The sequence below is a fragment of the Pseudomonas sp. KH_050 genome (genome assembly GCF_057838875.1).
Window position 1 is genome coordinate 1,017,113 of the sequence record NZ_CM174478.1, and the last position, 57,671, is coordinate 1,074,783.

A 57,671-nucleotide genomic window follows, 5' to 3' on the forward strand; every position below is an offset into this window, starting at 1 on the left:
CGCGCAGAATTCTGCGGTGGAAGCCATGCAAGGTGCCTTGACTGGCGAAATTGCGCCAAGTCAGTTGGTGGATGCAGGTTGTTCCCTGGTACTGGTTGGGCATTCCGAACGTCGCCTGATCATGGGTGAGCAGGACGGTGTTCTCAATCGCAAGTTTGCAGCAGCCCAGGCGTGCGGTCTGGTTCCGGTGTTGTGTGTAGGGGAAACCCTCGAGCAGCGCGAAGCTGGAAAGACGCTGGAAGTTGTAGGGCGTCAGCTGAGTAGTATCATCGAAGAGCTGGGCGTCGATGCGCTTGCAAAGGCAGTCATCGCTTACGAGCCGGTCTGGGCCATTGGTACCGGGCTGACTGCTTCACCGCAACAGGCGCAGGATGTGCACGCAGCCATTCGCGCGCAGTTGGCGGCAGAAAATTCTGAAGTCGCGCAAGGTGTGCGGCTTCTATACGGCGGCAGCGTGAAGGCGGCCAATGCGGTCGAACTGTTCGGCATGCCGGATATCGATGGGGGGCTCATTGGTGGAGCTTCCCTGAATGCAGATGAGTTCGGTGCGATCTGTCGCGCCGCGGGAAACTGAAAAAATGCTGGAAACAGTCGTAGTCGTTTTTCATCTGCTGGGCGCGTTGGGCGTAATTGCTCTGGTATTGCTGCAGCAGGGTAAGGGTGCGGACGCTGGCGCGTCTTTCGGAGCAGGTGCTTCAAATACTGTGTTCGGAAGCCAAGGTTCCTCTACCTTTCTTAGTAAGTTTACTGCTATACTTGCCGCAGGTTTCTTCATAACCAGCTTAGGGTTAGGTTACTTTGCTAAAGAGAAGGCTCATGAGCTGACTCAAGTAGGTTTGCCAAATCCAGCAGTGTTGGAAGTTCCAGTGCAAAAACCGGCTTCTGATGATGTCCCGGTGCTTCAAGAGCAAAAGTCGGCACCTACTGCGACTGACGTACCTCCAGCTCAAGAGCAAAAGTAAGAAGGTTTCAGGTAGTATTGTTGTATTGCCGAGGTGGTGGAATTGGTAGACACGCAACCTTGAGGTGGTTGTGCCCATAGGGTGTAGGGGTTCGAGTCCCCTTCTCGGTACCAATTATCAGGAGAGCCCGCTGTTGCGGGCTTTCTTGTAGGTGGAGGTTCGATTGACCCTGAAAGGGATCGGTCGTATACTTCCGCCCCAGCTTTGTCGCGGGGTGGAGCAGTCTGGTAGCTCGTCGGGCTCATAACCCGAAGGTCGTCGGTTCAAATCCGGCCCCCGCAACCAGTTTTAGCGGAGCCCCTTTTCAGGGGCTTTTTGTTAGCTGGACACTTTATAACGGCGTTATTCGACGGCGTTTCAGGGATGGGCGCTTCGCCCATTTTTTTTTATTTATACAGCATGCAAAACATGCACGAGGGGGTTCAGGTGTCGAGCAAGCTAGAACAGTTGCAGGCCTTGCTGGCCCCGGTGGTCGTGGCCCTTGGCTATGAATGCTGGGGTATTGAGTTTTCAGCTCAAGGTCGCCACTCACTGCTACGCGTTTATATCGATAAAGAAGGCGGTGTTTTGGTGGATGACTGCGCCATCGTCAGCCGTCAGATCAGTGGTGTCCTGGATGTTGAAGATCCGATCGCCGTTGAATACACCCTTGAAGTTTCCTCGCCTGGCATGGAACGCCCACTGTTCACTCTTGAGCAGTTTGCAAAATTTGCCGGTGAACAAGTGAAGATCAAGCTGCGTTCGCCTTTCGAAGGTCGACGCAATTTTCAAGGCCTTCTGCGCGGCGTAGAAGAGCAGGACATCGTGGTGCAGGTTGAAGATCATGAGTTCCTGTTGCCGATCGATATGATCGACAAGGCCAACATTATTCCCAGTTTTGACTGAGACGCGGATCCCGCGGATCCAATGGCTTGCGAAAGGCGAGGCGTACGATGAGCAAAGAAGTACTGCTGGTTGTTGAGTCGGTATCCAATGAAAAGGGCGTACCGGCAAACGTTATTTTTGAAGCGCTGGAGCTGGCTCTGGCCACTGCTACCAAAAAACGTTTCGAAGACGAAGTTGACCTGCGTGTGGAAATTAACCGCCACACCGGTGCCTATGAAACTTTCCGTCGCTGGGCGGTAGTCGAAGAAGCAGATCTGGACGATCCGGCTGTCGAGATGTGGGTCGAGCAGGCTCAGGAAACCCAGCCTGGCGCTAAAGCTGGCGACATCGTTGAAGTAAAAATCGACTCGATCGAGTTTGGCCGCATCGCTGCACAGACTGCCAAGCAAGTCATCGTGCAGAAAGTCCGCGAAGCCGAGCGTGCTCAAGTTGTTGATGCCTATCGCGAGCGTCTGGGAGAAATCATCTCCGGCACCGTGAAGAAAGTCACCCGCGACAACGTGATCGTCGATCTGGGCAACAACGCTGAAGCGTTGCTGGCTCGTGAAGACATCATCTCTCGCGAAACTTTCCGGGTAGGCGTGCGTCTTCGTGCACTGCTCAAGGAAATCCGCACCGAGAACCGCGGTCCGCAGTTGATCCTGTCGCGTACCGCACCGGAAATGCTGATCGAGTTGTTCCGCATCGAAGTGCCGGAAATCGCTGAAGGCCTGATCGAAGTAATGGCAGCGTCCCGTGATCCGGGTTCGCGCGCCAAGATCGCGGTCCGCTCCAAAGATAAACGCATCGACCCGCAAGGCGCTTGCATCGGTATGCGCGGTTCGCGCGTCCAGGCAGTGTCGGGTGAGTTGGGTGGTGAGCGTGTGGACATCGTCCTGTGGGACGATAACCCTGCGCAGTTCGTGATCAACGCCATGTCACCGGCTGAAGTCGCGGCAATTATCGTTGACGAGGATGCCCATGCAATGGACATCGCCGTTGGCGCAGACAATCTGGCTCAGGCCATCGGTCGCGGTGGTCAGAACGTGCGTCTGGCTAGCCAGTTGACTGGCTGGACCCTGAACGTGATGACCGAATCGGACATCCAGGCTAAGCAGCAAGCAGAAACCGGCGACATCCTGCGCAACTTCATCGACGAGCTGGAAGTCGACGAAGATCTGGCACAGGTACTGGTCGATGAAGGCTTCACCAGCCTGGAAGAGATTGCCTACGTACCGTTGGAAGAAATGCTCAACATCGACGGCTTTGACGAAGATACCGTCAACGAGCTTCGCGCTCGTGCCAAGGATCGTTTGTTGACTAAAGCCATCGCTACTGAGGAAAAGCTGGCAGACGCCCATCCGGCCGAAGACCTGCTCTCGCTTGAGGGTATGGACAAGGATTTGGCGATGGAACTGGCGGTGCGCGGCGTAATTACCCGCGAAGACCTGGCCGAGCAGTCTATTGACGACCTGCTCGACATCGACGGCATTGACGATGATCGTGCCGGCAAGTTGATCATGGCCGCCCGAGCCCATTGGTTCGAGTAATTAGGCGCGGCCTGAGGAGAGAAGTGCATGACGCAAGTCACGGTGAAACAACTGGCCGATGAGGTCAAAACACCGGTAGAGCGCCTGTTGCAGCAGATGCGTGAGGCAGGTCTGCCGCACACCGCCGCCGAGCAAGATGTGACCGACAGTGAGAAGCAGGCTCTGCTGACTCACTTGAAAAGCAGCCACAAGGCGAAAGTGGAAGAACCGCGCAAGATCACTTTGCAGCGTAAAACCACCAGCACCCTGCGTGTTGCTGGCAGCAAAAGTATCAGCGTTGAAGTGCGCAAGAAGAAAGTTTTCGTACAGCGCAGCCCGGAAGAAATCGAAGCCGAGCGCAAACGCGAACTGGAAGAGCGTCGCGCAGTAGAAAATGCTGCTCGTCAGAAGGCTGAAGAAGAAGCCAAGCGTCGCGCCGAAGAAGAAGCGCGTCGCCAGCCTGCTCCTGCGCAATCGTCCGCAAATGACGCTGTTGTAGCGCCTGCCGTTGTCGCCGCACCTGTGCGTGAAGCCGCCCCTGTAGTGGCTGCTGCACCGGTTGCCGACGCTCGCAAGCGTGATGAGCAACGTCGCCCGGACAAACCACGCAGTGATGACAGCAGTCGTCGCGGCGATGGCGAGCGCAAAAGCAATGCTCCGCATCGTGCAACCGTTAAAGAGAAGGCTCCGGCTCCACGCGTTGCCCCTCGTACTACCGACGAAGAAAGCGATAGCTTCCGTCGTGGTGGTCGCGGCAAGGCCAAGCTGAAGAAACGTAACGCCCACGGTTTCCAGAGCCCGACCGGCCCGGTAGTTCGTGACGTGCAAATCGGCGAGACCATCACTGTGGGCGATTTGGCCGCGCAGATGTCGGTCAAGGCTGCTGAAGTCATCAAGTTCATGTTCAAGATGGGCACTCCGGCGACCATCAACCAGGTACTCGATCAGGAAACTGCTCAGCTGGTAGCTGAAGAGCTGGGCCACAAAGTGACCCTGGTCAGCGACACCGCCCTGGAAGATTCCCTGGCAGAATCGCTGAAGTTTGAAGGTGAAGCGTTCTCCCGTGCGCCAGTCGTGACCGTAATGGGCCACGTTGACCATGGTAAAACCTCGCTGCTCGACTACATCCGTCGTGCCAAGGTAGCTGCTGGCGAAGCCGGTGGTATCACCCAGCACATCGGTGCTTACCACGTTGAAACCGAACGCGGCATGGTCACCTTCCTCGACACCCCTGGTCACGCCGCGTTTACCGCAATGCGTGCTCGTGGTGCCAAGGCGACCGACATCGTGATTCTGGTAGTTGCGGCGGACGACGGCGTAATGCCGCAGACCATCGAAGCTGTTCAGCATGCCAAGGCCGCCGGTGTTCCGCTGGTTGTTGCAGTGAACAAAATCGACAAGCCGGGTGCCGATCTCGATCGCATTCGTAGCGAACTGTCTGTCCACGGTGTCACGTCCGAAGAATGGGGTGGCGATACTCCATTCGTTTCAGTCTCCGCGAAAATGGGTACTGGCGTTGATGACCTGCTGGAAGCAGTCCTGCTGCAAGCCGAGGTTCTCGAGCTGACAGCGACCCCGTCCGCTCCTGGTCGTGGCGTTGTGGTTGAATCGCGTCTCGACAAAGGTCGTGGCCCGGTTGCAACCGTCCTGGTTTCTGACGGTACGTTGCGTCAAGGCGACATGGTCCTGGTCGGTTCGAACTTCGGCCGTATCCGGGCGATGCTTGACGAAAACGGCAAGCCGATCAAAGAAGCCGGTCCATCGATCCCGGTCGAGATCCTCGGCCTGGACGGTACGCCGGAAGCTGGCGACGAGCTGAGCGTAATGACTGACGAGAAGAAGGCGCGCGAAGTTGCCCTGTTCCGTCAAGGCAAGTTCCGCGAAGTCAAACTGGCTCGTGCTCACGCCGGCAAGCTGGAAAACATCTTCGAGAACATGGGTCAGGAAGAGAAGAAGACGCTTAACATCGTCCTCAAATCCGACGTCCGTGGTTCGCTGGAAGCTCTGCAGGGCGCCCTCGGCGGCCTGGGTAACGACGAAGTGCAAGTGCGCGTAGTCGGTGGCGGTGTCGGTGGTATCACCGAGAGCGACGCCAACCTGGCACTGGCCTCCAACGCTGTACTGTTTGGCTTCAACGTGCGTGCCGATGCCGGCGCTCGCAAGATCGTCGAACAGGAAGGTCTGGATATGCGTTACTACAACGTGATCTACGACATCATCGAAGACGTCAAGAAAGCCCTTACCGGCATGCTTGGCAGCGACGTCCGGGAGAACATCCTGGGTATTGCTGAAGTCCGCGACGTGTTCCGTTCGCCGAAGTTTGGTGCGATCGCCGGCTGTATGGTTCTGGAAGGTGTGGTTCACCGCAACCGTCCGATCCGTGTACTGCGCGAAGACATCGTTATTTTCGAAGGCGAACTCGAATCCCTGCGCCGCTTCAAGGACGATATGTCCGAAGTGCGTGCCGGCATGGAATGCGGTATCGGCGTCAAGAGCTACAACGACGTCAAGGCCGGTGACAAGATCGAAGTCTTCGAGAAGGTCCAGGTTGCTCGCAGCCTCTAAGTCGCGAGCTCCAAGAGCCATGGTGGGTCATTGCATGCAAATGCGCTGCGCTCACTCGGGACTCTAAACGCAACGCCCGGTCCGGCTTCTGCCAGGCCGGGCGTTTGCCGCTTTCAGACCACACGGGTTTCACCGTGGGTCAGTGACAGGTAACGATACATGGCAAAAGAATATAGCCGTACCCAACGTATCGGCGATCAGATGCAGCGCGAGCTGGCACAACTGATCCGTCGTGAAGTCAAAGACCCGCGCGTCGGTCTGGTCACCATTACCGCTGTTGAAGTCAGCCGTGACGTCGGTCACGCCAAGATCTTCATCACCGTGATGGGCCAGGACAACGCCGAGGACATCGCCCAGAGCATCAAGGTGCTCAACTCGGCCGCCGGTTTCCTGCGTATGCAGCTGGCTCGCGAGATGAAGCTGCGCAGCGTTCCACAGCTGCACTTCCACTACGACGAAAGCGTCGTGCGTGGTGCTCATCTGTCGGCGTTGATCGAACGCGCCGTGGCTGAGGACAACCAGCACACGGTCGCGGCTGAACCAGAAGACGCCAAGGAGTAATCGGTGGCTCAGGTCAAACGTATCCGTCGTAACGTCAGCGGCATCATCCTGCTCGACAAACCGTTGGGGTTTACCTCCAACGCCGCGTTGCAGAAGGTTCGCTGGCTGCTCAATGCCGAGAAGGCCGGGCATACCGGCAGCCTTGATCCGCTTGCCACTGGCGTGTTGCCGTTGTGCTTCGGTGAGGCCACCAAGTTCTCGCAATACCTGCTCGATTCCGATAAGGCTTATGAAACCCTGGCGCAACTGGGCAAAACTACCACTACGGCTGATGCCGAAGGTGAAGTTTTGCAGGAGCGCCCGGTGACCGTTGGTCGCGCCGATGTAGAAGCTGTTTTGCCGAACTTTCGTGGTCAAATCAGTCAGATACCACCGATGTACTCCGCCCTCAAACGTGATGGCCAGCCTTTGTACAAGCTCGCTCGTGCAGGTGAAGTGGTGGAGCGCGAACCGCGTTCTGTTACTATTGCGCGCTTGGAATTGCTAGCGTTCGAAGGTGATACTGCCCGGCTGGCAGTGGATTGCAGCAAAGGCACCTATATCCGCACCCTGGTGGAGGATATCGGTGAGCAACTCGGCTGTGGCGCTTACGTGGCAGAATTGCGACGTACCCAGGCCGGGCCTTTCACGCTGGCCCAGACGGTCACGCTGGAAGAGTTGGAAGCAGTACATGCCGAAGGCGGCAACGAAGCGGTCGATCGCTTCCTGATGCCATCGGACAGCGGCCTGCTGGATTGGCCACTGTTGCAGTTCTCGGAGCACAGCTCGTTCTACTGGCTCAACGGCCAACCGGTTCGAGCCCCGGATGCACCGAAGTTCGGCATGGTACGGGTACAGGATCACAATGGTCGCTTCATCGGAATCGGTGAAGTGAGCGAAGACGGGCGCATCGCGCCGCGTCGACTGATTCGGTCAGAATGACCGGACGAGGGTGGCTGTTAACAGGCACGGTCACTACTCATTTTTAGATACAGGGATTTGTCCCTGGCCTGTTGAAGCTGTTTCTTTGAAACAGTTTCCTGATAAAAGGATTGCCTCATGGCTCTCGACGTTCAAGAAAAAGCTCAAATCGTTGCTGACTACCAGCAAGCTGTTGGTGACACTGGTTCGCCAGAAGTGCAAGTTGCACTGCTGACCCACAACATCAACAAACTGCAAGGTCACTTCAAGGCCAACGGTAAAGATCACCACTCCCGTCGTGGTCTGATCCGCATGGTAAACCAGCGTCGTAAGCTGCTGGACTACCTGAAAGGCAAGGACGTGAGCCGTTACAGCGCTCTGATCGCTCGCCTGGGTCTGCGTCGCTAATAAGCGATTGCGCTATGAGGTTGGTTGTTTGCTGTGCGTCAGCGGGTTTCCCGCAGGCGCATGGCAGGCTCCCAGCCTCAAGTTTTATCTGGATACACGTTTTACCCTGGACAGGCGTTGGGCCGATTCCCGACATTGCCCAAGAATTTCGCAAGAAAACCAGTTCCCCCAAGAGCCACAAAGAAGGTAGGACACCGTGAACCCGGTAATCAAAAAATTCCAGTTCGGTCAGTCGACCGTTACCCTCGAGACTGGCCGTATCGCCCGTCAGGCCTCCGGCGCAGTATTGGTCACCGTTGACGACGACGTCAGCGTATTGGTGACCGTAGTCGGTGCCAAACAAGCAGATCCAGGCAAGGGCTTCTTCCCTCTGTCCGTTCACTACCAGGAAAAGACTTACGCTGCCGGTAAGATCCCTGGCGGTTTCTTCAAGCGCGAAGGCCGTCCTTCCGAGAAAGAAACCCTGACTTCCCGACTGATCGACCGTCCGATCCGTCCGCTGTTCCCTGAAGGCTTCATGAACGAAGTGCAGGTTGTCTGCACCGTTCTGTCCACCAGCAAAAAGACTGATCCAGACGTAGCTGCAATGATTGGTACTTCCGCTGCGCTGGCAATCTCCGGCATTCCTTTCGATGGCCCGATCGGCGCTGCCCGCGTTGCGTTCCACGAAAGCACCGGCTACCTGCTGAACCCGACTTACGAACAACTGAAAGCTTCGAGCCTGGACATGGTCGTTGCCGGTACTTCGGAAGCCGTGTTGATGGTTGAATCGGAAGCCAAAGAGCTGACCGAAGACCAGATGCTGGGCGCGGTACTGTTTGCTCACGACGAGTTCCAGGTGGTGATCAACGCCGTTAAAGAACTGGCCGCCGAAGCTGCCAAGCCGACCTGGACCTGGGCTCCACAGCCAGAAGCCACTGCTCTGCTGGGCGCTATCCGTGCCGAGTTCGGCGACGCGATCTCCCAGGCTTACGCCATCACCGTCAAGGCCGACCGTTACGCTCGCCTGGGCGAACTGAAAGACCAGGTGGTTTCCAAGCTGTCCGGTGAAGAAGGTCAGCCGACTTCCGCCGAAGTCAAAGCTGCTTTCGGTGAAATCGAATACCGCACCGTTCGTGAAAACATCGTTAACGGCAAGCCACGTATCGACGGCCGCGACACCAAAACCGTGCGTCCGCTGAACATCGAAGTCGGCGTTCTGCCGAAGACCCACGGCTCGGCTCTGTTCACCCGTGGCGAAACCCAGGCTCTGGTAGTCGCGACTCTGGGTACTGCCCGTGACGCTCAGCTGCTGGACACCCTGGAAGGCGAGAAAAAAGACCCGTTCATGCTGCACTACAACTTCCCTCCGTTCTCGGTGGGCGAGTGTGGTCGCATGGGTGGCGCTGGTCGTCGCGAAATCGGCCACGGCCGTCTGGCCCGTCGTTCGGTTCAGGCCATGCTGCCTGCTGCCGACGTGTTCCCGTACACCATCCGTGTCGTATCGGAAATCACCGAGTCCAACGGTTCCAGCTCCATGGCTTCGGTCTGCGGCGCTTCCCTGGCGCTGATGGACGCCGGTGTGCCGATGAAGGCACCGGTTGCCGGTATCGCCATGGGTCTGGTTAAAGAGGGTGAGAAGTTCGCCGTCCTGACCGACATCCTGGGTGACGAAGACCACCTGGGCGACATGGACTTCAAAGTAGCCGGTACCGCCAAAGGTGTTACTGCGCTGCAGATGGACATCAAGATCAAAGGCATCACCGAAGAAATCATGGAAATCGCTCTGGGCCAGGCCCTGGAAGCGCGCCTGAACATCCTCGGTCAGATGAACCAGATCATTGCCCAGTCCCGTACCGAGCTGTCGGAAAATGCTCCGACCATGATCGCGATGAAAATCGACACCGACAAAATCCGTGATGTCATCGGTAAAGGTGGCGCGACCATTCGTGCGATCTGTGAAGAGACCAAGGCTTCGATCGACATCGAAGACGACGGCTCGATCAAGATCTTCGGCGAAACCAAGGAAGCGGCTGAAGCGGCACGTCAGCGCGTTCTGGGCATCACCGCTGAAGCTGAAATCGGCAAGATCTACGTGGGCAAGGTTGAGCGCATCGTCGACTTCGGCGCATTCGTCAACATCCTGCCTGGCAAGGATGGTCTGGTTCACATCTCGATGCTGAGCGACGCTCGCGTAGAGAAAGTGACCGACATCCTGAAAGAAGGCCAGGAAGTGGAAGTACTGGTACTGGACGTGGACAACCGCGGCCGTATCAAACTGTCCATCAAGGACGTAGCAGCAGCCAAGGCTTCGGGCGTTTAATCACCCCCACGCTTAGCGGTTGATCAAGCAAACGCCCCGACTGGTTCGGGGCGTTTTGCTGTGTGCGTAGCAGCTGGCGAAGCCTGCGTCCGGCTGCGCAGCAGTCGTAAATCCTGCCTATGCGGTCTACCTGAAACTGCGCATCGTTTGATTTTACGACTGCTGCGCAGCCGGACGCAGGCTTCGCCAGCTGCTACGAGGGTAGTTATTGCCAGGCTAAAGGAAATTGAGGCGCTTGCTCCAGTTGCCTGGCCCCATAGTCAGTGCTAGGTTTAGCCCAGCGCCGGTGTAGCTCAGTCGGTAGAGCAGCGCACTCGTAACGCGAAGGTCGCAGGTTCGATTCCTGTCTCCGGCACCAGTGACACGTGTTTTCAGATGATCCCGAATGGTTCTGAAGGCCAGACAAACCGGGCTTCAAACGGTTTTTTTGCGTCAGAGAGATCCTTGATGATCCAGATCCATCTTCCATTCCCCAGATCAGCGAGAACGACATGACTGTTAAAGATGACGTGCAACAAGCCAGGCACGAAGAAGCGCTCAAGAAGTACGTTCTTGAGACGCCCGAGTTGATGGAAGAGATCAAGGACTTGAGCGCCGAGGATCAGAAAGACCAGATCCAGTGGGCGTTCGAGGACGAGGCTGAAGCTCAGGGGCTACAGCCATGGGAATTGAGCCTCAAGTACACCTCGACACCAGAGGAGTTCGAAGCGTTGCGCCTTGCGCTGCACAAAGAGGCGGCAGAGGTTTTGGGTGTCGAATGGGAAGAGTATTGCGAAATGAACAACCTGGTCGTCTGATACCGATCGCCAGCCTCATCGAGGCTGGCATCCAGCTCCATCAGAGGCTCAGTCGCATCGACAGATCGATTGCCTTCACATCCTTGGTCATTGCCCCGATAGAGATGTAGTCCACACCGGTTTGGGCAATCGGCAGCAAGGTGCTTTCGTTGATCCCGCCGCTTGCCTCGAGCCTGGACTTGCCAGCATTGAGGCGCACCGCTTCGCGCATGTCGTCGAGGCTCAGTTCGTCGAGCATGATGATGTCGGCACCGGCATCGAGCGCCTCTTTCAACTCCTCAAGACTTTCCACCTCGACTTCCACCGGCTTGCCCGGGGCGATCTTGTGGGCGGCACTGATTGCCTGCGCGATGCCACCGCAGGCCGCAATATGGTTTTCCTTGATCAGGAAGGCGTCATACAGGCCAATGCGATGGTTGTGGCAGCCGCCGCAGGTAACGGCGTACTTCTGCGCCAGGCGCAGCCCTGGCAGCGTTTTACGGGTATCCAGCAGTTTGACCTGAGTCTCGGCGACGTGGTCGGCGTAATACTGCGCCCGGGTAGCAACCCCGGATAGCAACTGCAGGAAATTCAGCGCGCAGCGTTCGCCACTGAGCAGCGAACGAGCAGGGCCCTCGAGGTTGAACAGCACCTGATTGGGGCTGGCCCGCTCACCGTCACGTACCTGCCAATGCACCGCAACCCGAGGGTCCAGTTGCCGAAACACCGAATCGACCCAAGCGGTGCCGCTGATGACAGCGGCATCGCGGGTGATGATGGTGGCTTTGGCCAGGCGTCCGGCCGGGATCAGTTGGGCGGTGATGTCGCCGCTACCGATGTCTTCAAGCAACGCACGGCGCACGTTGGCTTCGATTTCAGCGGTCAGGTCGGCGAGATGTAGATTCGGCATAACGGGCTCCACAAACAAAGTGGCTCGATTATAGGGCCATGCCGTGAGCGAACCCAAGACGCCAGCACCTTCACTTCGCTCTGAAGCCTGCCTTTGGTCGCATCATTGGAGCGGTTCGGTCTGGGCGAGAGCTCCGTGCGCGGGGCCTGTTTCAAAATGAAATGCAGGGGTTGCTGGCATAGACGGTATCTTTTGCAAGATAATCTGCCTTGTAATTGACGTCATGGCTTTGACGTCTTTCGGTTTTCGCGATCCGTAAGCTCCGGTCCAGTGTTTCGGCACTCGTTCACTGTGTGCCGATTGTTGAGACAGAACCGGGAATCACCGTTAAGGAGGCTTGGATGCACAATGACGGGAATGTAGTGCCTTTGCGCAAGGTCGCTACCCATCAGGCGAGCCCTTCGCCGCTCGCCCGCCTGCCCATCATTCTGCTTCAGGTTCGTGACAAGGCCGCCCAGCAGCTCAGGCAGGGCTTGCAGGCATTGTTCGATAACGCCGACGACACCTTGTTCGAAATGGCTGACAGCGCTCAGAACGCTGTTGATCAGAACAGGCTCTTCGAAGCCATGCGCGACTTGCGACTCAAGCGCAAAAGCATAGAGCGTGGTTTTCTCGAGCAGTTCGTCCGGGCTTTTGCCGGCCTCATTCAGTACGACCAGGCGCGAGCGCCATTGCCCCGGGCGCCGACCTGCGATCCCGTGATGCAGACTCCCAATGACGAGCTGGAAAGAACCGTGGCGCTGGATGCCATGGTCACCAGGGTGCTCAGTCGCGACGGTTTTGCCCTTGGTCAATTGACCGCACGCTTGAGCGTGCTGCTTGGCAAACGTCTCGAGGATCTGCACAACCCGATGGGGCCGACCCAGCTCTGCGAGTATTTTTTGCAGGCCGGGCGCAATCTGGGGGTAGAGATCAAGGTCAAGCTGATCATTCTCAAGTTGTTCGAGAAGTACGTGCTCAGTGAGGCTGACCAACTCTATGCCGAAGCCAATCATCTGTTGATTGCCACCGGTGTATTGCCCCAGCTCAAGACCGCCCCGGCTCGCCGGGCGCCGGATCGAGCTGCCGCCAGCGCGGATACCCGGCCAACCGCCCCCGGCACGACCTGGTCCGGCAGTACACAGATCGACGAGGGCGTGCAGGAGGTCTTCGCCGCGTTGCAGGAGTTGCTGCTTCACGTCAGGGGCAGTGTGGCTCCGACCCTGGAAGCTTGTGCGCAGATTCAGCCTATTTCGACGCGGGACCTGCTGCGACTGCTCTCGCATCTGCAACAGTACGTTCCCGGACCCGATGCCCAGGATGATTTCGATCTGCGCAATCAGCTCGAGCAGTTGCTGACCCGGGTCAGTGTCAAAAGCGGCAAGTCCCGGGTTGTCGGCGTGGCTGACGAGGATGTGATCAACCTGATGACGATGCTCTTCGAGTTCATCCTCGATGATCGAAATCTGCCCGATTCACTCAAGGCGCTCATCGGTCGCTTGCAGATCCCGATGCTGAAGGTCGCGGTGCTGGACAAGAGCTTTTTCAGTCGAGGCAGTCATCCGGCCCGGCGCCTGCTCAATGAAATTGCCGCCGCCGCCCTGGGCTGGGGCGAGTGCGATGATCACCAGCGCGACAGCCTGTACCTGCGCATCGAGCAGATGGTACAGCGGCTGTTGAATGATTTTGCCGACGACCCGGCGATCTTCTCGGAACTGCTGGCCGACTTTCTCGCTTTCACTGGCGACGAGCGCCGTCGCAGCGAGCTGCTGGAGCAGCGCACCCGTGACGCCGAAGAAGGCCGGGCGAAGACGCAACAGGCTCGTCGGTGCGTCGAGCAAGCCCTGAATCAGCGGTTATTGGGCAAACTCTTGCCGCAGGTTGTCGTTGGTTTTTTGCAGGAGGCCTGGAGCAAGGTGTTGTTGCTGGCTTGCCTCAAGCACGGTGAACAGTCGGCCGAGTGGCAGGCTGGCTTGCAGACCATGGATGAGTTGATCTGGAGCGTTCAGCGCCACGAGGACGCAGGGGCGGGTCTGCAGCTGCTCAATCTGGTGCCCGGGCTGCTCAAGTCGCTGCGTGAAGGCTTGAGCAGCGCGGCGTTCGATCCTTTTGCCACTGGCGAATTTTTCAGTCAGCTGGAAAAGTTGCATGTGCAGGTGTTCGAGCCGACGGGGCAGAACCAGGCCGGTGAGCGCGACGAAGGATTTGCGGCGATGGTCGAGGTGCTTCAGGAGATTGTCCTGAGGACCGCCGACGAGGGGCCGATCGAAGTGGCGGCGGTACGTCTGGCCGAGGATGACGTCGGCCTGCTTCAAGTCAGCCAGTTGCGTCCGGGGTGTTGGGTCGAGTTCCAGGAAGACGAGGAAAACACGCTGCGTTGCAAGCTGGCGGCGATTATCCAGTCATCGGGCAACTACCTTTTCGTCAACCGTACCGGCATGAAAGTGCTGGAGCGAACCCGTATCGCGCTGGCTCTGGCGTTCCGCCGAGGAGCTGTGCGAAAACTCGATGACACCTTGTTGTTCGACCGGGCACTGGAATCGGTACTTGGTAACCTGCGCCGACTCAATCGTGGCAAGTGATCGCAACCTGGGTGCCTATCGCGGCATACTGGGCTATCAAAGTCGTCGTTGAAGGAACCTGTATGCAGTTGGACCCCATTAGCGGTTGGTTTCAGGGGGTACGTCATTGCCCGTCGCCAAACTTCAATGGGCGCCCCGCGGGTGAGATTTCTCTGCTGGTGATCCATAACATCAGTCTGCCGCCGGCCCAGTTCGCGACGGGCAAAGTGCAGGAGTTTTTCCAGAATCGCCTGGATGTCACTGAGCATCCCTATTTTGCCGGGATAGCCGACCTTCGGGTGTCCGCGCATTTCTTGATCGAGCGTGACGGCGCGATCACTCAGTTTGTCTCCTGTCTTGAGCGTGCCTGGCACGCGGGCGTCTCACGCTTCGATGAGCGCGAGGGCTGTAATGATTTTTCCCTGGGCATCGAATTGGAAGGCACCGATGAGCTACCGTTCACCGATGCTCAGTATCAGTCGCTGATTGCCTTGACCCGGCAATTACGGGAGGCCTTCACGGCGATCACGCCGCAGCGCATCTGCGGCCATAGCGATATTGCCCCGGGGCGCAAGACTGATCCGGGGCCGGCGTTCGACTGGACACGCTTTCGCGCAGCCTTGGGTAAAGGGGAAGAACAATGAGTTTTCTGGTGTTACTGCTGGCGGTCTGGGTCGAGAAATTCTCGGCCTTGCGTCATCGGCTCCAGCGCGACAGCGGATGGCTGCGCGAATTGGCCAAACTGGAGGCCAGTCCCCGACTGGCGAACCGGCCCTGGCTGGTGTTGACGCTGCTGGTGCTACTGCCGGTCGCCGTGCTGGGGTTGCTACTGGTAGTGCTGGACCCGGTTGCCTATGGTTTGTTGGCCTTGCCGATACATTTGCTGGTGGTGATTTACAGTCTCGGGCGCGGGGATTTGTTGGGCGGGCTGGGGCCGTTTCGTGATGCCTGGCGTCGTGAAGACTTGCAAGCCGCCGCTCATGTCGCCAAGCGTGACCTGGATGTCTGCGCCGACAGCGGCGAGCAGTTGCTGGGGCGGGTTCAAGGGTATTTGCTGTGGGAAGCCTATCAGGGCTTCTTTGCGGTGATTTTCTGGTACTTCCTGCTAGGTCCGGTCGCGGCGTTGAGCTATCGTTTGCTGGCGTTGGCCGCTGAGCACGGGAAAAATCCGCAGCTGGCCGAAACCGCCGCACAAATGCGCCATGCTTTCGATTGGTTGCCGGTGCGGTTGCTGGCGGCAAGTTTTGCACTGGTCGGCAACTTTGTTGCGGTCGGCCGGGTGATGTTGCATGAGTTGCTCAACTGGAACATCAGTGCCGCGCAGCTGGTGGAAAAAGTCGGCCTGGTGGCTGCCGAGATCCCGGCCTCAATGGTCGGCGCTGATGGCATTACCAGTCTTGACCGGTTGTGGGAACTGCTGCTGAGGGCTGCGGTGCTCTGGTATTCCTGTTTTGCGCTGTGGACGGTGTTGTTCTGACGACACTAAACATCATTTGTGGCGAGGGGGCTTGCCCCCGCTGGAGCGCGAAGCGGTCCTGAAACCAGTCACCGCATGTTCTCAGGTAGAACGCGTGCACCGGGTTTACGACTGCTTCGTCCAAGCGCGGACCGGCCGATCGGGGGCAAGCCCCCTCGCCACAGTAAGCCCCCTAACCACAGGGGACCTTATCGCCCCTCAAGGTGCAGCTTCCTGTCCGGTTAACCTTAAGTTACAAAACTTCCTGCCGATTTAAGTTATACAGGCACCAGCGCTAAATAGTGGCTCTTTGCTGCCTTTGTGCGACTGCCCATAACAATAATAGGTAAGGGAGACTTCTTGTGAAGAGCTTGCTCTATCCCGCCGTCGCGCTGATGAACCGCTTGAGCTTCGGCATGAAGTTCAGCCTGATCAGTGTCCTGTTTTTCCTGCCGATGCTGGTAACCAACTTCTATCTGGTCCGCGACTCTTATCGCGAATTCCAGGGCACCCAGGTTGAATTGCAAAGCCTTGACCTGCTGGGTAGCAGCCTGACGCTGCGGCGGGATCTGGAAACCCTGAATAATCTGGTGCAGATCAACGTCACGCTCGGTCAATCCGGCAAGGCCGGGGATGTCGAGTCGAAGATTGCCGCGCTTGAGCAGAGTGTCCTGGAGCGTATGCAGGGGTTGTCGGCCGTGACCATCGACCCCGAGCAGATCAGCGTCTTCGATGAAAAACGCGATGAAATGATTTCGGCGTTCAAAGCTCAGCAAGCCGAGACCTCGTTGCAAAGCAAAAGCGCGTTGATCGGCAAGTTGCTCGGCAGCGCACAGATTTTCAGCCAGATCATCGCCAGCCAGTCCGGCTTGAGTCGCGATAATCAAAGCGACATGCGTCAGTTGAGTGAGCTGATCACCAGTGTCACCCCGCAAGTCACGCAAATCCTCGGCGAAGGCCGGGCCATTGGCAGCTATTCCCTCGGCCAGGGCTTTCTAAACTCGTCCTCAAGTACTCGCTTCGATGAGTTGTTACAGCAAATTGAAAAGCTTCAGGCCGAGTACGGTTTGAAACTGCAGGATGCGCTGGGCTCGAGTAAGGCCGCCAACGCGGCCCTGGAGCCAATGGCCAGCGCCAGTCGAAGCTCCCTCAAGCAGGGCAGCGAGCTGTTCGAAGAACAGGTGGTGATGGTCGATACGCTGAATGCCCCCTGGCAAGCCTTTTACGATCAGGTCAGCGGGCTGATGGCGCAGACTTATCAACTCAATGAGGCCACGCTGAAATTCCTCGGTGTGGAGTTGCAACAACGTCTGGACCAGAACCGCACGCACATGGTGTTGCTGGTGGTAGCTCTGGCGGCGGTGTTCCTGTTGATCGTTTACCTTTACGGCGGTTTTTATTATTCGACCCGCACCACGCTCAAACGGCTGGGGGAGGTAATGGAAAAGGTCGCGGCGGGTGACATGACTGTCTCCTTCACCGCGCAAAGTCGCGATGAGTTGGGTGAGTTGGGCAACGTGTTCAATGGCACCGTGGTGAAGATCCATGACCTGATCGAGTTGGTGGGCAAAACCGTCAGTGAAGTCGAGCGTCAGGCTGGCCAGGTGGAATCGGTGTCGGCTCAGAGCAATCAGGCAGTGGCCGGCCAGCGCAGCCAGATCGAGCAGGTGGCGACGGCGATGAATCAGATGTCAGCGACCTCCCAGGAAGTCGCCCGCAGCGCAGCGGCGGCGGTCAGCAGTGCTCACAGCGTCAACGACGAAACCATCAGTGGACGTGGGCTGGTGGAGTCGCAACAGGGCAGCATTGCCCAGTTGGCCAGCGAGATCGACCAGTCAGTGTTGGTGATCAACCAATTGGCCAGCGATAGCCAGTCCATCAGTCGTGTGCTGGAGGTGATCAAAAGCATTGCCGAGCAGACCAACCTGTTGGCGCTCAACGCGGCCATCGAGGCTGCACGTGCCGGTGAGCAGGGTCGCGGTTTTGCGGTGGTGGCCGACGAGGTCCGGACCCTGGCCAAGCGCACTCAGCAATCGACTGAAGAAATCGAGCAGATGATTGCCAAGCTGCACAGCGGAGTTGGCGCGGCGGTGAAGGCCATGGGCGTCAGCCATCAGATGGCCAACGGTACGGTCAGCCAATCGGAAAAGGTCCAGCAGGCGCTGGAAAACATCCTCGGCGCAGTCGGAATGATCGTCGATCAGAACCAGCAGATTGCTGCGGCGGTGGAGCAGCAAACCGCGGTGGCCCACGATATCGATCAAAACATTGTCGAGATCAACCGCGCCGGAGAACGCACAGCCGAAGGCGCGCACCAGACCGAAAACGCCAGTCGCCAGCTGTCGGCGCAGGTGGTGCAGTTGAAGCAGTTGATCAGCGCGTTCCGGGTTTGAGTTAGAAAAGTCAACATTCAGTCGGCGGCTTTCAGGCCGCCGATTGTGATTGGACCGCATACAATCTGTAGTACTTGTTTCCTGTAGGCGTGAAGTCTTTCCTGTTTTCCTCTCTAACCTGATTTTTCCTCTGCAATGGAGGAAGATTCATACCTCTTGATCAGTGGGCTATGCCCGACGTAACCCTGAGGGAACCAGGTTATGACTTCTACAACGATGGGAATCAAAGGGCATTGCGCCCATTGCCAGATCACGCTGGTGCTTAAACCCTGGCAACTGAATGCCATCGCGATCAATGAAGCGTTCGCTTGTGCAAATTGTCAGAAAACCTTGCAGCTCAGCTGCCCGAAACAGATGAGGCGTCTCAAGTCGCTGGATTCGCTGGGCATGTTGCGGGCCAGCATGATGGTGTTGATCCTCACCGCGTTGTTGGTCGCGTTGGTGATGGAATGGGTGGGGCTGATCGGTGTGGTGGCACAGCTCAACTTTTCGCTGATTGTGATCTTGCTCTACTTCATCATCCTGCGTTTTGCCCGGCACCGACAGCGTATGACGCTGATCCTGCAAGCCGCCAAGGCTCACGCCGACTGATTACCAGTTGAACAACTCACAGGCGTTGGCGGTGCTGGCTGCGGCCAGTTGCTGCGGGCTGACGGCCATGATCCCGGCCAGCGCGGTACAAATCGCCGGCAGGTGCTGCGGGCTGTTGCGTTGGCCGGGGTACATGGCGGGCGCCATATCCGGCGAGTCAGTCTCCAACACCACGGCATCCAGCGGTAGAACCTTGAGGACTTTGTGCATGCGCAGCGCCTGCGGCCAGGTCGCGGCGCCACCCAGCCCGAGTTTGAAGCCAAGTTTGAGGTATTCGCGGGCCTCTTCCTGACTGCCGGCGAAGGCGTGGATGATGCCTGCGCGCTTCAAGCGAAAGCGTTTGAGGGTGGCAATGGTGGCTGCGTGGCTGCGACGGACATGCAACAGCGCCGGTAGCTGAAAATCGGCCGCCAGTTGCAACTGTGCTTCGAACAGCGTTTGTTGCCGGGCGCGGTCGAGGTGTTCGAGAAAATAATCGAGACCAATCTCGCCCACTGCACACACTTGGCGATGACCGGCCAGGCGCGTCAGCCAGTCAGCTAGTTCCGTCAGGTGCGCGGGGCGATGCTCATCGAGGTATGCCGGGTGCATGCCGAACGCGGCATACAGGTCCGGGTCGCTTTGCACCAGATCCCAGACGCGCTGCCAGTTTCGCTGATAAACCCCCAGCACCACCATTCGCCGCACCCCGAGGGCGCGGCTGTCAGCCAGCAGTGCCTGACGATCGTCGTCGAAGTCCGGAAAATCCAGATGAGTGTGGCTGTCGATCAGCTCCACGTTCACGCCTCGTGAATGCGCTGCTTGAAGGTTCGGGCGATGGCCTGTACGCCCGGTTGGTAATGCTGTTCTTCAATCGCTGCCAAGGCCAGTTGCAAGGCTTTGTCGGCGATCAGCTGATGTTGCTGGGCCATGGCATTCACCGGCAGTGGCAAAAAGTCCAGCAGCTGTGTGTCGCCGAAGGTACCGAGGCGCAGTGGTCGGGATTTGAGCGGGAAGTCATGCAGGGCGTCGAACACGCCCTGAAGCAGCACGTAAGAGGTAGTCACCAGCGCATCCGGCAAGTGGCCGAGGCGTTGTAGCAACTCTTCCATCAACTGCCGTCCGCAGTCGCGGCTGAACGCTTCGCCATGCTCGATCAGGATCTCGCCGTCGAACCCGGACAAGGCCTGCTTGAAGCCGGCGGCACGCTCCTGGCTGATGCTCAGCTCGGGCCGCGCACCGATCAGCGCAATCTGCCGCGGCAAGGGCTGCAACAGGCTGCGGGTGAGTTGCAGGCTGGCCTCTTGATCATCGCTGATCACCGAGCAGAAATGCTCGGGCTCCATGACCCGGTCGATGGCGATGATCGGCAGGCCCTTGGCCTGTAACTGGCGATAGCTGTCATCATCGGACGGCAGGCAGCTGGCGACGAACAGCGCGTCGCAGCGCCGGGCGCGGAAGAGTTGCAGCAATTGCCGCTCGCTGTCCGGCGCATCGTCGGAGCTGGCGATCAGCAATTGATAGCCGCGAGCGCGGGCACCTTGTTCGAGCAGCTTGGCAATCCGCGCGTAACTGGGGTTTTCCAGGTCCGGCAGAATGAAACCCAGGGTGCGCGTATGCCGGCTGCGCAGCCCTGCCGCTTGCGGGTTAGGCGTGAAGCCATGTTGTTCGACCACCGCCTGCACACGCTCGACGGTGCTGCGACTGATTCGCTGTTGTTCGGCTTTGCCGTTGATGACGTAGCTGGCGGTGGTGACAGACACACCGGCCAGTTGGGCGATATCACTGAGTTTCAACCCGGGAATTCCTTGTTGTTTTGGAGCTTGCCCCGACATTTTGTCCGATCGTAACCGATCTGGGCAGGGGACCATCGTCACAACTGCAACCGACGGGTAGAGCTTCAAGGATGAGCGATAATCAAGTAACGTGGCAAATATTATAGATTAAACGTTTCAGCAGGCGTATTTTCAGGGGTGTAACGAATCGGGCCGGCTCTGCCAAGCAGCCGCCCGGGGCTGTTCTGACAATAAGCCTAAGCTGATTCATTCAAAACAATACCTAGCGCTACCTTGCGCTAAATAGGAGAAAGCATGCTCGAGCTCACCATAGAGCAGATATCCATGGGCCAGTCGGCTGTGGATAAGTCCGCGGCACTCCATCTGCTTGCCGAAAAGCTGGTCGACGATGGTCTGGTCGAAGAAGGGTACCTCAGCGGCTTACAGGCCCGAGAAACCCAGGGCTCGACCTTTCTCGGTCAAGGTATTGCGATCCCCCATGGCACTCCCGAAACCCGCGACAAGGTGTTCACCACCGGCGTGCGCCTGTTGCAGTTCCCCGAAGGGGTGGACTGGGGCGACGGCCAGATCGTCTATCTGGCGATCGGCATTGCCGCCAAATCAGATGAACACTTGCGCTTGCTGCAATTGCTCACCCGCGCCCTCGGTGAAACCGATCTGGGCCAGGCCCTGCGCCGCGCCAGTTCCGCCGAGGCGTTGCTGAAGCTGCTGCAAGGCGCGCCGCAAGAGCTGGCGCTGGACGCGCAGATGATCGGCTTGGGCGTGTCTGCCGATGATTTCGAAGAACTGGTCTGGCGCGGCGCGCGTTTGCTGCGCCAGGCCGACTGCGTCAGCAATGGTTTTTCCGCGGTGTTGCAGCAAGTTGACGCATTGCCGCTGGGCGATGGCCTGTGGTGGTTGCACAGCGAACAGACCGTCAAGCGTCCGGGCCTGGCCTTCGTCACGCCGGACAAGCCGATCCGCTACCTCGGCCAACCGCTCAGCGGTCTGTTTTGCCTGGCCAGTCTGGGGGAAGCCCATCAAGCCTTGCTCGAACGCCTCTGTGCCTTGCTGATTGAAGGTCGCGGGAGTGAACTGGGGCGTGCCACCAGCAGTCGTGCGGTGCTGGAAGTGCTCGGTGGCGAAGTGCCGGCCGACTGGCCGAGCGCCCGCATTGCCTTGGCCAACGCCCACGGTCTGCATGCGCGCCCGGCGAAGATTCTCGCGCAACTGGCGAAAAGTTTCGAAGGTGAGATTCGCGTGCGGATCGTCGATGGCCAGGACACTGCGGTGTCGGTGAAGAGCCTGAGCAAGTTGCTCAGCCTCGGCGCCCATCGTGGCCAGGTGCTGGAGTTCATCGCTGAGCCGAGCATTGCTGCCGATGCCTTGCCAGCCTTGCTGGCGGCCATTGAAGAGGGGCTTGGCGAAGAAGTCGAGCCGTTGCCAGCCGTCAGCGCACCCCGTGAAATCATCGCTGAAGTCACCCAGGTGTTGACGGCTCCGGCCTCGGGCAGCCTGGTTCAGGCCATCGCCGCCGCGCCGGGGATCGCCATCGGCCCGGCGCACATTCAAGTGCTGCAACCAATTGACTACCCGTTGCGCGGCGAGTCTGCCGCCATCGAGCGCGAGCGCCTGAAGCAAGCGCTGACTGAAGTTCGCAGCGACATCGAAGGGCTGATTCAGCGCAGCAAGGCCAAGGCTATCCGGGAGATTTTCATCACCCACCAGGAAATGCTCGACGATCCGGAGCTGACCGACGAAGTCGACACCCGCCTCAAGCAGGGCGAAAGCGCCGAGGCGGCATGGATGGCAGTGGTCGAGGCCGCGGCCAGACAACAGGAATCGCTGCACGATGCCTTGCTGGCCGAGCGTGCGGCGGATTTGCGGGATGTCGGACGTCGGGTGCTGGCGCAGTTGTGTGGTGTCGAAACCCCGGTCGAACCAGAGCAAGCCTACATTCTGGTGATGGATGAAGTCGGTCCGTCGGACGTGGCGCGCCTTGATCCTGCACGGGTTGCCGGTATTCTGACCGCCCGCGGTGGCGCCACTGCCCACAGCGCGATTGTTGCCCGGGCCTTGGGCATTCCGGCGCTGGTCGGTGCTGGTGCCGCGGTATTGCTGCTGGCACCGGGCACGCCGCTGTTGCTTGACGGTCAGCGCGGTCGCCTGCATGTGGACGCCGATGCCGCGACCTTGCAGCGCGCCATTGCAGAGCGCGACACCCGCGAGCAGCGTTTGCAGGCCGCGGCCGCCCGGCGTCACGAACCGGCGCTGACCACCGATGGCCACGCCGTTGAAGTGTTCGCCAACATCGGCGAAAGCTCCGGTGTCACCAGCGCAGTCGAGCAGGGCGCGGAAGGCATAGGCTTGCTGCGCACCGAACTGATTTTCATGGCCCATCCGCAAGCGCCGGATGAGGCGACCCAGGAAACCGAATACCGCCGGGTACTCGATGGCCTGGCCGGGCGACCTTTGGTGGTCCGCACCCTGGATGTCGGCGGTGACAAGCCGCTGCCTTACTGGCCAATCGCCAAGGAAGAAAACCCTTTCCTCGGAGTTCGCGGTATTCGGCTGACCCTGCAACGTCCGCAGGTCATGGAAGCCCAGCTGCGTGCCTTGCTGCGAGCCGCTGATAACCGACCGCTGCGGATCATGTTTCCGATGGTCGGCAGTGTTGATGAATGGCGTCAGGCCCGGGACATGACCGAACGCCTGCGCCTGGAAATTCCGGTGGCCGACCTGCAACTGGGGATCATGATTGAAGTACCGTCGGCGGCATTGCTTGCCCCGGTACTGGCCAAGGAAGTCGACTTCTTCAGCGTCGGCACCAACGACCTGACCCAATACACCCTGGCCATCGATCGCGGCCATCCGACCCTGTCGGCCCAGGCGGATGGCTTGCACCCGGCGGTCTTGATGCTGATCGACATCACCGTGCGCGCGGCCCATGCCCATGGCAAATGGGTTGGCGTCTGCGGAGAGCTGGCGGCGGACCCGCTGGCCGTACCGGTGCTGGTCGGTCTTGGGGTGGATGAGTTGAGCGTGTCGGCGCGCAGCATTCCCGAGGTCAAGGCGCGGGTTCGCGAACTCAGCCTGAGCCAGGCAAAAATTCTCGCTCAGCAGGCATTGGCCGTGGGCAGCGCCCATGAAGTACGCGCTCTTGTGGAGGCTCTGTAATGGCTAGAATTCTGACCCTGACCCTGAACCCGGCGCTGGACCTCACCGTCCAGTTAACGAAGCTTGCGCCCGGTCAGGTCAACCGCAGCGACGCCATGCACACCTATGCTGCAGGCAAGGGCGTGAACGTGGCACAGGTGCTGGCCGATCTCGGGCATCAATTGACCGTCAGCGGTTTCCTCGGTGAGGACAATCCACAGGCTTTCGAAGCGCTGTTTGCCCGGCGCGGTTTTGTCGACGAATTCATTCGAGTGCCTGGAGAAACCCGCAGCAATATCAAGTTGGCTGAAGGCGACGGGCGTATCACCGACCTGAACGGGCCGGGACCGCAGGTCAGTGAAGCTGCTCAACAAGCGCTGCTCGATCGTCTTGAGCAGATTGCCGCGGGGCATGACGCGGTGGTGGTCGCCGGGAGCCTGCCGCGAGGAATCAGTGCGCAGTGGTTTCAAGCGCTGCTGATTCGCCTGAAGAACCTCGGTTTGAAAATCGCCCTGGACACCAGCGGTGAAGCCCTGCGCGCAGGGCTCAAGGCAGGTCCATGGCTGATCAAGCCCAACACCGAAGAGCTGGCCGAGGCGCTGGATTCCCCGGTGGTATCGGTGGCGGCACAAGCCGAGGCGGCGAGCCGGTTACAGGCTCAAGGCATCGAACATGTGGTGATTTCCCACGGTGCCGACGGGGTGAACTGGTTCGGCGTCGGTACCGCCTTGCAGGCACTGCCGCCCAGGGTCAGCGTCGCCAGCACCGTGGGTGCCGGCGACTCCTTGCTGGCCGGCATGCTCCACGGTTTGCTCAGTGCGCATACCCCTGAACAGACCTTGCGCACGGCCACCGCGATTGCCGCCATGGCGGTGACCCAGATCAGTTTCGGAATCAGCGATGCCACGCAACTGGCGCAGCTCGAGAAGGGGGTGCGTGTTCACCCCCTGACAGAACAATAAGAGGGTTTGTAATGAAATTAGCCATTGTTACTGCCTGCCCGAACGGCATGGTCACCAGTGTGCTTTGCGCGCGTTTGCTCGATGCAGCGGCGCAACGCCAGGGCTGGAGCACCAGTGTCGAAATACATGACGCCGCACATCCGGAGCGGCAGTTGTCCGCCGCGACTATCGAGGCCGCCGAATGGCTGCTGGTGGTCAGCAGCACGCCGCTGGACATGTCGCGTTTTGTTGGCAAGCGGGTGTTCCAGAGCACCCCGGCTCAGGCGCTGCAGGATGTCGAAGCAGTGCTGCGCCGTGGGGCCGAGGAGGCGCAGGTCTATGTCGCGCCCCAACAAGTGCTTGCCGAGCCTGTCGCCGTCAGCAAAAGCGCGCCGCGGCTGGTGGCGGTGACCGCGTGCCCGACTGGCGTCGCCCATACCTTCATGGCCGCTGAAGCCTTGCAGCAAGCGGCCAAGCGCCTGGGTTACGACCTGCAAGTAGAAACCCAGGGTTCGGTCGGAGCCCGCACGCCCTTGAGCGCGACAGCGATTGCCGATGCCGATGTGGTGTTGTTGGCGGCGGATATCGAAGTCGCCACCGAACGTTTCGCCGGCAAGAAGATTTACCGCTGCGGCACCGGCATCGCCTTGAAGCAGGCCGAAGCCACGCTGAACAAGGCGCTGGCCGAGGGTAAACAGGAAAGCGCCGCGACCGCTGGCCAGGGCCCGGCCAAGGCAGAGAAGACCGGGGTCTACAAACACCTGCTGACCGGTGTGTCGTTCATGTTGCCGATGGTGGTGGCTGGCGGTTTGCTGATCGCCTTGTCGTTCGTTTTCGGTATCACCGCGTTCAAGGAGCCTGGCACGCTGGCGGCGGCACTGATGCAGATCGGTGGCGAGACCGCGTTCAAGCTGATGGTGCCGTTGCTCGCCGGGTACATCGCCTACTCGATCGCCGACCGGCCGGGCCTGGCGCCGGGGATGATTGGCGGCTTGCTGGCCAGCACCCTGGGGGCGGGATTTATCGGCGGGATCATTGCCGGTTTCATCGCCGGTTACGCAGTACAGGCGATCAACCGCTGGGTGCGCTTGCCGCAAAGTCTCGAAGCCTTGAAGCCGATCCTGATCATTCCGTTGCTGGCGAGCCTGTTCACCGGCCTGGTGATGATCTACGTGGTGGGCAAGCCGGTCGCCGGGATGCTCGAAGCCCTGACCCACTTCCTCGACAGCATGGGCACCACCAACGCAATCCTGCTCGGGGTGTTGCTCGGCGGCATGATGTGCGTCGACCTCGGTGGGCCGATCAACAAAGCCGCCTATGCCTTCTCGGTCGGCCTGCTGGCATCGCAAAGTTACGCACCGATGGCCGCGACCATGGCCGCCGGTATGGTGCCGCCGATCGGCATGGGCATCGCCACCTTCATCGCCCGCCGCAAGTTCGCCCAGGCCGAGCGTGAAGCCGGCAAGGCGGCCTTTGTGCTTGGCCTGTGCTTTATCTCCGAAGGGGCGATTCCGTTTGCCGCCAAGGACCCCTTGCGGGTGATCCCGGCGAGTATCGCCGGCGGTGCGTTGACTGGCGCATTGTCGATGTACTTCGGCTGCAAACTGATGGCCCCCCACGGTGGGCTGTTCGTGATGCTGATCCCGAACGCGATCAATCACGCATTGTTGTACCTGCTGGCGATTGTTGCCGGGAGTTTGCTGACCGCAGTGACGTATGCGTTCATCAAACGGTCTGAGGTGGTTGAGTTGGTCCTGGAGCCGGTCAAGGCTTAAAGCAAAGATCGCAGCCTGCGGCAGCTCCTACGGGATTCGTATACACCCGCAAATTAGCGGATGTACTCGGTCGGCGTAGGAGCTGCCGCAGGCTGCGATCTTTTGATCTTGATCTTTTTGCTGTCACACCCCATTCATCGCTCCATGCCTAAGCTTTCCTTCTGGATGGTCAAGGGACAAACACCATGAGCGAATTCGATCTCGGCCGCCGTCGGCTGGTGCAGGCTGTAGGGGCCGGGATGTTGTTACCCGGCCTGGCGCCGGCGGTGATTGCCTCGGTCAAGGATCGTCCGCAACTCACTGATGGCGTGCAGTCCGGTGACTTGCTGGGCGACCGGGCGATGATCTGGAGCCGCAGCGACCGCCCGGCGCGGATGGTCGTGGAATGGGACACTCGGAGCCTGTTCAGTAACCCTCGACGCTTCATCTCGCCACTGGCCGATGCCCGCAGTGACTTCACCGCCCGCGTCGAACTCACTGGCTTGCCCGCCGATCAAGCAATTTTCTATCGGGTGTTTTTCGAAGATGCCCAAAGCGGCGTGGCCAGCGAACCCTGGTTTGGCCACCTGCGCAGCGTGCCACAGCAACGGCGCGATATTCGTTTCGTCTGGAGTGGCGATACGGTCGGCCAGGGTTTCGGCATCAACCCCGAGATTGGCGGCATGCGCATCTATGAGGCGATGCGCTTGCGTCTGCCGGACTTCTTTATCCACTGCGGCGACAGCATCTACGCCGACGGACCGGTACCGGCGCACATCAGCACCGAGGGCGGCCGTATCTGGCGCAATCTCACCACCGAGGCCAAAAGCAAAGTCGCCGAAACCCTCGACGATTACCGCGGCAACTATCGCTATAACCTGATGGATGAAAACATTCGGCGCTTCAACGCCCAAGTGCCGCAGATCTGGCAGTGGGACGATCACGAAGTGGTCAACAACTGGTCGCCCGGCAAGCAACTGGATGGGCGCTACCACAACAAAGATATCCACAGCCTGGTGGGGCGTGCCCGACAGGCCTGGCTCGAATATGCACCGATGCGTTTACAGAGCGCCGATCAGGGTGGGCGGATCTATCGCAAGCTGAGCTACGGACCGTTGCTGGAGGTGTTCGTACTGGATATGCGCAGCTATCGCGGTACCAACGACGACAACCTCGGCGGCGCGAAACCCTTCCTTGGTCGCGAGCAACTGGACTGGCTCAAGCGCGAGTTGAAGGGCTCCGTCGCGCAGTGGAAAGTCATCGCCGCCGACATGCCGATCGGCCTCGCAGTGCCGGACGGCGAAGTGAGTCCCGGCGTGCCACGCTGGGAGGCAGTGGCCAACGGTGACCCGGGTCCGGCTCAGGGGCGAGAACTGGAAATAGCCGAACTGCTGGGGTTCCTGCGGGCGCAGCGGGTACGCAACTACCTGTGGCTGACGGCCGACGTGCATTACTGCGCAGCGCATCATTACCATCCAGACCGGGCGGCGTTTCAGGACTTCGAACCGTTCTGGGAATTTGTCGCAGGTCCCTTGAACGCCGGCAGTTTCGGGCCCGATACGCTGGACAAGACCTTTGGCCCCGAAGTGGTGTTCGAAAAAGCCCCACCGGCGCAAAACACCTCGCCGTTTGCCGGGTTTCAGTTTTTTGGAGAAGTGAACATTGACGGGCAGACCGCCGAAATGAGCATCATCTTGCGGGATCTGGATGGGGTGGCGGTGTTTGAGCAGAAGCTGCAGCCGGCTTGATGCAATTTGTCCTTCGGACATTTGCCGGCTGTACGTTCCTCGTAGCAGCTGGCGAAGCCTGCGTTCGGCTGCGCAGCAGACGCAAAAACCTGCCTCCGGGGCGGGGCAGGTGCAATGCGGTGACTGGATTACGTCTGCTTCGCAGCCGAACGCAGCCTTCGGCAGCTGCTACGTACCCGCGAAAGCTGTATTCCATACGCAGCCGTTATAAAGTGGACACATCAACGCTTCAATAAACATCCCGTCGATAACGCCCGTGCTCAATCAGCCTCTCAACCTCTTCAGCACCCAGCACCTCTTTCAGCACCTGATCCACCCCTGACGCCATCCCCTGCAAACTCCCGCAGACGTAAATTGCCGCGCCTTCGGCCAACCATTTCTGCAACTCGCCGGATGCTTCACGCAGGCGATCCTGTACGTAGATCTTCTCTGCCTGGTCCCGCGAGAACGCCAGGTCCAGGCGCGCCAGATCACCACCGATCAGCCATTCCTGGAGTTCGTCCTTGCAGTGAAAGTCGTGTTCGATGTTGCGCTCTCCGAATATCAGCCAGTTGCGTTGTTGGCCGTCGGCAATTCGCGCCTTGAGCAAACTGCGCAGGCCGGCGAGGCCGGTGCCGTTGCCCAGCAGAATCATCGGTACGGGCTCGGCGGGCAGATGGAAACCGCTGTTGCGCCGCACCCGCAGACTAATGGCCGAACCCAGTGGTGCATGTTCGGTCAGCCAGCCGGAAGCGGTGCCCAGGTTGCCGTCGGCACGCCGTTCCTGACGCACGATCAGCTCCAGCAGGCCGTCGGCGGCGATCGAGGCGATTGAATACTCACGCATGGCTAAGGGTATCAGCGCGTCCACCAGCGCCTGGGCATGCAGCCCTACCAAATGCGCGCGATTGTCCGGAAGTTGGCGGCTGGCCAAGGCCTGTTCGAGGCTTTCCTGCAAACCAGCGAGTTGCACCCGACTGTCGCCAGGGATGCCCAGGCCTTGAAGGAAATGTTCAATGGACCACGGGCAATTGCGCGGCAGTACTTCCACCAGGTCACCGGCTAGCCAGCTGCTGGTGTTGGGTGCTGTCAGCCCCAGCAAGTACACGCCGCAACCGCTGCTGTCGGGGTTGAGCAGCGTGCGCTGACTGAGTGTCCAGTTATCGAAGCTCGGCGCTTGCCAGGTGTCCGCTGGTGCCTGTCCGGTCAGCTGGCCGAGTTGCTGCTGCCAGTGGCGCAGGGCGTAAGGGTCGCCGCTGTCGACTTCCACCGGCGCGAACAAGGTCTTGCCGCCATGCTCGGCCAACCAGCTGTGCAGGCGCCGGGCGAAACCGCAGAAGTGCTGATACTGTCGGTCGCCGAGCCCGAGTACTGCATAGTTGAGGCTGTCCAGGCTCAACGCGCGACCCAGCACCTTGCGCTCGAAACCACGCGCGCTATCCGGCGCTTCGCCGTCGCCGAAGGTGCTGACCACAAACAGCGCGTTACTGGAACCACGCAGATCCTGCTCGCTGACATCGGCCAGGGGCTGAACCTTGACCGGCAGGCCCGCCGCCTGCAATTGCCCGGCAGTCTGCCATGCCAGCTGTTCGGCAAAACCGCTCTGGCTGGCGAAACCGATCAGCCATGCCGGTGTATCGTTGTTGCTTTGAACCAGTCCATTGCGAGCATTTTTTACCTGACGTTTCTTGCGTCGACGATCCAGGTACAGCAGCCAGCCGGTGATGAAAAACAGCGGCATGCTCAGTGACGCGAGGGTCACCAGGATACGTCCGACGATCCCGAAGTAGCTGCCCACATGCAGCGCGTAAATGCTGGTCAACAGTTGCGCTTTGAAGCTCTTGTCGGCGTAGCGCTCATGTTTGCTGACGGTGCCGTTGAGCGGATCGAGCATGATCTGGTTCAGGGCGCGATCGTGGGGGGAGTTTTTCAGCAGATAAAACACCGTAGCGGGTTGCCCGGCCACTGGCGGCATGCGGATGTTGTAGGCACTCAAGTCCGGGCCGGCGGCGCTGTAGATGCTGCTCCACATTGCCTGGTAATCGGCGGTCGGTGCAGGGCCCGAAGGCGCGGCGCCACGTCCGCCTTTGCGCATCTGGCTATTGGGTGAATCGGATAGCAGCCTGGTCAGACCTTTGTTGTACCACTCGTAGGACCAGGACAAACCGGTCAGCGCCGCCAGCAGGTAGAACACCAGGCACCAGGTGCCCGTCACCGCGTGCAGGTCCCAATTGAAGCTGCGACCTTTTTTTGCCCAGTCGAAGGTCAGCCAGGCGCGCCAGCTGGCGACCTGACGCGGCCAACGCAGGTAGAGGCCGGACAGGCAGAAGAAAATCAGCATCAGCGTGCAGGCGCCGGTGATTTGTCGACCGGTATCGCCGATCGCCAGGAAACGGTGCAGCTGCAACATCAGGCCGAAGAAGTCCTGGCCCGTGGCATCACCCATGAAGTCGCCGGTATAGGGGTCGAAGTAGCGCATCTGGCCACGGCGCTCGCCCGGCGGCGGGGTGAAGAACACCCGTGCAGCGTTGCCGCTGTCGGTGTCGACCCAGAGCATCGAGACCTGCTTGCCTTCAGCCGCCTCGACCTTGGCCACCAGTTCGGCAGGCGGTAGCACGCCGGCGGTGCGCTTCTCGACTTGCAGCACAGAAGGGTTGAGCGCGCGCAGGATCTCGTCCTGGAACGACACCGTAGCGCCGGTGATGCCCATCAAGGCCAGGACCAGCCCGGCACTGATACCGAAAAACCAGTGCAGCTGGAACAGGGTTTTCTTCAACACGTCGACCGCCTTCCTCATTCAAAAATAATCGTCACGGCGCGCATTATGCCGTGGGTGGGCGTCACGCATGCGGGCTCTGGTCAAAGGCCCGCACATTACACAGAAAAGCCCCGCTCATGACCATGAGCAGGGCTTGGCGAACTTGCGCTTCTATCAGAAGTGGAAGTTGGTACTCAGCAGCGCGGTACGGCCAGCGGCGACGTGGGCGTAATGATTCTGGAGTATCTGGTCGAAGTAGCGCTCGTCGGTCAGGTTTTGTACGTTGAGCTGCAAGTCGACGTTTTTGCTCAGGCGGTAAGTCGCCATCGCGTCATACCGCCAGTAGGAAGGAATTTCCACCGAGTTGGCGACGTTGCCGAACTGCGAGTCAACGAAGGTGGCACCTGCACCGATGGTCAACTCAGGCATCAGGTCATAGGTCGACCAGAAGGTGAAGTTGTTCCTCGGTGTGCTGGGCATGTGGTTGCCTTCATCGATTGGCCGGGTGGTCTTCACCACCTCGCTTTCCATGTAGGTGTAACCCCCGTAGACCCGCCAGTTGTGGGTGATCTTGCCGGCGTAGGTCAGCTCCAGGCCATTGACCTGTTGCTCACCATCAAGCACTTGAGTGGTGGCGCCATCCGGGTCATCGATCCGTGCGTTGGTTTTCTCGGTGCGGAACAGTGCAGCGGTCACCGACAGGTCGTCACCAAAGAAGTCCCACTTGGTGCCGATCTCGTAGTTGCGGTTGCGTTCCGGATCGAGATCGCTATTGGCCGCGGTCAATTCCAGGCTGCCGTTGCCGCTGGTTTCACCGCCCGGGTTGCTGGAGGTCGAATACGCGGCATAGACGCTACCGTTAGGCAGTGGCTTGTAGACCAGACCCACCTGGTAGTTCACCAGGTCGCTGGTGTTCTCGCGGGAGAAGTTACCGGCTGGAGCGCGGGTGGCGAAACCACTGGAGGTGGTCTTGTAGTTGTCATACCGCAGGCCGAGATTCAGCGACCATTGCTCGTCGAACTTCAGCGTGTCGAACACGTAGGCCGCACCGGTCTTGGTGTCGGTATCGGTATAGGCCAGGCCTTCGGTGATGGTGCCCGACCAACTGTCATTCGGGGTCGGGTTGTTCAGGCTGGTGCAATCGCCACTGGCCAGCAATCGTGGCGAGCAGGTGGTCGAGGTGCCGGCGGCAGACGTGACAACGTAGGGGCGGTTATGCGTGTCCGAATAGGAAAACTCAATGCCGGTAACCAGGCTGTGCTCGATAAAACCGGTGTCGAACCTGGCGCTCAGGTCGGTCTGGTTGACCCAGCCGGAAGAGGTCGAATTACGGTTTTTGGTGTTGCGAAGCACCATGCCATTAGCCACGTTGCCTTTGCTGTCGTCCGGGTTGGTGACGACGTAGTCGAGGGTCGAGCGCGACATGCGGAAGCTGTTGGACAGGGTCAGGTTGTCATTCAGATCGTGCTCGAGCTTGATCGTGCCGCTGTCATTGGTGGACTCGCGGTAGTCACGAGTGTTCAGACCGTAGAAGTTGTCGCGGTCCACGTGCACCGGCTTGTCGACCACGTGTTTGCTGCGGTTCGGGCTCAGCGTCAGCGGGATGCCGTAGTCCGGCATGTCATCGGTTTCGACATGGTAGTAACCGACGGTGAGACGAGTATCGGTGCCCAGGCCGAAGGCGAAGGACGGAGCAACGCCCCAACGGCTGACGTCGACACCGTCGCGACCGGCCACGTTGGCTTCGTGTTTCATCAGGTTCAGGCGCAAGGCCGAGGTATCGGTCATTTGCTGATTCAGGTCCAGCGTGGTGCGCTTGGTCTGATCGGAACCATAGGTAAAGCCGCCGTTGTACGAGTTGCCCAGCTTGGCGGTCTTGGTCACCAGGTTCAGGCTGCCACCGGTCGAACCGGCACCGGTGAACGCGGAGCCAGGGCCCTTGCTGACTTCAATCGATTCGACGTTGAAGATTTCCCGGCTTTGCGACGCGGGGTCACGCATGCCGTCGATGAACACGTCACCCTCCGCGTTAAAGCCGCGGATGATTGGACGGTCGCCGGCCGGGTTGCCGCCTTCGCCTGCACCGAAGGTGATGCCCGGAGTGGTACGCAGTGCGTCGACCAGGCTGGTAGCCCCGGTATCGCGGATAACCTGCTGCGGGATGACGGTGACGCTTTTTGGCGTGTCACGCAGTGGCGCTGTAAATTTCCTGGAGGCAGAGGTATCAGTCTTGTAGGACGTGTCGTCCTGTTCGCCAACGACGCTGGTGGCATCCAGCGAAATCTCGTTACGCGGCGCTTTGTCGTCGGTATTTTCCGCCGCGTAAGCCATATGGGCTGCGGAGCTGGCGGTAATGGCCACGCCAATTGCAGACGCGAACAGACGCGGTGAACTGACAGGTAACTGTGATGGTTGGCGTGACATGTGAATTCCCCTCCCCAAGGATTTGAGGCCGCGGAATATAGGGTAAATACGTATTGGTATCAATTGCGATTTATTGCTATTAGCACTGAATTTACATTCTTTACAATTTGTCCTTACGGTTTTTACCCGCTCATTCGTCTCCAGGGTTTTACAAGGGCAATAAGAATCAATACCATTGCGATCCTTTCGCTCTCAGGTGTCGCCCCATGCTGCTGCATATTCCCGGCTTGTTCTCTCGTGAAGAAGTGTTGCGCATCCGCGAAGCTCTGGAGCAGGCGGACTGGGCGGATGGCAAGATCACCGCGGGCTATCAGTCGGCCAAGGCCAAGCACAATCTGCAGTTGCCACAAGGGCACCCGCTGGCGCGGGAAATCGGTGCGGCGATGCTTGAGCGGCTGTGGAAAAACCCGCAGTTCATGTCGGCGGCGCTACCGCACAAGGTGTTCCCGCCGCTGCTCAACTGCTACACCGCCGGCGGCAGTTTTGATTTTCATATCGACAACGCGGTGCGCCAGCCTAATGGCAGCGCCGAGCGCGTACGTACCGACCTGTCGTCCACGTTGTTCTTCAGCGACCCGGACGAATACGACGGCGGCGAGCTGGAAATCCAGGACACATTCGGCACCCGTCAGGTCAAGTTGCCCGCGGGCGATATGGTGCTGTACCCGGGCACCAGCCTGCACAAGGTCAATCCCGTCACCCGCGGTGCGCGCTACGCCTCGTTCTTCTGGACCCAGAGCCTGGTGCGCGAAGACAGCCAGCGTGCGTTGCTGTTCGAGATGGACGGTGCCATCCAGCAACTGACCCGGGACATGCCCGATCACCCGTCGTTGATCCGCCTCACGGGCACCTATCACAACCTGTTGCGTCGCTGGGTCGAGGTGTAAGTGTCGGACTTGCGTTTGCGTCGCGAGGAGGTCCTCGATGGCGACCGGCTCAAGGCCATGCTCGAAGAAAGCCCGGCCCGCGCGGCCCAGGCGATCCTGCTGGCGGCCAAGGAAGGCATCGTCGATGCCCAGGCCATGCTCGGGCAGATTCTGCTCGAAGGGCAGGGGATCGAAAAGGATCAGGCTTTGGCGGTGCGCTGGTTCCAGATCGCAGCCAACGGCGGGCACCTGATGGCGCGTAACATGCTCGGTCGTTGCCTTGAGCATGGTTGGGGTTGCACGGTCAATGCCACGGCGGCGGCCCGGCATTACCGTCAGGCCGCCGACGCGGGGCTGGATTGGGGGTTGTACAATTACGCCAATCTACTCGCCACAGGGCGTGGTGTGGTTGAGGATCAGCGGCAAGCGTTGGTCTGCTATCGGCGCGCTGCCGAACTGGGCCATGCCAAATCGATGAACCTGTTGGGGCGGTATCTGGAAGAGGGGCGATTTTGTCAGGCTGATCTGGTTGCGGCTGTCGAGTGGTATCGGCGTTCGGCCGAAGGTGGAGATTTTCGCGGGCAGTTCAGCTATGCCGCCGTATTGGCGGATCAGGAGCGTATCGATGAGGCGTTGCTCTGGTTGCGTAAGGCATTGGCCGGGGGTAATCCGAAATTCTTGCGGGTGAGCAGTCAAGCCTTGTTGCAGGCTGATAATGCGCAAATCCGTGCGCTGGCGGTGGTTTATTGGCAGCGCGCGGCGCAGTTAGTGAGCGAACTTGGGTAGACCGCACGTGGAAATGCCACTTGCGGTCTTGGATATTGTTATTAGATCAGCATGCGACTTATGCCAAACTCTTCACATTATCAGGGATGCCAAGTCGCACAGCAGAAATCAGACGCTCCATTTTTGGCGAAGTGATTTTAGAAACGGTACGAACACTCTCGATTGATCGACAAAGTCTTTTACAACGATTGACAGATTTTTTGTGGCGTCATGAGCATTGATGTTCAGGAACCTGTTCATTGCTTCAGCAAGGGTGTCGAACTCTTGGGTATAAATTGTTCTTGGCGACTGCAGTGTCTGGAGTTCGGTCAGTTGATCGACTCGTTCCTGTAACGTCTTATTATCTTTTTTGTAGCTTTCAAGATTGGTGCGGCGCACATCCAGCCGGTCTTGTACTGTTTTCCTCGCTGTGATCAGTTGCTCGTATTTCAATGCATCGCTGGCAAGCCCCAGAATTTTTTGTGCGGCGGATAGACCTGCTTTAACGAGCGCGATTTTCGGCGTGGTCATATCCGTGGCGGTGAGCTTTTCGATACTCAATAATACGTCTTTTAACACGTCAAAGACGTTTGACGATTCCAACGTTCGTATAGCGGTATTAATGGCTGTTTCCTGGGTATCCAGCAATTCGATGGCTTTTTCTTCGGCATCAAGTTTAGGTGAGTCAGCGTTGATCGTTTTTTTCAAATCCTCGATTCTGTACTGATTGTCGCTGAGTGTTACCGACTTTAGATTGGTCAGGCTGTTCTCCAGGGTGACGGTGTACTGTTGCGTTTTTAAGGTGCCTTCGTCGATGATTGATTTTATCTCTTTGGCAATGCTGATCATGGCCTCTTTCTGCTCTTCATTAGCATCACTTTGCTCAAGTTTCTGGATCGCGCTGTAAAGCGGTATGATGGCTTCGTATTGCAGTGCGATGGGCGCGAGAGTCAGCGCGGCCAAGGCGTTTTTATCGGTCGTATTGATTTCGTTTTGTAAAGCATTCAGCTCTTCGACAAGGGCCGGTAGATACAGAGTGCTGAGGGTGCGAATTTTATAACTTATTTCCGTCCGGCTGTCCTTGATCTTGTTAAAGTCCGGTGCTGAATATTGAAGTGGGGTGGCAAGTGTGTGTACGGTCATGGGAGTCTCGAAATATTATAAGTTAAAGTGTAAAATTTATGTGTCGGGATTATTTTTCTGCAGCGACATTATTGAATGCATTGAGTAAGTTTTCGGATTGTTTTTTAATTCCAACCCAGTTGCTGACCATGATATTGAGCCTGGAAACAAACGAAACCAGATACATTGCGTTGGTGATGTCGTCCAGTTTTTTGCTTGATGAATCGATGTAAGTCAGGATAAGTTCCCACACGCTTTCGAGGGCTTGCGCACCACCTGCAGCGCCTTCAACGCGCAGTAACAGATCATCCAGGCTTGTTTGGAGTGATCGACATGAGCTGAGTAGGGCGTTGGATGTCACAAGTTTTGCATCAAGGGTTCGCTTCTCGCGGATAAATCCTTCCAGGTCTACTCGCGCCTTGTTAGCTTTTTCTCCGAAAATGGAATCAGTGATGAGGAAACCCACGAATCCTCCGAACCATCCGTACCATTTATTGTTGGAGTATTCTGCGATTTCAGCGTTTTTTTCTTCGATTCTTGTGTTGGTCAGATCAAGATTTTTATTGATTTCGATGATCTCGGTGTTGAAATCTTTGCTGTGACTGAGGGCGATTTTTTTGCCGAGATCGGGTTTGATGATGTCGGTAATTGAATGTTTGAATATGGTTATTTCTGTTTTTAAACTTTTCGTACTTTTACTGTGTTCAATGATAAGATTTTTAAGGTCTTCGACCAGCTCCAGAAGTGCCGGAATTTTTTGTTTCTCATTTCCGGTTAAGTCTATTTTTGGCAGATTGTCGATTTCTTCCGGCGTCAGGGCGCCAATTTTCCCCAATCCGCTTTCGTAGCTGGGCAGGCGTTCAATGTATTGAATGATGGATCGGCTACTAGTAGTGAAGTTGTCGGCAAACACATGAAGGTCGGAGCCGACTTTTTTCATGCTGCTTTCAAGCGCTGACCAAGTGGCGGCATGATTTTTCGACGTGCTGTACAATACTTGCATATCCGCCGATTTTAGTCCGGCTATGTTTAGTTGGTCGAGATTATAGAGTTGTTCAATTTCCGTGGTTTCGGTAGGGAGTTTTAGTGCTTTATTGACGTAGTGCTTTATTTGTCGGATGTGAGAGTTGGAAATTAGTAGGCCTTCTTCGCGTTCGACTTCCGGATGGGTCCCGGAGACAGCCTTGAAGTAATCGGACGTCAGAGCGGTAAAATTTTCAGATGTGATGTTCAGTTTTTGAATGGCTAACATAAAAATCCTTTTTATAAGCGCTTGGCAAGTTGTAAGGTTGTTGGGGTGCGGTTGTAAAAATAGCCTCGATTGTTGATAATTATAAGTCTTTAATTTTTTCAGTGTGTTTCGAGGCGGCGCGGCGGGACGGTTAAACCAAGTGTCTGTCTTTTAGAGGTGTGTGATTTTATTAAAGATAATACAGCGTTGTGAGTTGTGCTTTGTCGGGCGCAGGAATACCTGGGTCTTTAGTTTCAGTAAATACTTGTGCGGAGAAATGATTATGTTAAAAAAATTTACGATGAAGACGAAAGTCCAGGCGGCTGGGGTTATTCGTGAAAATGCAAAAAGGCCCGTGAATACTCACGGGCCTTTTCGGTGTAACGAGTGAAAGTTTACAGGTAGAACGACTTCAGCGGCGGGAAGCCATTGAATTCAACAGCACTGTAGCTGGTGGTGTAGGCGCCGGTCGACAGCCAGTACAGGCGATCGCCAATGGCCAGGTTCAACGGCAGGCCGTACTTGTAGTTCTCGTACATGATGTCGGCGCTGTCGCAGGTTGGGCCGGCGATGACCACTTCTTCCATCTCGCCTTTCTTCTCGGTCCAGATCGGGAACTTGATGGCTTCGTCCATGGTTTCGATCAGGCCGGAGAATTTGCCCACATCGGTATAGACCCAACGCTCGACGGCGGTGCGCGATTTACGGGCGACCAGTACCACTTCGCTGACCAGGATTCCGGCGTTGGCGATCAACGAACGGCCTGGCTCGAGGATGATTTCCGGCAGGTCATCACCGAAGTCTTCCTTGAGGAAGCGGATGATTTCCTCGGCATAGGTTTCCAGGCTGTTGGTGCGGGTGATGTAGTTGGCCGGGAAGCCGCCGCCCATGTTGATCAGCTTGAGATGAATGCCGTCTTCTTCTTTCAGGCGTTCGAAGATCACTTTGACCTTGGCGATTGCCGCGTCCCAGACGCTGATGTCGCGCTGTTGCGAGCCGACGTGGAAGGAGATGCCGTAAGGCACCAGGCCCAGGTCGCGAGCGAGGATCAGCAGGTCCATGGCCATATCGGTCTGGCAGCCGAATTTGCGCGACAATGGCCAGTCAGCGGTGGTCGAGCCTTCGGTGAGGATGCGCACATAGACTTTCGAACCTGGCGCGGCCTTGGCGATGTTGCGCAGGTCGGCTTCAGAGTCGGTGGAGTACAGACGCACGCCCTTCTCGTAGAAGTAGCGGATGTCCTTGGATTTCTTGATGGTGTTGCCGTAGCTGATGCGATCAGCGCTGACGCCCTGGTTCATCACTTTATCGAGCTCGTAGATCGAGGCGATGTCGAAGTTCGAGCCTTTCTCTTTGAGCAGGTCGATGATTTCCACGGCCGGGTTGGCCTTGACCGCGTAGTAGACCTTGGCGAATTCGAAGCCGGCGCGCAGGTCATCGTAGGCCTGGCTGATCATCGCGGTGTCGATGACCACGAATGGAGTTTCTTGCTTGTCGGCGAAAGCCTTCATTTTCTCGAAGGTATTGCGGGCGTAATAGTCTTCGACCTTGATCGACATGCTGGGAACTCCTACTGGCAAACTAAGTTAAACAATGGGTGCAAATGAACGTCCTCCGTATCCCCACTTTGGTTCGCCTACTTCCCAAGGCATGTCCGCCGAAAGCAAAAAGGTCATCCGTGCGGTGCGCTACGGGTGACCTTGCTGTCTCGTCGTCAGTACTTGAGCCGGATGGATCGTTTCCAGCATGGACGTTCGGCGCGAACTTTAGGACGTGAGAGGCTTGAGATCAACAAAAAATGTCGCGTTTTTGCATGCGTCCGTCGTGTGGTCCGGATCAGTCTGTGGGTCAGTCACTTATGTAACGGACCCAGATGACAGGCTGATGTTCCTCCGATGGGGGATTTTCGCTGGGATTTTGGGGGGCAATCAGGCCACCGCTGCCTCTGCAGGAGAAACAATACGGGTCTTGCCACCGCACGAACGGCCGGAGCTGAGGTACTCGGCAATCGATTCCTGGGTCACCTCACCGAGGAACACCCGTTCGGCATCCATCACCGGCAACCACGAGCGGTTGAACTCGTACATTCGCGACAACAGGATCCGCAAATGCTCGTCGTAGGCTGCAGTGGCATTGAACTCGCGCAGGTATTGCGCGCAGGCGCCGGTCTGGCGGTGCAGGTCGCGGCGACGCACGTAGCCCAGGGCTTTGTTTTCGGCGCAGGTGACCACCACGTAGCGACGGTCCAGTTCATCCATCAACTCCAGCGCCTCGGCCACCGGGGTTTGCGGGCTGACCGACGGTGCGTTGTCCGCCGCGTCTTCGGCTTTGACCAGCAACAGGCGTTTGAGGGTGCTGTCCTGACCGACGAAGTTGCTGACGAAGTCGTCTGCCGGGTGCGCCAACAGGGTGTCCGGGTGATCGATCTGGATCAGTTTTCCGCCACGGAAGATCGCGATCTTGTCGCCGAGCTTGATCGCTTCGTCGATGTCGTGGCTGACCATGATCACGGTCTTGCCCAATGCCCGCTGCATTTCGAAGAACTCATTCTGGATCATTTCGCGGTTGATCGGGTCGACCGCGCCAAAGGGTTCATCCATCAGCAGCAATGGTGCATCGGCCGCCAGGGCACGGATCACGCCGATCCGCTGCTGCTGGCCGCCTGACAGTTCACGCGGATAGCGGCTCAGGTACTGCTTGGGCTCGAGCTTGATCATGCTCATCAGTTCGCGGGCGCGGTCATGGCATTTATGCTTGTCCCAACCGAGCAGGCGCGGAACGATGGTGATGTTTTCCTCGATGGTCATGTTCGGGAACAGGCCGATCTGCTGGATCACATAGCCAATGTTACGGCGCAACGTCACGGCGTCGAGGTCAGTAGTGTCTTCACCGTTGATCAGGATTTTTCCCGAGGTCGGTTTGATCAGGCGGTTGATCATCTTCAGCGTGGTGCTTTTGCCGCAGCCCGATGGTCCGAGGAACACGCAGATCTCGCCTTCATTGATGGTCAGGCTTACCGAGTCCACGGCTTTGACGTCTTTGCCGTTGCTTTGGAAGGTCTTGCTGAGGTTTTGAAGTTCGATCATTTCAGGAGTCCTTTTGGAGTCAGCGTGCGTTGCAGCCATTGCAGAAGCAGGTCGGCGAAGATGGCCAGGAGACTGACCAATACGGCGCCGACGATCAGCATCGACATATCGCTGCGGCTGATTGAAGCGAGAATAAGTACACCAAGGCCACCGGCGCCGATGGTCGCGGCGATGGTCATCACACCAATGTTCATCACCACGGCGGTGCGCACCCCGGCGAGGATCACCGGCACGGCGATCGGCAGTTCGACCATGCGCAGGCGCTGGCCGAAGGTCATGCCGATGCCCCGGGCGGCTTCGCGGATGCCCGGATCGACGCCGGTCAGGGCGAGGTAGGTGTTACGCATGATCGGCAGCAGCGAATAGAGAAATACCGCGGTGATCGCCGGCATCGGCCCCAGGCCCTGGCCGAACTTCGAGTAAAACGGCAACAACAGGCCGAACAGTGCGATCGACGGAACGGTCAGCAGCACTGTGGCGCTGGCTTGCAGCGGACCGGCGAGCGTCGGGAAGCGTGTCATCAGAATGCCCAGCGGCACGCCAACGACAATCGCCAGGGTCACGGCAATCCCGACCAGGGTGATGTGCTGCCCGGTCAGTTGCAGGACCAGCGGCCAGTCGAGATGGGAAAAGGCGTTCAGAAATTCCATGTCTTTTCTTCCTCCGGCTACTTATTAGAAAGCAAGGGATGCTGGCGCAGGAAATCTGCGGCAACGGATGAAGGGCTTTGGTGATCGACATCGACCCGCGCGTTGAGCTGGCGCATGGTTGCATCGTCGAACAGTTCGGCCAGCGGCTTGAGTTCTTCCGCGAGTTTCGGGTGCGCATCGAGGTAGACCTGACGCACCACTGGCGCGGCGGTGTAGTCCGGGAAGTAGTGCTTGTCGTCTTCGAGCAGTTTGAGCTTGAAGGCGTTCAATCGACCGTCAGTGGTGTAGACCAGACCGGCGAACACCTGACCATTGCGCAAGGCGGTGTAGACCAGCCCGGCGTCCATCTGGCGGATGTTTTTGCGGGTCAGGTTCATGCCGTAAAGCTTGACCATGCCGTCCATACCGTCGGAACGGTTGGCGAATTCAGTGTCCAGGGCCACCAGGTGATTGGTTTTCGCCTCAGCCTGCAGCACCCTGTTCAACTCGCTGATGGTGTTGATCTGCGGGTAAGCCTTCGCGGTGTTTTCCGGCAGCGCCAGTGCATAGGTGTTGCTGAACTTCGACGGAGTGAGCCAGATCAGGCCTTTTTGCGCGTCGAGTTCTTTCACTCGAGCGTAGGACTGAGCGCTGTCGAGTTTTTCCGTGACGTGGTTGTAAGCTACCAGCGAAACGCCGGTGTACTCCCACATCAGATCAAGCTGGCCACTTTCTTGGGCGCTACGCGCCAGAGTACTGCCCAGCCCACTCGTCACCTGGGTGTCATAGCCCTTGGTGCGCAGGTATTGGGAAGTGATTTCCGCCAGCAGGGTTTGCTCGGTGAAAACACGAGCACCGATGCGGATCACTGGTTTTTCGGCGGCTTGGGCGATTCCTGCGCACAGCAGGACGCAGCCCAATACTAAGCTTAATTTTTTCATTGATATTCCTTTGCTCAGGCTTAAGACGGGCGCAGACCGCGTTCGAGCCAGAGGCGGCTGGCGAGCGTCACCAGGCCGTCGAGCAGCAATGCCAGGAGGGCGGTGCAAGCCGCGCCGAGGAGCAGTTGCGGCTGATTGTTCAGGGCAATGCCAGGGAAAATCAGGCTGCCCAGACTGTTGGCGCCGATCAGGAACGCCAGTGGCGCGGTACCGACGTTGATCGCTAGCGCTACACGCACGCCACCGATAATGATCGGTACGGCATTGGGCAGTTCAACCCGCCAGAGCACCTGACGCGGGGTCATGCCGATGCCGACAGCCGCTTCCTTGAGTGAACCTTGAACGTTTTTCAGGCCTTCGTAGGTGTTGCGCACGATGGGCAACAGCGAGGCGAGGAACAGGGCGAAAATTGCCGGGCCGCTGCCAATCCCGAGAATCCCCAGGGCGATGGCCAGTACGGCGAGAGGTGGGACGGTGTTGCCGATGTTGAAGATCTGCATGAAGCGTTCAGCACGAGCGACCATGTTCGGGCGGCTGAGCAAGATACCGGCGGGAATGCCTACAACGAGGGCGGCCAGCATGGAAGCGAGGACGAGAATCAGATGAGCTTGCAGATAAAACAATAAATCGTCGCGGTAGTGTTCAATCGTATTGATGCCGATCCAGTGGATCAGCAGGGCCAGGAGGGCGAAAACAGCCGCACACCCCATCAGCCCTTTGCCATAGCGAATAGCCACAGGCGGACTCCTATATTTCAGTCGGCGGACGCTCTCCCGTGCGGCAATGCCGTATTTGGCTGCCGAGAGAATCGTTCGCGAAGAGCAGCTCGCAACTGCCGGCAAAGCGGCACAAGTCGAGCCATAAGCGCAGCCTCGTCAGGCGGATTTGCTGAGAATTTCAGCCCCTGATACGAGGTGGTAACAGGGGAGTGGACGCCTCCACTGGCCAAAGGTTCCCCTAGTGTGCCGCATTGTTCGCTCTTGTAGCAGCTGCCGAAGGCTGCGTCTGGCTGCGCAGCAGCCACAGCGTTTGCAAATCGAACGAAGGTCCTGCGGCCCTTAACGCAGCCTTCGGCAGCTGCTACACGGTGGTCCGTAGGTTGTATTTTGAGCTATACTCGCTGCCCTTTTTTGAATCACCTGCCAGGCGATTTCCCATGACCAAACAGGCCGCCGAAGTCGCGAAACGCCGCACTTTCGCCATTATTTCCCACCCGGATGCGGGTAAGACCACCATCACCGAGAAACTCTTGCTGATGGGCAAGGCCATTGCTATTGCCGGTACGGTGAAATCCCGAAAGTCGGACCGTCATGCCACCTCCGACTGGATGGAAATGGAAAAGCAGCGTGGTATTTCCATTACCACGTCGGTCATGCAGTTCCCGTATCGCGATCACATGATCAACCTGCTCGACACCCCGGGCCACGAAGACTTCTCGGAAGATACCTACCGCACCTTGACGGCAGTGGACTCGGCGCTGATGGTCCTCGACGGCGGTAAGGGTGTCGAACCACGGACTATCGCGCTGATGGACGTTTGTCGTCTGCGCGACACGCCGATTGTCAGTTTTATCAACAAACTCGACCGGGACATCCGTGACCCGATCGAACTGCTCGACGAGATCGAGGCGGTCCTGAAGATCAAGGCCGCGCCAATCACCTGGCCGATCGGTTGCTACCGCGACTTCAAGGGTGTCTACCACCTCGCCGACGACTACATCATCGTGTACACCGCGGGCCACGGCCATGAGCGTACCGATGTGAAAATCATCGAGAAGCTCGACTCCGACGAAGCCCGTGCTCATTTGGGCGACGAGTACCACCGTTTTGTCGATCAACTGGAGCTGGTACAGGGCGCTTGTCACGAATTCAATCAACAGGAATTCCTCGACGGCCAACTGACCCCGGTGTTCTTCGGTACCGCGCTGGGCAACTTCGGTGTCGATCACGTGCTTGACGCCGTGGTCAATTGGGCACCCAAGCCGCTGGCCCGAGTGGCCAACGAGCGTACGGTCGAGCCGACTGAAGAGAAATTCGCCGGCTTCGTGTTCAAGATCCAGGCAAACATGGACCCCAAACACCGCGACCGGATCGCCTTTATGCGGATCTGCTCCGGCAAATACGACAAGGGCATGAAAATGCGCCACGTGCGGACCGGCAAGGACGTGCGGATCGGCGATGCTCTGACGTTCTTCTCCTCCGAGCGTGAGCAACTGGAAGAAGCCTTCGCCGGCGACATCATCGGCCTGCACAACCACGGCACGATCCAGATCGGCGATACCTTCACCGAAGGCGAAACTCTGAGCTTCACGGGGATCCCGCACTTCGCCCCGGAACTGTTCCGCCGCGTACGCCTGAAAGATCCGCTCAAGTCCAAGCAACTTCGCCAGGGCCTGCAGCAGTTGGCTGAAGAAGGCGCGACCCAGGTGTTCTTCCCGGAGCGCAGCAACGACATCATCCTCGGCGCTGTCGGTGTGCTGCAGTTCGATGTGGTCGCCAGCCGCCTGAAAGAGGAATACAAGGTCGAATGCGCCTACGAGCCGATCACCGTGTACTCCGCCCGCTGGATCGATTGCAGCGATAAGAAGAAGCTTGAAGAGTTCTGCGTCAAGGCCGTGGAAAACCTCGCGATCGACGGCGGTGGTCACCTGACCTACCTGGCCCCGACGCGGGTCAACCTGGCGCTGATGGAAGAGCGCTGGCCGGACGTGAAATTCCGCGCGACTCGTGAGCATCATTAAGCGCTGAGTGGTAACACTCAAAAGCCCCGTTGCGAAAGCAGCGGGGTTTTTTATTGACCGGTGTGTGAGCAATCGAGCGTCGACCGGCTGCTCTTGCAACGGCCCTCCTCGCAACAGGTCATCACTGCTGTTGAAATCGCTGTTTGGCATAACCCTTATTCAAAACCAATCTTCCCGCCAACGGCATTTCCTGGCGTTCATAAGCGTCCTATCTGGAGAACCCGCACGATCGCAACTGGATTCCGCACAACGCTACGGCATCCGGGTTCGTCGCCGTCAGACACTGATGCTTCACCTTGAAAGGATGGAATCGGCTATGAGCATTTTTCTACGCGGTGTGTTGTTGCTGAAAGTATTGGTGCTGCTATCCCTCGGTACGTCGGCGGCGTGGGCGGAGTGCCCGGACCATGAGGAGCAGGCCTCGAACGGGCACGAGGCGTACAGCGCGATGATGATTGCCAGGTCTGAATCGGAGCCGGGGGATCAGGGGCAGGGTGGTAGCGCGGACGATGACGACTCGACCACCGATGACTTCGACGAAGGCGACAGCCAGACATAACCCGCAGGCAAAAGAAAAACCCCCTTCCCCCGAGAATGGATGCGCAATCCAGGAGAAGGGGCTTTTCTGGCCGCGCCGTCGACGAAGTTTGCTCGGCGTAGTGGCAGGCCACCCTGACGGTTGTCGAGTGGGCGCAATAGCGCGCGGTTATAGCGACGCTGGCCAGGCAGGCGCGAAGACTTATAGTCTGTTTTGACCGACGCTCAACAGCTTGAGTGTCAGCTCGGTACCGGCCCGCAGGTATTCAACTTGCGCATGAACCGCGTCCTTGACATACGCTTCCCCGAGATCTGTTACTTCTTGTTTCTGTGCATGTTCGACGCTTAGATACAAAAGATGCATCGCGATATCCATGGCGTTTTGAAAGGCCGTCAATGTGGTGTTCGGTCCCAGCTCCTCGGTGACCTTCTCCCAGCGATGGTCGGCTTCAGTTTGCAGCCGTTTGTATTCATCCATCGAAACATCGCAATCTTTGTAAATTTCCTCAAGCATGGTTTCTAAAGATTTTGAAATTGAACTCATTGGTCTATTCCTTTTGGTAGGGATGAGTCAGTGAGTTTAATCAGGCTTTAGCGATTTCGATAACTAAAACACTCCTTGTGCCATGACTGGTTACAAGTTGCGGATGTTGCCCTTGCTGCTGAAGTATTGTTTCTTTTCGGGTTGTAAGAAAATTACCTTATTCAAGTAATATGTTTTCTGGTTGAGTGATTGTTAGAGTGTGAATGCTTGTAGCCTGGTTTGGCCAGTTTAAGGTGGGGGCTAACTTATGGTCTTTCTGTAAGAAATGATGTTTTGATATTGAGGTGGGTAAAATTTTTTTATAATCTAAATGTAGTTCGGCTGACGGGCTCTAGAGATCAGTTGTCCGTGTTGTCATTAAACTAATGTAGTGAAGTTGTTAATTGTAATTAATTTGTCATTTTTTCAGGAGATATTAAATGAATGGAATCACCAGTGATAATGAGTTGAATAATTCCGAATTGCTCGATATAGGTGGAGGGCCTAAACCACCGGTCAAGCCACCCAAGTCGGTCAAGCCAGGGGTGAATCCTCCGGTCAAGCCACCCGTTTCGGTCAAACCACCGGTAAGTCCACCGGTCAAGCCACCCGTTTCGGTCAAACCACCGGTAAGTCCTCCGGTTACCCAGGAAAAATTCAGTTTTCTACAGAGTTTTATTGCACCCGTGCTCGTCAATGTTACGTCAAATACAGTGACTGGGCTTTTGCAGTTTAATCATCCCGCCAATGCTACGAGGAATGCAGACGGCACGGTGACTTATCCCAATGGCGCTGTGGCTAATGATTCGGCCGGGACAATAACCAATGCCGACGGCAGCGTAACGCATACGGATGGAAGGACTGTTTACTCGAACGGAGATGTATTTAATGGTACCAGCGGGCTGTTTGTTTTTGCCGATGGGACAGAGGTCAAAGCTAAGCGTAATGAGAAAGACGAATGGGTATTTCCGACGGAAAGTTCGGGTGATGCCCCGCCCCATCCTTGAACTTCCATGATCAAGATGCGGGCCTTCAGCGGTGGTTGATTAACACATGAAAGATCCCTCCCGGACAGCTTCCGGGAGGGGTTTTTATGCTTTGTTCACACGACGAATTGCTCGGCGTAATGGCAGGCCACCTGACGGTTGTCGAGTGAGCGCAAGGCCGGCTCTTCAGTGCTGCATCGCTCGGTCGCATACGGGCAGCGCTTGTGGAAGGCGCAGCCGGACGGCGGGTTGAGCGGGTTGGGCAGTTCGCCGACGATCTTGATTTTCGGCTTGGTCGGATCCGGGTGGATCGTTGGCGTAGCCGACAACAGTGCCTGGGTGTAAGGGTGCAGAGGACGGGTGTAGATGTCTTCCTTCGGGCCCATTTCCACCGGCCGGCCCAGGTACATCACCATCACGTGATCGGCGACGTGACGCACCACCGCCAGGTTGTGGGAGATGAACACGTAGGCGGTGTTGAACTCTTGCTGCAGGTCCATGAACAGGTTGAGTACCTGGGCCTGAATCGACACGTCGAGGGCCGAGGTCGGTTCGTCCGCCACCAGCACCTTGGGTTGCAACATCATCGCCCGAGCCAGGGCAATCCGCTGGCGCTGGCCACCCGAGAACATGTGCGGATAACGCTGGTAGTGCTCAGGACGCAAGCCCACCTGCTTCATCATCGCCTGGACTTTCTCGCGACGTTCGGCAGCACTCAGACTGGTATTGATCAGCAGCGGTTCAGCCAGCTGGTCGCCGATTTTCTGCCGTGGGTTCAACGAGGCGTAGGGGCTCTGAAACACCATCTGCACATCTTTGCGCAGTTGCTTGCGCTGGGCCTTGTTGGCGCCGGTGACTTCCTGCCCGGCGATTTTCAGCGAACCGGAGGACGGCTCTTCAATCAGCGTCAGGGCGCGGGCCAGGGTCGACTTGCCGCAGCCCGATTCGCCTACCACAGCGAGCGTCTTGCCGGCTTCCAGTTCGAACGACACACCGTTGAGGGCACGTACCAGCGCGCTGCCTTTGAACAAGCCGCGGGATACTTCGTAGTGACGGGTAAGGTCGCGGGCGGTGAGAACGACGCTCATTACGCCACCTCCTGATTCAAGGGGTAGAAGCAGCGGGCGAGGCTGTTGGCTTTAGGATCCAGGCCCGGGCGTTGCGTGCGGCAGTTATCCTGCACATAGGGGCAGCGCGGCGACAGCAGGCAGCCTTGCGGACGGTCATAACGACCTGGAACGATGCCCGGCAAGGTCGACAGACGCTCGGCGCCCAGGCTGTGTTCCGGAATCGCCGCCAGCAGCGCTTCGCTGTACGGATGTGCTGGCACGTCGAACAGCCCCGGCACTTGCCCGACTTCCACGGCCTGGCCTGCGTACATCACGCACACCCGTTGCGCGGTTTCGGCGACCACGGCCAGGTCGTGAGTGATCAGCACCAGGCCCATGTTCTGCTCTTTTTGCAGGTTGAGCAGCAACTCCATGATCTGGGCCTGGATGGTCACGTCGAGGGCGGTGGTCGGTTCATCGGCGATCAGCAGTTTTGGTTCACCGGCAATCGCCATGGCAATCGCCACGCGCTGGCTCATACCGCCGGACAGTTGATGCGGGTAGGCATTCATGCGGCTGGCGGCGCCAGGAATTTCGACCTTTTCCAGCAGCTCGATCGCGCGCTTGCGGGCGTCCTTGCGGGACATTTTCAGATGCAGGCGCAGCACTTCCTCGATCTGGAAGCCCACGGTATAGCTCGGGTTCAGCGCGGTCATCGGGTCCTGGAAGACCATTGCCAGGTCCTTGCCGACGATTTTTCGACGCTGGCGGGCATTGAGCTTGAGCATGTCCTGGCCGTCAAACACCAGGGAGTCAGCGGTAACGATGCCGGGATGCTCGATCAGCCCCATCAGCGCCATCATGGTCACGGACTTGCCGGAACCCGATTCGCCGACGATGGCCAGTACTTCACCCTTGTCTACGGACAGGTCGAGACCGTCGACCACCGGCACGGCGTTGGCGTCGCCAAAGCGCACATTGAGATTCTTGATTTCTAGCAGTGACATGGGAATCTCCTCAGGCGGCGTTCTTGAGTTTCGGGTCCAGCGCATCGCGCAGACCGTCGCCCATCAGGTTGATTGCCAGCACGCTGAGCAAAATGGTCAAACCAGGCAGACTCACCACCCACCAGGCGCGTTCGATGTAGTCGCGAGCCGAGGCCAGCATCGTGCCCCACTCTGGAGTTGGCGGTTGTACGCCAAGGCCGAGGAAGCCCAGGGCCGCGGCATCGAGAATCGCCGAGGAGAAACTCAAGGTCGCCTGAACAATCAGCGGCGCCATGCAGTTAGGCAGCACGGTAATGAACATCAGGCGCGGCAGTCCGGCACCGGCCAGGCGCGCGGCGGTCACGTAGTCACGGTTCAGTTCGCCCATCACCGCGGCACGGGTCAGACGAACATAGGACGGCAGCGAAACGATCGCGATGGCGATCACGGTATTGATCAGGCCAGGGCCGAGGATGGCGACAATCGCCACGGCCAGCAGCAGCGACGGCAGGGCCAGCATGATGTCCATCAGGCGCATGATGGTCGGGCCGAGAACGCGCGGGAAGAACCCGGCGAACAGACCCAGCATGACTCCCGGGATCAGTGACATGACCACCGATGACAAGCCGATCATCAGCGACAGGCGTGAACCATGGATCAAGCGAGACAACAGATCGCGTCCCAGCTCGTCGGTACCGAGCAGGAACTGTATCTGTCCACCTTCGAGCCAGGACGGCGGCGTCAGCAGGAAGTCGCGGTATTGCTCGCTCGGGTTGTGTGGTGCTACCCAGGGGGCGAACAGTGCGCAGAACACCACGAGGATCATGAACAGCAGGCCGGCAACCGCGCCCTTGTTCTTCGAGAAGGCTTGCCAGAATTCTTTGTACGGAGACGGATAAAGCAGGCTTTGGTCGACTGCTACTGAGGTAGTTAGAGTGCTCATTAGTATGATCTCAGCGCTGATGACGGATGCGTGGGTTGGCAAAGCCGTAGAGGATGTCCACCACGAAGTTGACCAGAATCACCAGGCAGGCGATTAACAGGATGCCGTTCTGCACCACCGGATAGTCCCGGGCGCCAATGGCTTCGATCAGCCATTTGCCGATGCCGGGCCAGGAGAAGATGGTTTCGGTCAGAACCGCACCGGCCAATAGGGTGCCGACTTGCAGGCCGACTACCGTCAATACCGGAATCAAGGCATTACGCAGGCCGTGGACGAACACCACACGCGTCGGCGACAGGCCTTTGGCCCGTGCGGTGCGAATGTAGTCTTCACGCAGCACTTCGAGCATCGAGGAGCGGGTCATCCGGGCGATCACCGCCAGCGGGATGGTGCCGAGCACGATGGCCGGCAGAATCAGGTGATGCAGGGCGTCGAAGAACGCCCCGGTGTCATCCGCCAGCAGGGTATCGATCAGCATGAAACCGGTTCTCGGCTCGATGTCGTACAGCAGGTCGATCCGCCCGGAAACCGGGGTCCAGCCCAGGGAGACCGAGAAGAACATGATCAGGATCAGGCCCCACCAGAAGATCGGCATCGAATATCCCGCCAGGGAGATGCCCATCACCCCATGGTCGAACAGGGATCCTCGCTTCAAGGCGGCAATCACCCCGGCCAGCAACCCGAGGATGCCGGCGAACAGCAGGGCGGCCATGGACAGTTCCAGGGTCGCGGGGAACAGCGAGGTGAACTCGCTCCAGACGCTTTCACGGGTCCGCAGGGATTCGCCAAGATCGCCATGGGCGAGCTTGCCGATGTAGTCCAGGTACTGGGCATACAGCGGTTTGTTCAGACCAAGGCGTTCCATTGCCTGGGCATGCATCTCAGGGTCGACCCGACGTTCGCCCATCATGACTTCCACGGGGTCGCCGGGAATCATGCGAATCAATGCGAAGGTCAGCAAGGTGATGCCGAAGAAGGTGGGGATCAACAACCCCACGCGGCGGGCAATAAAACTAAACATCTTCTGGTGTACCTCATCAGCCGGTTAGGCGTGCCCGGCACTGTTGGGGTCAACGATGCCGGACGTTTCTTATCTACTTCACCAGGGTGGTAGCGAAGTTATTAGTGGTCAGGGGGCTAATGTGATAACCCTCGACGTTTTTGCGCATTGCGGTGAACATTTTAGGGTAGGCCATGGGGATCCATGGTTGGTCCTGATCGAACGTTACCAGAGCCTTTTCATACAGTGCCGCACGTTCTGCCGGTTCGGTTCCCGCGCGGGCCTTGTCGATCACCTCCTGAAACGCCTTGTTGCACCAGCGGGCGTAGTTTTCGCCGTTTTTCGCTGCATCGCAACTCAGGTTCGGGGTCAGGAAGTTATCCGGATCACCGTTATCGCCGGCCCAGCCGGCCGAGACCATGTCATGTTCGCCATTCTTGGCGCGTTTGAGCATTTCGCCCCATTCCATGACGCGGATGTCGAGCTTGATACCGACCCGTGCCAGGTCCGACTGCATCATCTGTGCGCCAAGCAGCGGGTTGGGGTTGGTCGGGCCGCCGCCGTTGCGGGTGAACAGGGTCAGCACCGTGCCTTCCGGCACGCCGGCTTCCTTGAGCAGCGCGCGGGCCTTGTCCAGGTCGCGAGGCGGGTTTTTCAAGGTGTCGTTAAAGCCTAGCAGGGTTGGCGGATAAGGGCCGGTGCCGACCACGGCATTGCCCTTGCCGTACAGGCTGTTGACGTAGGCTTCCTTGTCGAAGGCGATATTGATCGCTTGCCGGACCCGCACATCGCTCATGTATTTGCGGGTGGTATTCATGGCGGTGTAGCTGGTGGTCATGGCCGCCAGTTCGTCGACCTTCAGGTTCGGGTCGGCCTTGATGCTCGGGATGTCATCGGGTTTTGGATACAGCGCGATCTGGCACTCATTGGCCTTGAGCTTCTGCAGGCGCACGTTGTTGTCGGTAGCAATTGCCAGGATCAGCGCTTCGCTCGGCGGCGGACCACGGAAGTAATCCTGGTTGGCCTTGAAACGGACCTGGGCGTCCTTGACGTAACGCACGAAGATGAACGGACCGGTACCGATTGGCTTGCTGTTGAGATCGTTGGTCTTGCCGGCCTTGAGCAGCTGGTCGGCGTACTCGGCAGAGTAGATCGAGGAGAACGCCATGGCGATGTCGGCCAGGAAGGGCGCTTCGCGGCGGGTCAGGTTGAATACAACGGTGTGGTCGTCGCGTTTCTCGACGCTTTTGAGCAGTTCCTTGAAGCCCATGCTTTCGAAATACGGGAAACCTATGCTCGATTTGCTATGCCAGGGGTGCTTCGGGTCCAGCTGTCGCTGGAAACTCCAGAGCACGTCGTCGGCGTTCATCTCACGGGTCGGCTTGAAGTATTCGGTGGTGTGGAACTTGATGTCTTTGCGCAGATGGAAGGTATAGCTCAGCCCATCCGCGCTGATTTCCCAGGATTGGGCCAGTGCCGGTACCACTTCAGTGGTGCCAGGCTTGAAGTCCACCAGACGATTGAAGATGGTTTCGGCCACCGCATCGGCAGTGACTGCAGTCGTGTACTGGACCATATCGAAGCCTTCCGGACTGGCTTCGGTACAAACCACCAAGGGTTTGGCCGAGACGCCGACAGCGACACCCAGTAACGTGGCGGCAATCGCCGCTCGTAACGCAAGCTTATTCATCAATAACCCCTCTGCAATCGGTTGAACCAGAAAAGCCTGAATGGCTGATTCGTCAATGAACCAGCCGTTCAGCTGGTGCTTAGAGAATGTTGAATGGAATGGTCGTGACCAGACGGAATTCATTGATGCTGCCGTCGGACTGATTCTCACTGGCGCGGTGCGTGGTGTAGGTCGCGCGAATCGCGGTGGCTTTCAGCGGGCCGCTCTGCACGGCGTAGGAAGCACCGATGCCGTATTCATAGTGGTGTTCGCCATCCTGCGCATTCACGTCGTAGGCCGTGCCTTTGTAGTGAGTACCGTCGATGCCCCAGCCGCGAGCCTGGTAGATGTTGAACTTCAGGCCTGGCACGCCGTATTGGGCCATGTTGAGGCCATAGGCGATCTGGAAGGATTTTTCGTTCGGGCCGTTGAAGTCCGAGAGCAGGGAGTTGGCCAGGTAGATGCCGTTGGTTTCATGCAGGTAGTCGAAGTACTCGTTACCGTTAACTTCCTGGTAGGCGAACGTCAGGCTGTGAGCCTGGTGGGTCAGACCGAACGACAGGGAGTAGGTATCGTTGTCGATCTCCCCCATCTTCTTTTTGCCTTCGTCGACGGTTTTGTAGTAGTTCAGGCCGGTGGTCAGGCTCAGGACCGAACTGTCGCCCAGTTCGTGAACGGCGCCGAAGTAGTACTGGTTCCAGAAGTCTTCGACATTGGCCGCGTAGAGGCTGGTCTTCAGGCTTCTCAGCGGCTGGTAGTTCAGGCCGGCAGTGTGGACGTGGTCGGTTTCAACACCGGTGGCCGAATATTCACTGCGGAACTTCGACAGGCTTTGCTCGGTACGCGGCGACACGCGGTCAAAGGTGCCAAGATCGAACGACAGGTTGTCGAACTCTTCGCTGTGCAGGCTCACACCTTCGAAGCTCGAAGGCAGCGGACGGTTGCCGATCACATCGACGATCGGGCTGCTGAAATTCTGGCGGCCGGCGGTCAGGGTGGTGTTTGAAACACGCGCCTTGACGTTGGCCAGGCCGAGTTTGCTCCACTGGTCTACGGCATCACCGTTGTTTTCAGCCAGGGTACGGTTGCCGCCGTTGGCGATGTCTTTGCGGCTGCGGTCCAGGACTAGCGCGTTGTAGGCCGCGACTTCAGTGCTGAACCCCACAGTGCCTTGGGTAAAGCCGGAGCTGTAGTTGAGGATGGTGCCCTGAACCCAGTTGATACGGCGCGGGGTTTCTCTGGTTTCACCATGCTTCTGGTAACGGAAATTTCCACCACGACGCAGCAGCTCATTGGCGTACCAGTTACGGGTAGTACCCGACAGGCTCTGGCCGTCGACGAAGCCTTTGGATTCTGCTTGAGCGTTGGTGCTGTTGAGTTGGGTCGGAACGAATTCCTGGCTAACGCTTTCTGCGTAGGCAGTGGCCGTAACGCTGCTGATGGCCAAGGCTAATAACGCGGTGCTGCTCAGTTTCATGGGTGAAGCTCCTTACTTTCTTTTTTTATGCCGGTCTTTTTTGGTGGTCCGGCTATTGTTTTTGAACTCAATCAAGGCATCGCAAACGTTTGCCGATGGCCGTTTGACCAAATTCAGGCTGCACGCCTGCGGGAGAGCGAAATTCGCTCTCCTGGTTCTGGTTACCGGGTTATGGGGTTATGCCGACGCCGGAAAAGACGTTACGGCCAAAGGGGCTGACCTTGAACCCTTCGACTTTCGCGCTCAGCGGCTGGTTGACTGTCGAGTGGGCGATAGGGGTGATCGGGACTTGTTGCTTGAGCAACTGCTGAGCCTGTTTGTACAGGACCGTGCGTTGTTCGCGATCAGTCACGATCTTGGCTTGCTTGACCAGCTTGTCGTATTGCGGATCGCACCACATGGAGTAGTTATTGCCGCCAATCGCGTCACAGCTGTAGAGGGTGCCGAGCCAGTTGTCCGGATCACCATTGTCGCCGGTCCAACCGATCAGGCTGACATCGTGTTCACCGTTCTTGGTGCGCTTGATGTACTCGCCCCATTCATAGCTGACGATCTTGACGTTGAGTCCGATTTTCGCCCAATCGGCCTGCAGCATTTCAGCCATCAGCTTGGCGTTGGGGTTGTACGGGCGTTGCACCGGCATGGCCCAGAGGGTGATCTCGGTGCCTTCCTTGACCCCGGCGGCCTTGAGCAATTCCTTGGCTTTTTCCGGGTTGTAGGCGACATCCTTGATGGTCTCGTCGTAGGACCATTGGGTCGGCGGCATGGCGTTGACCGCCAGTTGCCCGGCGCCCTGGTACACCGCGTTGAGGATGCCTTGCTTGTTCACCGCCATGTCCAGCGCCTGACGTACTTCGAGCTGGTCGAAGGGTTTGTGCCGCACGTTGTAGGCGATGTAGCCGAGGTTGAAACCGGGCTTCTCGATAAGCTGCAGTTTCGGGTCTTTTTTCAACGCGTCGACGTCGGCCGGGCGCGGGTGCAGGGTAATCTGGCATTCCCCTGCCTTGAGCTTCTGCACACGCACCGAGGCGTCGGTGTTAATCGCGAAAATCAGCTGGTCGAGCTTGACCCGGCTCGGGTCCCAGTACTGTTTGTTACCGGCGTAACGGATCTGCGAGTCCTTTTGATAGCGCTGGAACACAAAGGGCCCGGTGCCGATCGGCTTCTGGTTGATGTCGCTGGGTTTTCCGGTCTTGAGCAACTGGTCGGCGTATTCGGCCGAAAGGATCGAGGCGAAACTCATGGCGATGTTTTGAATGAATGCGGCGTCTACGCTGTTGAGCGTCATCACCACGGTCAGCGGCCCGGTCTTTTCGACCTTGGCGATATTCTTGTTCAGGCTCATCCCGTTGAAATACGGAAATTCGGTCGGGTAAGCCTTACGGAATGGCTGCTCGGGATTGAGCATGCGGTTGAAGGTGAACAGTACGTCATCGGCGTTGAAGTCGCGGCTCGGTGTGAAGTACTTGGTTGTGTGAAATTTCACCCCTTCGCGCAGGTGAAAAGTGTATGTCAGGCCGTCCTCGGAGATGTTCCAGCGGGTAGCCAGACCCGGTACGACGCTGGTCGCGCCTTTTTCAAACTCGGCCAGACGGTTGTAGATCGGTTCGGCGGCATCGTTGTCGGTCGCGGTGGTGTACTGCGCGGTGTCGAAACCAGCCGGACTGCCTTCGGAGCAAAACACCAGGCTGTTGCTGGCGGCCTGGCTGATCGATGCACCGGCCAACAGACCAGTGCCTAGCAATGCGGATAAAACCAAGGAATGGCGCATGACGGTCCCTCTCTTTTATTGTTTTTGCTCAATGATCTCGCCCTGTTCGTGAACAGGGCGAGATCATTGATCCCAAGTCATCGCGTAAAGCAGTGCCAGCCAAAAACGCAGGACTGCCATGCCTCGACGGTATGAGTCGCGGGCTGGGTAGTAAATGCGTAAGGCCTTAAAGACGTGTAGGAAAAGTCAATACATCCTAGATCCGCTGCTGTAGTGCACAGGGGGTTTTGGATGTAGGAAAGTTTCTGTAGTCCAGGCGGGTAAAGCAACGGCGACGTCCAGGACGCCGCCGTTGCCAGACCTTATTTGCTGACGCTGACGCCGTAGAAGGAGTTCAAGCCAAACGGGCTGATCTTGAAGTCCTGCACGTTGTCGCGCATGGGTTGGAACACCGTCGAGTGAGCGATAGGTGTCATTGGAACCTGGTCTTTGAGGAGGTGTTGCGCCTGCTTGTACAGTTCGGTGCGCTTGGCTTGGTCAGGTGTTTTCTTGGCATCTTTGACGAGCTTGTCAAAGTCCTTGTTGCACCATTTGGAGAAGTTGTTGCCGGCCAGGGAATCGCAGCCGAACAGCACGTTGAGCCAGTTGTCCGGGTCACCGTTGTCGCCGCTCCAGCCAATGATCATCGCCTGGTTCTCGCCGCCCTTGGAACGCTTGATGTACTCGCCCCATTCGTAGCTGACGATGTTGACGTTCAGACCGATTTTCTTCCAGTCCGACTGCAGCATTTCAGCCATCAGTTTTGCGTTCGGGTTGTACGGACGCTGAACCGGCATCGCCCACAGGGTGATCTCGGTGCCTTCCTTGACACCCGCTTCCTTGAGCAGCTCTTTGGCTTTCTCAGGGTCGTATTTGGCATCTTTGATGGTGGTGTCATAGGACCACTGGGTTGGCGGCATGGCATTGACGGCCAGTTGGCCGGCGCCCTGGTACACCGAATCGATGATCTGCGGCTTGTTCACCGACATGTCCAGCGCCTGACGGACCCGCAGGTCGGCCAATGGGTTGTTGTCGGTGCGGCCCTTGAGCACGGGCATTACGTTATAGGCAATGTAACCCAGGTTGAATCCAGCCTGTTCCGGCAGCTTCAGGGTCTTGTCTTCGCGCAGTGCCTTAAGGTCGGCCGGACGAGGGAAGAGGGTGATCTGGCACTCGTTTTTCTTCAGCTTCTGGATGCGTACCGACGGGTCGGTAGTGATGGCGAAGATCAGGTTGTCGATCTTGACGTCTTCAGGCTTCCAGTAGTCCTTGTTCCCGGTGTAGCGGATGTTGGAGTCTTTCTGGTAGCTCTTGAACACGAACGGGCCAGTGCCGATCGGCTTCTGGTTGATGTCCCCTGGCTTGCCTTCCTTGAGCAGCTTGTCGGCGTACTCGGCGGACTGGATCGAGGCGAAGCTCATGGCCAGGTTCTGGATGAAGGCAGCATCAACGCTGTTGAGCACGAACTTGACGGTGTGATCGTCGACTTTCTCGACCTTGGCAATGTTGGTGTCCATGGCCATGTCGGTGAAGTACGGGAATTCGGTCGGGTACGCTTTACGGAACGGGTCATCCTTGTTAATCATGCGATTAAAGGTGAACAGCACGTCGTCGGCGTTGAACTCACGAGTCGGTTTGAAATACGGGGTGGTGTGGAACTTGACGCCTTCACGCAGGTGGAAGGTGTAAGTCAGCACGTCCGGGGAAATGTCCCAGCTGGTTGCCAGACCCGGAATAACTGCGGTGCCGCCGCGCTCGAATTGAGTCAGGCGGTTGAACATGGTTTCTGCAGAGGCGTCGAAGTCGGTTCCGGTGGTGTACTGGCCTGGATCAAAACCGGCCGGGCTCCCTTCGGAGCAGAACACCAGGTTAGTCGCCGCTTGGGCGAATGGTGCGCTAGCTAACAAGCCTGCGCCGACTAAAAACGGAATGACCGCGTGTTTGAGCATGGTGGCCTCATGATTTGTTGTCATTTTTGGAATTAGAGGACGACCTCGTGAGTCGTGCCTGCGGATACTTATGCAGGGCCCATACCCAATGCAAGATCCACAGCGGCTACAAGCCTTAAACAGTGGCACGAACGTACAGGAATGTCGCATC

45 protein-coding genes and 3 tRNA genes (1 of these 48 cut by a window edge) are annotated in these 57,671 nt (G+C 58.1%); 27 read left to right on the forward strand and 21 right to left on the reverse strand.

Features of this window, described 5'->3' with window-relative positions:
- The 13 genes from tpiA to AC3IUA_RS04785 form a co-directional block, all read left to right on the forward strand.
- A protein-coding gene (tpiA, locus tag AC3IUA_RS04725; protein ID WP_489359355.1) for a triose-phosphate isomerase crosses the window boundary here: on the forward strand, positions 1-574 show its 3' portion. The gene continues 182 nt to the left of window position 1, outside the view; the window shows 574 of its 756 coding nt (coding positions 183-756); its start codon lies beyond the left edge, outside the window; the stop codon is at positions 572-574.
- A gap of 4 nt (positions 575-578) precedes the next feature.
- On the forward strand, positions 579-962 hold the full coding sequence (gene secG / locus AC3IUA_RS04730) for a preprotein translocase subunit SecG (RefSeq protein ID WP_489359356.1): 384 nt from the start codon (positions 579-581) through the stop codon (positions 960-962).
- 27 nt (positions 963-989) lie between these two features.
- Positions 990-1,075, forward strand: a tRNA-Leu gene (locus tag AC3IUA_RS04735).
- A 95-nt stretch (positions 1,076-1,170) separates the two neighbouring features.
- Positions 1,171-1,247 (forward strand) — tRNA-Met (locus tag AC3IUA_RS04740).
- A gap of 141 nt (positions 1,248-1,388) precedes the next feature.
- A complete protein-coding gene (gene rimP, locus AC3IUA_RS04745) occupies positions 1,389-1,847 on the forward strand; it encodes a ribosome maturation factor RimP (protein WP_489362238.1) in 459 nt (152 codons plus the stop codon).
- 47 nt (positions 1,848-1,894) lie between these two features.
- Entirely contained in the window at positions 1,895-3,376 is a 1,482-nt protein-coding gene (nusA, locus tag AC3IUA_RS04750; protein WP_489068704.1) for a transcription termination factor NusA, read from the forward strand.
- A 27-nt stretch (positions 3,377-3,403) separates the two neighbouring features.
- Positions 3,404-5,920: a translation initiation factor IF-2 gene (gene infB / locus AC3IUA_RS04755; RefSeq protein WP_489359357.1), complete on the forward strand. Its 2,517-nt coding sequence runs from the start codon at positions 3,404-3,406 to the stop codon at positions 5,918-5,920.
- Between the two features lie 159 nt (positions 5,921-6,079).
- A complete protein-coding gene (rbfA, locus tag AC3IUA_RS04760) occupies positions 6,080-6,481 on the forward strand; it encodes a 30S ribosome-binding factor RbfA (protein WP_489359358.1) in 402 nt (133 codons plus the stop codon).
- A gap of 3 nt (positions 6,482-6,484) precedes the next feature.
- A complete protein-coding gene (gene truB, locus AC3IUA_RS04765; RefSeq protein ID WP_201114932.1) occupies positions 6,485-7,402 on the forward strand; it encodes a tRNA pseudouridine(55) synthase TruB in 918 nt (305 codons plus the stop codon).
- Between the two features lie 117 nt (positions 7,403-7,519).
- Positions 7,520-7,789, forward strand: a complete 270-nt coding sequence (rpsO, locus tag AC3IUA_RS04770) for a 30S ribosomal protein S15 (RefSeq protein ID WP_003197723.1) — start codon at positions 7,520-7,522, stop codon at positions 7,787-7,789.
- A gap of 196 nt (positions 7,790-7,985) precedes the next feature.
- Positions 7,986-10,091, forward strand: a complete 2,106-nt coding sequence (pnp, locus tag AC3IUA_RS04775; RefSeq protein WP_489359359.1) for a polyribonucleotide nucleotidyltransferase — start codon at positions 7,986-7,988, stop codon at positions 10,089-10,091.
- 282 nt (positions 10,092-10,373) lie between these two features.
- Positions 10,374-10,449, forward strand: a tRNA-Thr gene (locus tag AC3IUA_RS04780).
- 133 nt (positions 10,450-10,582) lie between these two features.
- Positions 10,583-10,888, forward strand: coding sequence for a DUF6388 family protein (locus tag AC3IUA_RS04785; RefSeq protein ID WP_489359360.1), 306 nt, complete (start codon positions 10,583-10,585; stop codon positions 10,886-10,888).
- Positions 10,889-10,928: 40 nt separating this feature from the next.
- Here the strand turns inward: AC3IUA_RS04785 and nadC are convergent, their stop codons facing one another.
- Positions 10,929-11,777 (reverse strand): carboxylating nicotinate-nucleotide diphosphorylase, encoded by an 849-nt coding sequence (gene nadC, locus AC3IUA_RS04790; protein WP_489359361.1) that lies wholly within the window; start codon positions 11,775-11,777, stop codon positions 10,929-10,931.
- A 341-nt stretch (positions 11,778-12,118) separates the two neighbouring features.
- On the opposite strand from nadC, the gene AC3IUA_RS04795 reads away from it, so the two are divergent.
- The 5 genes from AC3IUA_RS04795 (at position 12,119) to AC3IUA_RS04815 (ending at position 18,757) form a co-directional block, all read left to right on the forward strand.
- Entirely contained in the window at positions 12,119-14,338 is a 2,220-nt protein-coding gene (locus tag AC3IUA_RS04795; RefSeq protein ID WP_489359362.1) for a DUF1631 domain-containing protein, read from the forward strand.
- A gap of 62 nt (positions 14,339-14,400) precedes the next feature.
- On the forward strand, positions 14,401-14,961 hold the full coding sequence (ampD, locus tag AC3IUA_RS04800) for a 1,6-anhydro-N-acetylmuramyl-L-alanine amidase AmpD (RefSeq protein ID WP_489359363.1): 561 nt from the start codon (positions 14,401-14,403) through the stop codon (positions 14,959-14,961).
- Positions 14,958-15,794: a regulatory signaling modulator protein AmpE gene (ampE, locus tag AC3IUA_RS04805; protein WP_489359365.1), complete on the forward strand. Its 837-nt coding sequence runs from the start codon at positions 14,958-14,960 to the stop codon at positions 15,792-15,794. Before ampD ends, ampE begins: the two co-directional genes overlap by 4 nt.
- 1,667 nt (positions 15,795-17,461) lie before the next feature.
- The gene (locus AC3IUA_RS04810) at positions 17,462-18,166 is read left to right on the forward strand and encodes a methyl-accepting chemotaxis protein (protein WP_412072499.1); all 705 of its coding nucleotides are present in this window, start codon (positions 17,462-17,464) and stop codon (positions 18,164-18,166) included.
- A 201-nt stretch (positions 18,167-18,367) separates the two neighbouring features.
- Entirely contained in the window at positions 18,368-18,757 is a 390-nt protein-coding gene (locus AC3IUA_RS04815) for a hypothetical protein (RefSeq protein ID WP_489359366.1), read from the forward strand.
- Here the strand turns inward: AC3IUA_RS04815 and AC3IUA_RS04820 are convergent, their stop codons facing one another.
- Positions 18,758-19,534, reverse strand: a complete 777-nt coding sequence (locus tag AC3IUA_RS04820; protein WP_489359367.1) for a TatD family hydrolase — start codon at positions 19,532-19,534, stop codon at positions 18,758-18,760.
- A 2-nt stretch (positions 19,535-19,536) separates the two neighbouring features.
- The gene (gene cra / locus AC3IUA_RS04825) at positions 19,537-20,532 is read right to left on the reverse strand and encodes a catabolite repressor/activator (RefSeq protein WP_489359368.1); all 996 of its coding nucleotides are present in this window, start codon (positions 20,530-20,532) and stop codon (positions 19,537-19,539) included.
- A 294-nt stretch (positions 20,533-20,826) separates the two neighbouring features.
- Here cra and ptsP point away from each other — a divergent pair, with 294 nt between their 5' ends.
- The 4 genes from ptsP (at position 20,827) to AC3IUA_RS04845 (ending at position 28,110) form a co-directional block, all read left to right on the forward strand.
- Positions 20,827-23,688 (forward strand): phosphoenolpyruvate--protein phosphotransferase, encoded by a 2,862-nt coding sequence (gene ptsP / locus AC3IUA_RS04830; protein WP_489359369.1) that lies wholly within the window; start codon positions 20,827-20,829, stop codon positions 23,686-23,688.
- Positions 23,688-24,629: a 1-phosphofructokinase gene (gene pfkB / locus AC3IUA_RS04835; RefSeq protein ID WP_489359370.1), complete on the forward strand. Its 942-nt coding sequence runs from the start codon at positions 23,688-23,690 to the stop codon at positions 24,627-24,629. The genes ptsP and pfkB overlap by 1 nt, the downstream gene beginning before the upstream one ends.
- Before the next feature lie 11 nt (positions 24,630-24,640).
- On the forward strand, positions 24,641-26,383 hold the full coding sequence (locus AC3IUA_RS04840) for a PTS fructose-like transporter subunit IIB (RefSeq protein WP_489359371.1): 1,743 nt from the start codon (positions 24,641-24,643) through the stop codon (positions 26,381-26,383).
- Between the two features lie 185 nt (positions 26,384-26,568).
- Positions 26,569-28,110, forward strand: a complete 1,542-nt coding sequence (locus tag AC3IUA_RS04845) for an alkaline phosphatase D family protein (protein WP_489359372.1) — start codon at positions 26,569-26,571, stop codon at positions 28,108-28,110.
- A 229-nt stretch (positions 28,111-28,339) separates the two neighbouring features.
- Here the strand turns inward: AC3IUA_RS04845 and AC3IUA_RS04850 are convergent, their stop codons facing one another.
- Positions 28,340-30,868, reverse strand: a complete 2,529-nt coding sequence (locus tag AC3IUA_RS04850; RefSeq protein WP_489359373.1) for a PepSY domain-containing protein — start codon at positions 30,866-30,868, stop codon at positions 28,340-28,342.
- Positions 30,869-31,021: 153 nt separating this feature from the next.
- Positions 31,022-33,271, reverse strand: a complete 2,250-nt coding sequence (locus tag AC3IUA_RS04855) for a TonB-dependent receptor (RefSeq protein WP_489359374.1) — start codon at positions 33,269-33,271, stop codon at positions 31,022-31,024.
- Positions 33,272-33,477: 206 nt separating this feature from the next.
- Here AC3IUA_RS04855 and AC3IUA_RS04860 point away from each other — a divergent pair, with 206 nt between their 5' ends.
- Positions 33,478-34,158 carry a Fe2+-dependent dioxygenase gene (locus tag AC3IUA_RS04860; protein WP_489359375.1) on the forward strand — a complete coding sequence of 227 codons (681 nt, stop codon included), beginning with the start codon at positions 33,478-33,480 and terminating at the stop codon, positions 34,156-34,158.
- A 57-nt stretch (positions 34,159-34,215) separates the two neighbouring features.
- Complete coding sequence (locus AC3IUA_RS04865) at positions 34,216-34,923, forward strand: tetratricopeptide repeat protein (protein ID WP_489362240.1); 708 nt, start codon at positions 34,216-34,218, stop codon at positions 34,921-34,923.
- 108 nt (positions 34,924-35,031) lie between these two features.
- Here the strand turns inward: AC3IUA_RS04865 and AC3IUA_RS04870 are convergent, their stop codons facing one another.
- The 7 genes from AC3IUA_RS04870 to AC3IUA_RS04900 form a co-directional block, all read right to left on the reverse strand.
- Positions 35,032-36,045 carry an alpha-xenorhabdolysin family binary toxin subunit B gene (locus tag AC3IUA_RS04870; protein WP_489359376.1) on the reverse strand — a complete coding sequence of 338 codons (1,014 nt, stop codon included), beginning with the start codon at positions 36,043-36,045 and terminating at the stop codon, positions 35,032-35,034.
- A gap of 49 nt (positions 36,046-36,094) precedes the next feature.
- Positions 36,095-37,276 carry an alpha-xenorhabdolysin family binary toxin subunit A gene (locus AC3IUA_RS04875; RefSeq protein ID WP_489359378.1) on the reverse strand — a complete coding sequence of 394 codons (1,182 nt, stop codon included), beginning with the start codon at positions 37,274-37,276 and terminating at the stop codon, positions 36,095-36,097.
- 374 nt (positions 37,277-37,650) lie between these two features.
- The gene (locus AC3IUA_RS04880) at positions 37,651-38,814 is read right to left on the reverse strand and encodes a type III PLP-dependent enzyme (RefSeq protein ID WP_489359379.1); all 1,164 of its coding nucleotides are present in this window, start codon (positions 38,812-38,814) and stop codon (positions 37,651-37,653) included.
- Positions 38,815-39,183: 369 nt separating this feature from the next.
- Positions 39,184-40,341, reverse strand: coding sequence for an osmoprotectant ABC transporter ATP-binding protein OsmV (locus AC3IUA_RS04885; RefSeq protein WP_489359380.1), 1,158 nt, complete (start codon positions 40,339-40,341; stop codon positions 39,184-39,186).
- Positions 40,338-40,991 (reverse strand): ABC transporter permease, encoded by a 654-nt coding sequence (locus AC3IUA_RS04890; RefSeq protein ID WP_150641044.1) that lies wholly within the window; start codon positions 40,989-40,991, stop codon positions 40,338-40,340. Before AC3IUA_RS04890 ends, AC3IUA_RS04885 begins: the two co-directional genes overlap by 4 nt.
- Positions 40,992-41,008: 17 nt before the next feature.
- Positions 41,009-41,911 carry a glycine betaine ABC transporter substrate-binding protein gene (locus AC3IUA_RS04895; RefSeq protein ID WP_489359381.1) on the reverse strand — a complete coding sequence of 301 codons (903 nt, stop codon included), beginning with the start codon at positions 41,909-41,911 and terminating at the stop codon, positions 41,009-41,011.
- Positions 41,912-41,931: 20 nt separating this feature from the next.
- Positions 41,932-42,621: an ABC transporter permease gene (locus AC3IUA_RS04900; protein ID WP_489362241.1), complete on the reverse strand. Its 690-nt coding sequence runs from the start codon at positions 42,619-42,621 to the stop codon at positions 41,932-41,934.
- 446 nt (positions 42,622-43,067) lie between these two features.
- On the opposite strand from AC3IUA_RS04900, the gene AC3IUA_RS04905 reads away from it, so the two are divergent.
- Positions 43,068-44,651, forward strand: a complete 1,584-nt coding sequence (locus AC3IUA_RS04905) for a peptide chain release factor 3 (RefSeq protein ID WP_489359382.1) — start codon at positions 43,068-43,070, stop codon at positions 44,649-44,651.
- 316 nt (positions 44,652-44,967) lie between these two features.
- The gene (locus AC3IUA_RS04910; RefSeq protein WP_489359383.1) at positions 44,968-45,210 is read left to right on the forward strand and encodes a hypothetical protein; all 243 of its coding nucleotides are present in this window, start codon (positions 44,968-44,970) and stop codon (positions 45,208-45,210) included.
- A 180-nt stretch (positions 45,211-45,390) separates the two neighbouring features.
- On the opposite strand, the gene AC3IUA_RS04915 is transcribed toward AC3IUA_RS04910, so the two are convergent.
- The gene (locus AC3IUA_RS04915) at positions 45,391-45,732 is read right to left on the reverse strand and encodes a hypothetical protein (protein ID WP_489359384.1); all 342 of its coding nucleotides are present in this window, start codon (positions 45,730-45,732) and stop codon (positions 45,391-45,393) included.
- A gap of 419 nt (positions 45,733-46,151) precedes the next feature.
- On the opposite strand from AC3IUA_RS04915, the gene AC3IUA_RS04920 reads away from it, so the two are divergent.
- Complete coding sequence (locus AC3IUA_RS04920; RefSeq protein WP_489359385.1) at positions 46,152-46,718, forward strand: hypothetical protein; 567 nt, start codon at positions 46,152-46,154, stop codon at positions 46,716-46,718.
- A gap of 95 nt (positions 46,719-46,813) precedes the next feature.
- Here AC3IUA_RS04920 and AC3IUA_RS04925 read toward each other — a convergent pair whose 3' ends face one another.
- From AC3IUA_RS04925 to AC3IUA_RS04960, 8 genes are all read right to left on the reverse strand, one after another.
- Positions 46,814-47,785 (reverse strand): peptide ABC transporter ATP-binding protein, encoded by a 972-nt coding sequence (locus AC3IUA_RS04925; RefSeq protein ID WP_489359386.1) that lies wholly within the window; start codon positions 47,783-47,785, stop codon positions 46,814-46,816.
- A complete protein-coding gene (locus AC3IUA_RS04930; RefSeq protein ID WP_489359387.1) occupies positions 47,785-48,753 on the reverse strand; it encodes an ABC transporter ATP-binding protein in 969 nt (322 codons plus the stop codon). The genes AC3IUA_RS04925 and AC3IUA_RS04930 overlap by 1 nt, the downstream gene beginning before the upstream one ends.
- 10 nt (positions 48,754-48,763) lie before the next feature.
- The gene (locus tag AC3IUA_RS04935; RefSeq protein ID WP_489359388.1) at positions 48,764-49,675 is read right to left on the reverse strand and encodes an ABC transporter permease subunit; all 912 of its coding nucleotides are present in this window, start codon (positions 49,673-49,675) and stop codon (positions 48,764-48,766) included.
- 10 nt (positions 49,676-49,685) lie between these two features.
- Positions 49,686-50,696: an ABC transporter permease subunit gene (locus AC3IUA_RS04940; protein WP_489359389.1), complete on the reverse strand. Its 1,011-nt coding sequence runs from the start codon at positions 50,694-50,696 to the stop codon at positions 49,686-49,688.
- A gap of 73 nt (positions 50,697-50,769) precedes the next feature.
- Entirely contained in the window at positions 50,770-52,365 is a 1,596-nt protein-coding gene (locus AC3IUA_RS04945; protein WP_489359390.1) for an ABC transporter substrate-binding protein, read from the reverse strand.
- 79 nt (positions 52,366-52,444) lie between these two features.
- Positions 52,445-53,821, reverse strand: a complete 1,377-nt coding sequence (locus AC3IUA_RS04950; protein WP_489359391.1) for an OprD family porin — start codon at positions 53,819-53,821, stop codon at positions 52,445-52,447.
- Positions 53,822-53,990: 169 nt separating this feature from the next.
- Entirely contained in the window at positions 53,991-55,592 is a 1,602-nt protein-coding gene (locus AC3IUA_RS04955; protein WP_489359392.1) for an ABC transporter substrate-binding protein, read from the reverse strand.
- Positions 55,593-55,894: 302 nt separating this feature from the next.
- Positions 55,895-57,520, reverse strand: a complete 1,626-nt coding sequence (locus AC3IUA_RS04960; RefSeq protein WP_489359393.1) for an ABC transporter substrate-binding protein — start codon at positions 57,518-57,520, stop codon at positions 55,895-55,897.
- Between the last annotated feature and the right edge of the window lie 151 nt (positions 57,521-57,671).

What these genes read in the sequence shown, in the direction of transcription:
- secG (WP_489359356.1), top strand. Translation starts at nt 579, where the DNA reads ATGCTGGAAACAGTCGTAGTCGTTTTTCATCTGCTGGGCGCGTTGGGC.
- nusA (WP_489068704.1), top strand. Translation starts at nt 1,895, where the DNA reads ATGAGCAAAGAAGTACTGCTGGTTGTTGAGTCGGTATCCAATGAAAAG.
- infB (WP_489359357.1), top strand. Translation starts at nt 3,404, where the DNA reads ATGACGCAAGTCACGGTGAAACAACTGGCCGATGAGGTCAAAACACCG.
- rbfA (WP_489359358.1), top strand. Translation starts at nt 6,080, where the DNA reads ATGGCAAAAGAATATAGCCGTACCCAACGTATCGGCGATCAGATGCAG.
- rpsO (WP_003197723.1), top strand. Translation starts at nt 7,520, where the DNA reads ATGGCTCTCGACGTTCAAGAAAAAGCTCAAATCGTTGCTGACTACCAG.
- AC3IUA_RS04785 (WP_489359360.1), top strand. Translation starts at nt 10,583, where the DNA reads ATGACTGTTAAAGATGACGTGCAACAAGCCAGGCACGAAGAAGCGCTC.
- nadC (WP_489359361.1), bottom strand. Translation starts at nt 11,777, where the DNA reads ATGCCGAATCTACATCTCGCCGACCTGACCGCTGAAATCGAAGCCAAC.
- AC3IUA_RS04795 (WP_489359362.1), top strand. Translation starts at nt 12,119, where the DNA reads ATGCACAATGACGGGAATGTAGTGCCTTTGCGCAAGGTCGCTACCCAT.
- ampD (WP_489359363.1), top strand. Translation starts at nt 14,401, where the DNA reads ATGCAGTTGGACCCCATTAGCGGTTGGTTTCAGGGGGTACGTCATTGC.
- ampE (WP_489359365.1), top strand. Translation starts at nt 14,958, where the DNA reads ATGAGTTTTCTGGTGTTACTGCTGGCGGTCTGGGTCGAGAAATTCTCG.
- AC3IUA_RS04810 (WP_412072499.1), top strand. Translation starts at nt 17,462, where the DNA reads ATGTCAGCGACCTCCCAGGAAGTCGCCCGCAGCGCAGCGGCGGCGGTC.
- AC3IUA_RS04815 (WP_489359366.1), top strand. Translation starts at nt 18,368, where the DNA reads ATGACTTCTACAACGATGGGAATCAAAGGGCATTGCGCCCATTGCCAG.
- ptsP (WP_489359369.1), top strand. Translation starts at nt 20,827, where the DNA reads ATGCTCGAGCTCACCATAGAGCAGATATCCATGGGCCAGTCGGCTGTG.
- pfkB (WP_489359370.1), top strand. Translation starts at nt 23,688, where the DNA reads ATGGCTAGAATTCTGACCCTGACCCTGAACCCGGCGCTGGACCTCACC.
- AC3IUA_RS04840 (WP_489359371.1), top strand. Translation starts at nt 24,641, where the DNA reads ATGAAATTAGCCATTGTTACTGCCTGCCCGAACGGCATGGTCACCAGT.
- AC3IUA_RS04845 (WP_489359372.1), top strand. Translation starts at nt 26,569, where the DNA reads ATGAGCGAATTCGATCTCGGCCGCCGTCGGCTGGTGCAGGCTGTAGGG.
- AC3IUA_RS04855 (WP_489359374.1), bottom strand. Translation starts at nt 33,271, where the DNA reads ATGTCACGCCAACCATCACAGTTACCTGTCAGTTCACCGCGTCTGTTC.
- AC3IUA_RS04860 (WP_489359375.1), top strand. Translation starts at nt 33,478, where the DNA reads ATGCTGCTGCATATTCCCGGCTTGTTCTCTCGTGAAGAAGTGTTGCGC.
- AC3IUA_RS04865 (WP_489362240.1), top strand. Translation starts at nt 34,216, where the DNA reads ATGCTCGAAGAAAGCCCGGCCCGCGCGGCCCAGGCGATCCTGCTGGCG.
- AC3IUA_RS04870 (WP_489359376.1), bottom strand. Translation starts at nt 36,045, where the DNA reads ATGACCGTACACACACTTGCCACCCCACTTCAATATTCAGCACCGGAC.
- AC3IUA_RS04875 (WP_489359378.1), bottom strand. Translation starts at nt 37,276, where the DNA reads ATGTTAGCCATTCAAAAACTGAACATCACATCTGAAAATTTTACCGCT.
- AC3IUA_RS04880 (WP_489359379.1), bottom strand. Translation starts at nt 38,814, where the DNA reads ATGTCGATCAAGGTCGAAGACTATTACGCCCGCAATACCTTCGAGAAA.
- AC3IUA_RS04885 (WP_489359380.1), bottom strand. Translation starts at nt 40,341, where the DNA reads ATGATCGAACTTCAAAACCTCAGCAAGACCTTCCAAAGCAACGGCAAA.
- AC3IUA_RS04890 (WP_150641044.1), bottom strand. Translation starts at nt 40,991, where the DNA reads ATGGAATTTCTGAACGCCTTTTCCCATCTCGACTGGCCGCTGGTCCTG.
- AC3IUA_RS04895 (WP_489359381.1), bottom strand. Translation starts at nt 41,911, where the DNA reads ATGAAAAAATTAAGCTTAGTATTGGGCTGCGTCCTGCTGTGCGCAGGA.
- AC3IUA_RS04900 (WP_489362241.1), bottom strand. Translation starts at nt 42,621, where the DNA reads ATGGGGTGTGCGGCTGTTTTCGCCCTCCTGGCCCTGCTGATCCACTGG.
- AC3IUA_RS04905 (WP_489359382.1), top strand. Translation starts at nt 43,068, where the DNA reads ATGACCAAACAGGCCGCCGAAGTCGCGAAACGCCGCACTTTCGCCATT.
- AC3IUA_RS04910 (WP_489359383.1), top strand. Translation starts at nt 44,968, where the DNA reads ATGAGCATTTTTCTACGCGGTGTGTTGTTGCTGAAAGTATTGGTGCTG.
- AC3IUA_RS04915 (WP_489359384.1), bottom strand. Translation starts at nt 45,732, where the DNA reads ATGAGTTCAATTTCAAAATCTTTAGAAACCATGCTTGAGGAAATTTAC.
- AC3IUA_RS04920 (WP_489359385.1), top strand. Translation starts at nt 46,152, where the DNA reads ATGAATGGAATCACCAGTGATAATGAGTTGAATAATTCCGAATTGCTC.
- AC3IUA_RS04925 (WP_489359386.1), bottom strand. Translation starts at nt 47,785, where the DNA reads ATGAGCGTCGTTCTCACCGCCCGCGACCTTACCCGTCACTACGAAGTA.
- AC3IUA_RS04930 (WP_489359387.1), bottom strand. Translation starts at nt 48,753, where the DNA reads ATGTCACTGCTAGAAATCAAGAATCTCAATGTGCGCTTTGGCGACGCC.
- AC3IUA_RS04935 (WP_489359388.1), bottom strand. Translation starts at nt 49,675, where the DNA reads ATGAGCACTCTAACTACCTCAGTAGCAGTCGACCAAAGCCTGCTTTAT.
- AC3IUA_RS04940 (WP_489359389.1), bottom strand. Translation starts at nt 50,696, where the DNA reads ATGTTTAGTTTTATTGCCCGCCGCGTGGGGTTGTTGATCCCCACCTTC.
- AC3IUA_RS04945 (WP_489359390.1), bottom strand. Translation starts at nt 52,365, where the DNA reads ATGAATAAGCTTGCGTTACGAGCGGCGATTGCCGCCACGTTACTGGGT.
- AC3IUA_RS04950 (WP_489359391.1), bottom strand. Translation starts at nt 53,821, where the DNA reads ATGAAACTGAGCAGCACCGCGTTATTAGCCTTGGCCATCAGCAGCGTT.
- AC3IUA_RS04955 (WP_489359392.1), bottom strand. Translation starts at nt 55,592, where the DNA reads ATGCGCCATTCCTTGGTTTTATCCGCATTGCTAGGCACTGGTCTGTTG.
- AC3IUA_RS04960 (WP_489359393.1), bottom strand. Translation starts at nt 57,520, where the DNA reads ATGCTCAAACACGCGGTCATTCCGTTTTTAGTCGGCGCAGGCTTGTTA.